Consider the following 56,932-nt stretch of genomic DNA (forward strand, 5'->3'; position numbering starts at 1 on the left):
AGGGCAACTGTTCCAGCCTATCCCAGCTTGGTCTCGGATGCAAGCTCCGACTCTTGGGGGACAAACCATGCCAGGCACTCCGTACAACCTCGTTGCCATGTCGTTGAAGACTTGGTCGGTGTCCGTGTCGCTCTGACTCGACAAAAGTTACGCGAGCAGATCGCACCACGCAAATCCGCAGGTCGTCGAACATTCTTCGGACGTTTACCCAGCTAGGCGACCCGCAAACTGCCCGACACGAGCAACAGGCCTCGAATCCAGCCACTGTGACGCCGGACATACTTCGCCGGTCAAGCGTCAGCAACATCCAGAACATGTTGCGGCACAGCGACTTCGGGTTCGACATCGGCTGAGGTACGGAGTTTGCCCGTCGTCTCCGCGATCGGGACCACACCCGCCCACACGCCGCCGGCGTCGATGTCGCTCGCGTCGTCGACCGGATCACCTGCACGAGCCTTCACGGACGCTTCGTACAAGGGCAACGCAAGCACGACCGTCGCCGCGAGTTCCTTCTTCGTGTGGGCCCGCAGATGGGTACTTCGCCCATCCACCACCTGATCGACGATCGCGTCCAATGCGAGGGCACGCTCAGCCTCGTCGGTGACGACTCTCGGGGTTCCCAACACGACGGCACTCCGGTAGTTCATCGAGTGATGGAACGCCGACCTCGCCAGAACCAGACCGTCGAGGACGGTCACCGTCACACAGATCTCGCCCGTCGGCGCGTCGACCAGACTTCGTGCGGCAACCGACCCATGCAGATACAGGCTGCCGCCGCGGTCCGGCCCATCGAAATCGACACCGAACGCCGTCGGCAACACACGCACACATCCGTCGACGACCACCCCGAGATGGCAGATCCGCGACGACGCCAGCACATCGGCCAAGTCGGCTCGGTCCGTGCGCGCTCGGATCTTCCCCCGTCGGATGGCCGAACGGGGTGTCGGGGACAGCTGCACGGGATCATTGCTCACCCATCGATGATGCTCGACAAGTGGCCTCACGTCATGATCCACTGAATGGAGATCTTGCTAGGCCACTTCTCGCTCCACCCGGAGGTCCCGTTGCTCCCGTCGTCGCTGTCGATCGCACTCGACCGATCGGACAGCCGCACGCTTCCTGTCCAGATCGCCGATCGGATCCGCACGTCCATCAGCGACCGACTCCTCCCCGAAGAGTCCCGATTACCAAGCAGCAGAGCGCTTTCCGCTGAGATCGGCGTCGCACGGGGCGTCGTCGAGCATGCTTTCGATCAACTGATCGCAGAGGGTTGGCTCGAATCACGACGCGGATCCGGGACGTATGTGCGGCGTCTGCCGCCGCCCGGAAGCAGTCCTCACCGGAGCAGTCCTCGGAAGTGCGGCACGCATCCCGCTGACAGCACTCTCCTCCGGCTTGCGACCGGTACGCCGTGGATTCCACCCCACCTGTCTGCCGCATGGAAGCGCGCGTGGCGGGACGCCGGCACCGCCCCTCACCCAGATTCGTATCCGGACCCCCTCGGCGAACCGTCCTTACGCGCAGCCGTCGCCCAGCTCCTCGGCAGAGCTCGCGGGTTGCACACGGATCCGGATTCGATCGTGATCACAACCGGCAGCATTCACGGACTCGGTCTGGCACTGTCCGCGCTTGCCGAGCCTGTTGGAGTCGGCGCACCGGTGCTGGCACACGAGAACCCCGGCTACCGCGTCGCCACCACCACTGCCCTCCGGTCCGGGTGGTCGGTGTTCGACGTCGCGGTCGACGGCGATGGGATCGAGACCGACGATCTCGATGCCGCACCCGATTCCACACGCGCGGTCTATGTCACGCCGTCGCACCAACACCCCACCGGAGGACTCCTTCCAGTGGGCCGCCGACGGGCACTCGCCGACTTCGCACGGACGCGCAACGTGATGATCCTCGAGGACGACTACGATTCCGAATTCCGTTACGACGTAGCACCTTTGCCGACTGTGGCCGAACTCGCGCCGGACAGGACGGTCTATCTCGGAACCGTCGCCAAGACCTTCGGCGGAGGAATCAGACTCGGGTGGTTGGTCGCCCCACCCCACGTCGTCGACGAGATCGTGTCGGTGCGCATCGACACCGGTGACTATCCGTCACTGCCCGTCCAACACGCCGTCGCATCGTTACTGCGTGACGGGGAATGGGACCGGACCGTGCGCGCCGCGCGTCGGCGATACCGAGAACGCGACCGACGCATCACCGACGCGCTTGCTCCCTACGGGGAACTGCGCGGAGTCGGCGCCGGAATGCACACCACGTTGCTCCTGCCCGCACGCGTCGCCGCCGAAGTGGCCAGGCTCGCGGCGCGTCGAGGCATCGACGTCGACACGCTGGAGAAGTCGACGCGTAGTCCCTCACCCGTCACCGGCCTGATCGTCGGATACGGGTCACTGTCCGAGGACCAACTCACCTACGGCCTCGACGTCCTGGTCGACGCGTTGAACAACGTCAGCTGACGCGTTCGATCGTCCCGCCCAGCGCCGTCAGGTTCTCGACGAAACGTGGGTAGCCACGGTCGATGTGATAGACGTCGTGCACCTCGGTGACGCCGTCGGCGCACAGGCCGGCCAGCACGAGACCGGCACCGGCGCGGATGTCCGACGACCAGACCGGCGCGCTCGACAGTTGCGGGACTCCGCGCACGACGGCGTGGTGTCCGTCCGTCCTGGCATCGGCGCCGAGACGAATCATCTCCTCGACGAACCGGAACCGAGCTTCGAAGACGTTCTCGGTGATCATCGAGGTTCCGTTGGCGACCGCAGCCAACCCGATCGCCATCGGCTGGAGGTCCGTCGGGAATCCCGGAAACGGCAGAGTCGCGAAGTTGACCGCCGTCGGGCGCTCGTGCTGGACCACCCGGAAACCGTCGGCCTCGAGCGTCACCTCGGAACCGGCTGCTCGCAGCTTGTCGAGAACGAGCGACAGGTGCTTGGGGTTGACACCGCGCACTCGGACGTCGCCTCGGGTCATGGCCGCTGCGATACCCCAGGTCGCTGCGACGATGCGGTCACCGATGACTCGATGGGTCGTCGGCTTCAGCTTCTCGACGCCCTTGATGGTCAAGGTCGACGAGCCGCCGCCCTTGATGTTGGCGCCCATGTCGTTCAGCATGTTGCAGACATCGACGATGTCGGGCTCACGTGCTGCGTTGTCGATGACCGTTTCGCCTTTGGCCAGGACCGCGGCCATCAGGATGTTCTCCGTGGCGCCGACCGACGGGAACGCCAGTCTGATGTTCGCCCCGCGCAGTTCGTCTGCTTCGGCGACGACGCATCCGTGCTGGATCTCGCTGTGCGCACCGAGCAGCCGGAGGCCGGATTGATGCATGTCCAGTGGCCGCGAGCCGATGGCGTCGCCACCCGGCAACGCGACGACGGCCCGCTTGCATCGAGCGACCAACGGACCGAGAACACAGACCGACGCTCTGAACTGCGTCACCGCCGGGAAATCCGCATGATATTTCGGCTCGGCCGGCGTCGTGATGCGCACGACGTCGCCCTCCAGCTCGACGTCACAGCCCAGGCCGCGCAACACCTCCGCCATCAACGGCACATCGAGGATGTCCGGGCAATTGGTGATCGTGCTCGTGCCCTCGGCCAACAGCGCCGCGGCCATCAGTTTCAGAACGCTGTTCTTGGCGCCGCCCACCGACACCTCACCGACGAGTCGGTTACCTCCGGATACCAAAAAGCGTTCACTCACAACTCGACAGCGTAGCTGTGGGAACAGAGACCCCATCCGAGCGGTACCGTGACTCCATGGCTGTGCACCTCACCCGCATCTACACACGCACCGGCGACGACGGCACCACCGGTCTCAGCGACTTCTCGCGGGTCACGAAGACCGACGCGCGCCTCGTCGCGTACGCGGACTGCGACGAGACGAACGCCAGCCTCGGAGTCGTTCTCGCACTGGGCAATCCGCCCCAGAAGGTCATCGACGTCATCAGGACGATCCAAAGCGATCTGTTCGACGCGGGTGCCGACCTGTCCACTCCGGTCGTCGAGGAGCCTAAGTATCCGCCTCTTCGTATCGACCAGGGCTACATCGACCGGCTCGAGGCCTGGTGCGATGAGTTCAACGAGGATCTCGAGCCTCTGACGTCGTTCATCCTGCCTGGCGGCACGCCACTCGGGGCGCTGTTGCACGCCGCGCGCACTGTGTGCCGTCGGGCAGAACGTGCCGCGTGGGCAGCCGTCGATGCGAGTCCCGACACGACGAACGCGTTGCCAGCGAAGTACTTGAACAGATTGTCCGACCTGCTGTTCATACTCAGCAGATACGCGAATCCGGACGGCGACGTCCAGTGGGTACCGGGAGCTTCGCGCTCCACCGGCCCTTAGGCAGCTGGTCGGCCGCGCTTCGAGCGGTCGGACGGCCTCGACTCGAGCCACGACATGAAGGCGGTCAACGCACCGCGGTCGAGTGCGATCTCGTAGCCCCGACCCTGATCGGTGAGCTCTAGAACAGCAATTTCGTCGCTCATGATGTCGAACTCGTTGTCACGCGGGCTGCGCCGCTCCCCCACTTCGATGCCCTGACGGGTCATCCGGTGGTTCGGGCCCAACCTCAAGCTCGACAGTTTGAAGAACACCATCGTGTTGTCGCCGTAACGAATGACGCCGTGACGCCATCCACTACCACCGGCAGCCGGCGTCACGCGCATGATCGCCGCGGTTCCACCACGGCGGAGAACGTTCAGGCGATACAGAAAAGCCGCGACGAGACCTGCGAGCAGCACAACCAGGATGATCAGAACGATCACTCCGATGTGCATCACAGACCTCGTCGCGGCTTTCTCTACTAGAACCTAGGCGCGCTCAGCGGCACGAATTCGGCCCTTCGCGATGGCGAGGGCTTCCTTGTCGTCTCCGCCTGCGTCCAATACTGCACGAGCTGCGTCGACGTCGATGTCCTGCGCGAAGTCCGCGGACTCCGCGAGAACGGTGACGGTCTTGCCCGTGACCGACAGGAAGCCACCGTGGACTGCAGCCACGATCTTCTCCCCGTCGGTCGTCGTGATGGACACCGTCCCTGCCTCGACGAGCTGACCCAGTACGGGCTCATGGCCGGCCATGATGCCGATCTCACCCTCGGTGGTCTGAGCACTGACCAGGGTCGCGTTTCCGGACCACAGACGCTGCTCCACCGCGACGAGTGAAACTTCCATGCCGTTCGTTTCCGCAGAAGTCACGTCGGGCTACTTTCCGGACATCTTCTTGGCTGCTGCCTCGACGTCGTCGAGACCACCACAGCTGTTGAAGGCCTGCTCGGGAAGGTGGTCGTACTCGCCCTTGGTGACCTTGTCGAACGCCTCGATGGTGTCGGACAGCGACACGACCGAGCCGGCCTCACCGGTGAACTTCTCGGCGACGATGAAGTTCTGGCCGAGGAACTTCTGGAGACGGCGTGCGCGGCCGACCAGAACCTTGTCCTCTTCCTGAAGCTCGTCCATACCGAGGATGGCGATGATGTCCTGCAGTTCCTTGTACTTCTGCAGGATTCGCTTCACCTCGTTGGCGACGCGGAAGTGCTCTGCACCGACGATGCCGGGCTCGAGGATTCGCGACGTCGAGCTGAGCGGGTCCACAGCGGGGTAGATACCCATCTGCGAGATCGGACGCGACAGCTCGGTCGTTGCGTCGAGGTGGGCGAACGTCGTCGCAGGCGCCGGGTCGGTGTAGTCGTCGGCGGGAACGTAGATCGCCTGCAGCGAGGTGATCGAGCGTCCACGGGTCGAGGTGATGCGCTCCTGGAGCTCACCCATCTCGTCCGCCAGCGTCGGCTGGTAACCCACGGCAGAAGGCATACGTCCCAGAAGGGTCGACACCTCCGAACCTGCCTGCGTGAAACGGAAGATGTTGTCGATGAACAGCAGCACGTCCTGGCCCTGAACATCGCGGAAGTACTCCGCCATGGTCAGTGCGGACAGGGCGACGCGCATACGCGTGCCCGGCGGCTCGTCCATCTGGCCGAAGACGAGGGCGGTGTCCTGGAGGACGCCCATCTCTTCCATCTCGAGGTGAAGGTCAGTGCCCTCACGAGTACGCTCACCGACGCCTGCGAACACCGAGGTGCCGGAGAACTCGCGAGCGATACGGGTGATCATCTCCTGGATCAGAACGGTCTTGCCGACACCGGCACCGCCGAACAGACCGATCTTTCCACCCTTGACGTACGGAGTGAGGAGGTCGATGACCTTGATGCCGGTCTCGAGGATCTCGGTCTTGCCCTCGAGCTGATCGAAGGCTGGTGGCTTGCGGTGGATGCCCCACTGCTCGCCGTCGCGACCCAGTCCCGGGGTGTCGAGGCAGTCACCGAGGGCGTTGAACACGTGGCCCTTGACGACGTCGCCGACGGGAACCGAGATCGGCTTGCCCGAGTCGGCCACCGACGTGCCACGAACCAGGCCGTCGGTCGGCTGCATCGAGATGGTGCGGACGAGGTTGTCACCGAGGTGCTGTGCGACCTCGAGTGTCAGCGTCTTCGCAACCGTCGGCAGAGTGATCTCTGCGTGGAGAGCGTTGAACAGGTTGGGGATGGCGCCGCGCGGGAACTCGACGTCCACAACGGGGCCGATGACCCGAACGACACGGCCGGACTGAGTGTCCGCTCCGCTCGCGTTCTCTTGGGTTACTGCTGCGGTCATTGCTTAGTCACTTCCTGCGCTGTCAGCCAACGCGTTCGCGCCACCAACGATTTCGCTGATTTCCTGGGTGATCTGTGCTTGCCGAGCCTGGTTAGCCTGGCGGCTCAGGTTCTCGACCAATTCGTTCGCGTTGTCCGTCGCCGCCTTCATGGCGGTACGGCGCGCGGCCGACTCGGATGCAGCCGCGTCGAGCAACGAGGAGTAGATCCTCGTGCTGACGTACTTCGGCAGCAGAGCCGACAGGAGGGTTCCGGCCTCGGGTTCGAAGTCGTACTGGGCCTGCACCTCCGACGCCGAAGGAGAATCGGTGAGCGCGTCCGCGCCCATCTGGATCTCCTCGTCGGTGTACGAGATCTCCAGCGGAGCCATACGGCGAACTTCCGGCTTCTGCGTCAGCATCGACACGAATCGTGTGTAGACGATGTGCAGTTCGTCGACACCTTCGATGGTGCCTTCACCGTTCGGTGCGTCCACGTTGGAACCGGATCCCGCCATGAACAGCTCGACCAAGTGCTTGCTGGCCTTCGCGGCATCGGCGTAACCCGGCTCCTGGGAGAAGCCCGTCCAAGCACCCTTCACATCGCGCTCGCGGAAGGTGTAGTACGTGAGTCCCTTCGCACCGAGCACGTAGATGACCGGATCCTTGCCCTCGGAACGGAGAAGCTGGAACAGCTCTTCTGCTTCCTTGAGGACATTGGAGTTGTAACCGCCGCACATACCGCGGTCACTGGTGACGACCAGGACCGCTGCACGCTTGGGCTCGGGCCGCTCGTTCAGCAGCGGGTGATCCAGCGAACCGGATGCACTCGCCAACGCCGAGAGCACGTTGGTGATCTCTTCCGCGTACGGCTTCGATGCAGCGACACGGGCCTGCGCCTTGGTGATTCGCGATGTCGCGATCAACTCCTGCGCCTTGGTGATCTTCTTCGTCGAGTTGACCGACTTGATCCGGGAACGCAGCTCGAGGATGCTTGCCATCAGCTGTTCACGCTCCCTTCTCTACTCGTAACGACACTGGGCATCACTCGCGACCTACTTGCTGACGGTCTTGCGAGTGACGTTGACCTGCTCCTGGTTGACCTCGTCGGGGTTCAGCGTGTCGGCCTCGGCCTCGTTGACGACGCGGTTGCCCTCGGAATCCAGGAATCCGGCCTTGAACTTGTCGGTGGCTGCGAGAAGAGCCTGCTGAGCGTCGTCGTCGAGAGCCTTGCCACCGGCAATGCTGTCGTAGACGCCGCTGGCGTTGCGGTGCAGATCCTCGAGCAGCTCGCTCTCGAAGCGACGGACGTCGCCGACGGGAACGGAGTCGTACGTGCCCTGTCCGGCGAGCCAGATCGAGATGATCTGATCTTCGACGGCGATCGGCGCGTACTGGTCCTGCTTCAGCAGCTCGACCAGGCGTGCGCCGCGCTCGAGCTGAGCCTTGGAGGCAGCGTCGAGGTCGGAGGCGAATGCCGAGAAGGCTTCGAGCTCACGGTACTGAGCGAGCTCCAGACGCAGCGATCCGGAAACCTTCTTCATGCCCTTGGTCTGCGCGGCGCCACCGACTCGGGAGACGGAGATACCGACGTTGATTGCGGGGCGAACACCCTTGTTGAACAGGTCCGACTCCAGGAAGACCTGGCCGTCGGTGATGGAGATGACGTTCGTCGGGATGTATGCCGAGACGTCGTTCGCCTTGGTCTCGATGATCGGCAGTGCCGTCAGCGATCCACCGCCGAGCTCGTCGGACAGCTTCGCCGAACGCTCCAGCAGACGGGAGTGCAAGTAGAAGACGTCACCGGGGTATGCCTCGCGGCCCGGCGGGCGACGCAGCAGAAGCGAGATCGCGCGGTAAGCCTCGGCCTGCTTGGTCAGGTCGTCGAACACGATGAGGACGTGCTTGCCCTGGTACATCCAGTGCTGGCCGATGGCCGAGCCGGTGTACGGAGCGAGCCACTTGAAGCCGGCGGAGTCGGAAGCAGGAGCGGCGACGATCGTCGTGTACTCCAGTGCGCCCTGCTCTTCGAGCGCAGCCTTGACGCCTGCGATCGTGGAGCCCTTCTGGCCGATGGCGACGTAGATGCAGCGAACCTGCTTCTTGTCGTCGCCGGACTCCCAGTTGGCCTTCTGGTTCAGGATGGCGTCGATGCAGACGGCGGTCTTGCCCGTCTTACGGTCGCCGATGACGAGCTGACGCTGGCCGCGGCCGATCGGGGTCATCGCGTCGATGGCCTTGATACCGGTCTGCAGCGGCTCTTCGACCGGCTGACGCTCGAGCACGGATGCTGCCTGCAGCTCGAGTGCGCGGGTCTCCGACGACTCGATGTCGCCGAGGCCGTCGATGGGCTGGCCCAATGGGTTGACGACGCGGCCCAGGTAGCCGTCGCCGACCGGCACGGACAGAACGTCACCCGTGCGCTTGACTTCCTGGCCTTCTTCGATGTGCTCGTAGTCACCGAGGATGACGGCACCGATCTCGGTGGCATCCAGGTTGAGCGCCACACCGAGTACGCCACCGGGGAATTCCAGCAGCTCGTTGGACATCGCCGACGGCAGTCCGGACACGTGAGCGATTCCGTCGCTCGTGTCGGTAACCGTGCCGACCTCCTCGCGGGAGGACTCCGGTGAGTAGCTCGCGGTGAAGTTCTCGATCGCGCTACGGATCTCGTCGGAGGAGATCGTCAGCTCCGCCATATTGTTTCCTGCTCTTCCTTCAATGTTCGCGGTATCAAACGCTTCGCAGTTCGAAACGTCTATCGGGAGACCGTGGGGTCCGTACTCGGACTACTTGAGTGTCTTTCGCAATGCAGCGAGGCGTCCTGCCCCACTACCGTCGATGACCTCGTCGCCTATCCGGACCACGAGTCCGCTGAGCAGTTCGGTATCGACCTCGACATGCACGGTGACGGGCTTGCCGTACGTGCGCGTCAGTGTCGCAGTCAGCTTCTCGAGCTGACTGTCGCTGAGCGGCGCCGCGCTGCGCACATGTGCGACAGCTCGGTCACGGACCTGGGCCGCTTGTCCTGCCAGCGCATCCAACGCGTCGGCCGGGGCCGTCGTGCGAAGACGGCTGATCGCCTGGATCGCCAGAGCCTCGGTAACCGCAGTCACCTTGCCGTAGAGGAGGCGTCCGAGCAGCTCACGCTTGGCCTGAACCGGCTTGCCGAGATCCGACAACGCCTGCTCGAGCGAGGGGTTGGCTGCCACGATGCGGCCGAGGCGGAACAGTTCGTCCTCGACGGTATCGAGCTGGTCCTGATCGGCCGCGGCACGAAGCAGAGCTTCGCGTCCCAGCTCGACCAGCGAGTTCAGCAGGTCCGATGCCTTGGACCAGCTCTCCGAGACCGCGCTCTTCAAGATCTGAGCGGTGATCCCGGAGACCTGTCCGGCGAACAGCTCCTCCACGAGAGCGCTGCGACGACTCGCCGAGACCGACGCGTCGGCCAGCGCGGTACGCAACGTGCGCTGTCCGTCGAGGGTCTCGACGACAGCGAAGAGCTCGGCACCGGTCTGCGCGGCAGAAGCAGTAGCTTCACCTGCCGACGCAGACCCGAGCGCATCGTTCGCAACCGAACGCGTGCGGGCAAGTGCCTCACGAGAAGTTGCGTACATGGTCATCTCACTTTCCGGCTGCAGAGTCAGCCGTGACGGAGTCGAGTTCGCTCAGGAAGCGGTCGATCGAGCCTGCGCGCTTCGCCTCGTCGGACAACTGCTCTCCGATGACCTTCTCGGCGAGTTCCACTGCCGTACGTCCCAGGTCGCCACGAAGTTCCGTGACGATCTGCTGACGCTGCGCGACGAGCTGGCTGTGGCCTGCGGCCACGATCCGGTCGCTCTCTTCCTGCGCCTTCGTCTTCATTTCGGCGAGGATGGCCTGACCCTGGGTGCGCGCTTCCTCACGGATCTGCGCAGCCTCGGATCGAGCGTCGGCAAGCTGCTTCTGGTACTGCTCGAGAGCAGCCTTCGCTTCTGCCTGCGCCTCTTCGGCCCTCTTGATGCCGCCTTCGATCAGATCGCTGCGCTGGCCCAGCACCTGCTGGAACTTCGGAAGGATGTACTTCCAGAAGACGAAGCCGATGACAGCGATGCAGACCAAAGACCAAACGATGTCGTATGTCGCGGGGAGGAGAGGATTGATGTCCTCGCCTTCCTCCGCGGCCAAGATCGCGATGTTGGTTGCCATGTCGAATTAACCGAACAGGAAGCCGGCGACGATACCGATCAGCGCGAGGGCTTCGGTGAACGCGATGCCGAGGAACATGTTGGTACGGATGGTGCCCTGGAGCTCCGGCTGACGCGCGATGCCCTCGATGGCCTTGCCGACCACGATGCCTACACCGATGCCAGGTCCGATGGCTGCGAGGCCGTAACCGATGGCGCCGTAGCCGCCACCCGTAACGGTGGTCTCGGTGACTTCCTGTGCCAGGTACGCGAGGCTCATTTGATTTCCGTTCCCTTTCTGTTGCCCATCACCGGTCGGTGCGTGGGTCAGGTAGATCTAGTCGGTCGAGCGGTCTAGTGAGAGTCGGCGTGCAGCGCGAGATCGATGTACACCGCGGTCAGCAGCGCGAAGACGTATGCCTGCAGACCGATGACGAGCATCTCGAACAGCGTGAAGCCGAAGCCCGCTGCAAGGGAGAACACGCCGAAAATCTTCATTCCCGCCGCGGCCTGGAAGAAGAAGAACTGGGTCGCGCTGAAGAACAGCACGAGCATGAGGTGGCCGGCCAGCATGTTGGCCATGAGACGAACGGTCAGCGTGAACGGCCGAAGGATGAAGGTCGAGATGAACTCGATCGGAATCAGAATGATGTGCAGAGCAGGCGGCACGTTGGGAACCACGATGCTGCTCTTGACGTACTTGAAGAAGCCGTACTTCTTGATACCCACGTAGTTGAACGTGACGTAGGCGATGGCCGCAAGCACGATCGGCATACCGATTCTGGCGTTCGGCGAGATGTTCAGGAACGGGATGATGCCCGACAGGTTCATGAACAACACGGCGAAGAAGATCGTCATGATGATCGGAAGGAACCGCTTGCCCTGCTCCTTGCCGAGGATCTCGTCGGCGATCTGAACCTTGACGAAGTCGAGCATGTACTCGACGCCGTTCTGCAGACCGCGCGGGACGACCTTCGGGCTTCGCATCGCGAACGCGAACAACACGACCAGCACGAGGGTCATGAGAATGCGAATCAGCATCAGCCGGTCGAGTTCGAAGGGGGTGCCTTCGAACAACACAGCGGGAGGAAAGAAGTCGGATAGTGACGGCGGGTGGAACTCCGCAGCCAAGTTGGTGACGCTCAGCGGTCTCTCCCGTGTTCGGGCCGCAGACGTCTACGACTGCGGTTCGATCGGACATTGACGATCTATCAAGTCGACGATATCGGCTCGAGGTCGTCAGCAGCTGAGGCACGATTTTCATCGTTGCCAGCGTCTGTCGGGTGTCGGCGACTCACGTCGACTCGGTAACTTCTCGTTACCTGCAAGTGCCTTCGTGCACGCGAAATGTCCCATTCGCGGCAGTCCACCACTTACTTGGTCGGAACTTTATCAACACAACTACGACGTTGTGTAGGTGGGGCCACATCTTGACCGATTACGACGCGGCGTCGTACTACTTCTCGTCGGACCCGGACTGCGTCGGGGGTTCGTCGACGTACGGGGCCTTGGTCCGCACGACGCCGTATACCTCGGCACCCAGCACCAGAACCAGCGCCGCGATCACGACACCCGCGAGTGCGCCCTTGCTGTAGAAATCCATGTCCTTCAGGACGGCCAGAACCACGACGGCCAGGAGCATCTTGACGATCCAACCGCCGAGCAGGACCGCGCCCGCCATCGTCGGAGGGAACTTCGACGTCAACGCGATGGACAACGCCGTCGTCAGAATGAAACCGCCGCCGAGGGCAGCCCCGATGAGCGCTCCCCACAGACCTGGAACCCCAGCGATCAGCGTCGAGACGACTGCGCCGAGCACGGCCAGCACCGCCAGACCGATGATGCCGTAGCGGACGGCAGCGCGCATCGCGTCGGACTGATCGGGCACAGGCACAGGAGAGAAGCTCACAGGCGCACAGACTACCCACTGCCTACCGGCGTCAGCCCCGACGCCCTCGCCGACCAGCGGTTCGCGTCCTTCGGCGCTGACGCGCCAGGTCCAACCGGACAGAAGGGACAGCGGTCACGACCAGCGCGAACACGAGTCCTGCCGCGACGAGCAGGACCACGACGCGACGGTCGATGAGCGACGATCCGACCGCGCCGAACGCAAGGACGCCGACCCACAGGTAGATCACCAGCACGACGCGGCGATGCGAGTGACCGATCTGCAGAAGTCTGTGATGCAGGTGCATCTTGTCCGGACTGAACGGACTCCGGCCTGCGCGGGTGCGTCGGACGACGGCGAGCAGCAGATCCAGAATCGGAATGAACATGACCGCGCCGACGAGCAGGAGCGGCGACAGCAGACCCAGCAGATCACGCGGGCCGTAGGCGATCAACGGGATTCGACCCGATGCACTCGTCGACACCGTCGCCAGCATCAGACCGATGAGCATCGAGCCCGAATCGCCCATGAAGATGCGTGCAGGTTGGAAATTGTGGGGCAGGAATCCGAGGCACGCGCCCGCCAGAGCCGCCGCGATGACAGTCGGCGGGTAGATACCGACGTCGCCGCCCTGCTCGTGCAGCAGCCCGACGGAGAAGACGCAGATCGCGATCGACGCGATCAGTCCAAGCCCTGCGGCGAGCCCGTCGAGTCCGTCGACGAAGTTCATCGCGTTGACCATCACGACCGTCACCAGAACCGTGACGAGCCCTGCCTGCAGCTGGTCGAGAACGACGGTGTTGCCGCCGTCCGACCACGGCACGTAGAGGATGTACCAGCTCACGCCCATCACGACGAGCACGCCTGCCGCGGTCACCTGGCCGACGAACTTGGTCAGGGCGTCGAGACCCCATCGGTCGTCGATGATGCCGACGACGACGATGACACCGCCCGCGACGAGCGCGGCAGGCACGTCCTTCGTGTATTCGGAATCGAAGCCTCGCGCCAACGCCGGAAGCTGCGACGCGAACAGCAACGCAACCAACATGCCGACGTACATTCCGGTCCCACCGAGCCTCGGCGTCGGAGTCACATGAACGTCGCGTTCACGCGGCGCAGCCATCGCCCCGAACTTGATCGCGAGAACACGAACGCCGCCGGTGGCGAGGAACGTGATCACGGCGGCGGTGAGGAACACGAGAAGCAGTTCTCGAATCGGAACCCCTGCGCCCTGCCCCGTCTGCGCGAGAACCTCGACCGTCATGCGCGGGGGTACGCGGGTGTGCGTGTCACGAGGCTCGTGACGTCGTCGCGGATGGACGCGATCTCGCGGTCGCCGGCGTCGGTGCCCATCTCGGCCCGCACGGCGCGCGCGACGAGGGACGCGACGGTCCTCATGTCGGTCGCGTCGAGACCTTGCGTCGTCACCGCTGCAGAACCGACACGGATTCCCGACGCGACCGCGGGCGGGGCCGGGTCGAACGGGATCGCGTTCTTGTTCAACGTGATGCCTGCTGCCTCGCAGCGAGCCTCGGCGGTACGCCCGTCGACCCCGGTCTCGCGTAGATCGAGGAGCGCGAGGTGGGTGTCGGTTCCACCCGACACCGCGCGCATGCCGTGCTCGGTGAGCGACGCGGTCAAGGTTGCAGCGTTGGTGACGACGTCGGACGCGTAGCGCTTGAATCCGACGGTGCTTGCCTCGGCGAAGGCGACGGCCTTCGCTGCGATGGTGTGCATCGCCGGCCCACCCTGACTGAACGGAAACACTGCCTTGTCGATGGCGCGCGCATGATCGGCGCGGCACATCAACATTCCCCCGCGGGGACCGCGAAGTACCTTGTGCGTCGTCGCCGACACGACGTCCGCGTACGGAACCGGCGATGGAATTGCCTGTCCTGCAACGAGACCGATGAAGTGTGCCGCGTCGACCCACAGGATGGCGCCGACCTCGTCGGCAATCGCACGGAACGCTGCGAAGTCGATGAGGCGGGGATAGGCCGTCGCTCCGGCGACGATGATCTTCGGCCGGTGTACGAGGGCGAGCTCACGCACCTCGTCGTAATCGATCAGTTCGGTGTCGCGGCGGACGTGGTACGGAATGGGCGAGAACCATCGACCCGAGAAACTGACCTTCGAGCCGTGTGTGAGATGCCCGCCGTGCGGCAAGCTCATCGCGAGAATCGAGTCACCGGGCTGAGCGAACGCCGCATACACCGCCAGGTTCGCGTTGGCGCCCGAGTGAGGTTGCACGTTGACGTGATCAGCGCCGAACAGTGCTTTCGCGCGCTCGATCGCGAGGTTCTCCGCCCGATCGACGACTTCGCAGCCCCCGTAGTAGCGGTTGCCCGGGTACCCCTCGGCGTATTTGTTGCTCAGGACACTCCCCTGCGCCGCGAACACCGCCGGGCTCGCGAAATTCTCGCTCGCGATCAACTGCAGGCCGGACCGGACGCGGCCGAGTTCACCGAGCAGGACGTCGGCGATCTCGGGATCGGCAGCCTCCAACTCGGTGAAGTCGGGGCCGAAGAATTCTCCGCTCACGTTGCCGGACTCCCCTGCCGCAGGCTGTCCGCCGTCACGCCGAGCACCTCGGCGACCGCCTCCGCGGAAATCGCACCCTCACGCAGAATGCGGGGGTTCTCCGAGGTCAGATCGACGATCGTCGACGCAACCGCGTGCTCTGCCGGTCCGCCGTCCAGGTAGACCGCTGCAGAGCCGCCGAGCTGATCGCGAGCCTCGGCGACCGTCGTCGCAGGCGGTTGTCCCGAGATGTTGGCGCTGGAGACCGCCAGTGGGCCGACCTCACGCAGAAGTTCGAGGGCAACCGGGTGCAGCGGCATGCGCAGCATGACCGTCCCCTGGGCATCGCCGAGATCCCACGCAAGGGACGGCGCCTGCTGCACGACGACGCTGAGCGCTCCCGGCCAGAACGCCTTGATCAGATCGCGCGTGCGGGGCCGCACACTCATGACGAGCCCGTCGATGGTGTTCCAGGATCCGACGAGTACCGGCACCGGCATGTCGCGGCCGCGGCCCTTGGCGCGAAGAAGGTCGGTGACGGCGCTGCCGTCGAACGCGTCGGCGGCCAGGCCGTACAGGGTGTCGGTCGGCATCACGACGAGTCGTCCGGACTTGAGGGCGCCTCTGGCTGCGGTCAGTCCGGCGGCCCGGGAATCGGCTTGCTGGCAGTCGTAGACGGTGCTCACTCCCCTATCCTGTCACTCGCGCGTGACGGCGATGGAGAAGGCTCGCGGGAGGGCGTCGTCAGTCCAACGCGGGAGCCGCTCGGGACGCGACGACGAAGCGCGGCCGTCCCGCGAGATCCGGGTGCTCTCGCACGTCGGTGAAGACACGTCGCCGCTCGAACAACTCGGCAACCTGGCGTCCGTGCGAGTCGTCGTGCTCGACGCCGACGGCGCCTCGGGCGCGCAACAACCGTGCGACCGTGCCGATCATGGGCTCGATGACCGACAGTCCGTCGGCACCGCCGAACAGCGCAAGGTGCGGATCGTGGTCCAGAACCTCCGGTTCGAGGTCGGCGCCCAGCGGAATGTACGGCGGATTCGACACGATCAGGTCGACGCGTCCATCGAGGTCGGTCAGCAGCGATCGGTCGGTCACGTCACCGTGGTGCAGCGTGATCGGAGTGTCTCCCGATTCCGCTCGCAGATCGGCGTTGCGTCGCGCCCAGGCGAGCGCGGGCGGATCGAGTTCGACGGCGTGCACCTGAGCGTCCGGCCGCGCATTCGCGATCGCGAGCGCCAACGCGCCTGAGCCCGTACACAAGTCGACGACGACGGGCGGCCGACTGTCGACACCCTCCAGAAACGCCAGAGCCCACCCCAACAGCAACTCGGTCTCCGGACGCGGAACGAACACTCCCGGACCGACTTCCACGTCGATATTACCGAGAGCCGTTGTGCCCGTGATGTATTGAAGTGGGATCCGCTTCGCGCGCTGCTCGACCGTCTTCATGTACGCGTCGATGATCTCCGGCTCGACCAACGGCACGAGTCCGAGCCTGCCGCGTTCGACTCCCACGATGTGCGACGCCAACAACTCCGCGTCGACTCGAGCACTCGGCACGCCTGCGGCCTCCAGAGTCGAGGTCGCGTCGAGGATGGCCAGGCGAAGCGGTTTGCGGGTCACGCGTACAGCCTGCCACGTGCGGCTTCGTTGCCCGTCTGCGCGGGGAGCTGCTGTGCGAAGCCGGGCTATTCGGCCTGCATACGCGCGTCGCGGTCAGCCTTGCCCAGTGCGTCGAGCAGGGCGTCGAGCTCACCGTCGAGGACGGCGTCGAGGTTGTGGGACTTGAAACCGATGCGGTGATCGGTGATTCGGTTCTCCGGGAAGTTGTAGGTACGAATACGCTCGGACCTGTCGACGGTCCGCACCTGGCTGGCTCGGCCTGCCGCTGCTTCCTCGTCGGCTGCCTCCTCGGCCGCCGCTTGCAGGCGGGCCGCGAGCACCTGCATCGCACGCGCCTTGTTCTGGAGCTGAGACCGCTCGTTCTGGCACGTCACGACGATTCCCGTCGGCAAGTGCGTGATTCGGACCGCGGAGTCCGTGGTGTTGACGCCCTGGCCGCCCTTGCCGGACGACCGGTAGACGTCGATCCGCAGATCGGTCTCGTCGATCTGGACTTCCTCGACCTCTTCGGGCTCGGGGTAGACGAGGATGCCTGCGGCGGAGGTATGCACACGGCCCTGCGACTCGGTCACCGGCACACGCTGCACGCGGTGCACGCCGCCCTCGAATTTCAGTCTCGCCCAAACACCGTCGAGCGAATCACCCTTGGCCTTGATGGACAGCGTCGCATCCTTGTAGCCACCGAGATCGGAGACATTGGCGTCGAGAACCTCGACGCGCCAGCCGCGACGCTCCGCGTACCGGACGTACATCCGGGCCAGATCCGAAGCGAACAGCGCCGATTCCTCACCGCCCTCACCGGACTTGACCTCGAGGACGATGTCGTCACCGTCGTGCGGATCCCGCGGAGCGAGCAGATCGGCGAGCGTCTGCTCGAGCGTCTCGACGGTGCTTTCGAGTTCGGGGATCTCGGCCGCGAACGACGCGTCGTCGGCCGCGAGTTCACGCGCTGCCGCCAGATCGTCCTGCGCCGAAACGAGTTTGCCGTGCACGGACATGATCGGTGCCAGCTCGGCGAAGCGCTTTCCCGCACGACGGGCTGCACTGGGGTCGTTGTGCAACGCCGGATCTGCCAGCTGCTGCTCGAGGCCCGAGTGTTCGGCCAGAATGTCGTCGATGGCCGAAGGCTTCGTCATCCTCGCCATGGGTGTGCTCCGCTCTAGGTCGATCCCCGATAGATATGAAAAAAGCCGACGCCCGCCCTGCAAACTTCACAGGACGGGCGTCGGCGAAACAGCTAGCTGTCGGCTGCAGCCTTCTTGCCGGCGCGCTTTCCGTAGCGAGCCTCGAAGCGTGCAACGCGACCACCGGTGTCGAGAATCTTCTGCTTGCCCGTGTAGAACGGGTGGCACTGCGAGCAGACCTCGACGTTGATGCGCTCTTTGTCGGTGGTGCTACGCGTCTCGAAAGTATTTCCGCAACCGCACACAACCGTGGTGGTGGTGTAGTCGGGGTGGATTCCTGCCTTCATGGTGTCCCTTTCATATGGTCGCCGGGTCGACCTCGCCGATCGAGGACGTGAACCGGAACCGGACTCGGCCGTTCAGTATGCCAGACAGAGCGCTTGACCTGCTAATCGCTTGCTGACAGGTCTCTCAACACGGGCTGGGGCCGCGTTGTTCCCCAGGCGCTTCGCGCATGTGCACGAAAGTACATAGCCCTCTATGTATTTCCGTGCACATGCGCCGAAGGCGCCTAGTCGTCGATCGCGCCGGGCGCGGTCTTCGATACCTGGATCAGGAACTCGAGATTGCTCTTGCTCTTCTTCAACCGGTCGATCAGAAGATCGATCGCCTGGTGAGAGTCGAGGCCCGACAGCACACGGCGGAGCTTGTGCAGCACGGCCGCCTCGTCGGAGCTCAGCAGCAGCTCGTCCTTACGGGTACCGGACGGGTTGACGTCGACGGCCGGGAAGACGCGTCGTTCGGCGATCTTGCGATCGAGCTTGAGCTCGGCGTTGCCGGTGCCCTTGAACTCCTCGAAGATGACCGTGTCACCGGTGGAACCGGTCTCGACCATCGCGGTGGCGATGATGGTGAGCGATCCGCCGTTCTCGATGTTGCGTGCCGCACCCAGGAAACGCTTGGGCGGGTACAGCGCGGTCGAGTCGACACCACCGGACAGGATTCGTCCCGACGCGGGTGAGCTGTTGTTGTATGCGCGCCCCAGTCGCGTGATCGAGTCGAGCAGCACGACGACGTCCTGGCCTGCCTCGACGAGACGCTTCGCACGCTCGATGGCGAGCTCGGCGACCGACGTGTGATCGCCCGGCGGACGGTCGAACGTGGAGGCGATGACCTCACCGTTCACCGAACGCTGCATGTCGGTGACTTCCTCGGGACGCTCGTCGACGAGGACGACCATCAGGTAGCACTCGGGGTTGTTGACCGAGATGGCGTTGGCGATGGCCTGCAGAACGCTGGTCTTACCGGCCTTCGGCGGGCTCACGATCAGCGCACGCTGTCCCTTGCCGATCGGCATCACCAGGTCGATGATGCGCGTCGTCAGGATGTTCGGTGTGGTCTCGAGACGCAGACGCTGGTTGGGGTACAGCGGCGTCAGCTTGCCGAACTCGGGACGCTTCCGTGCTGCTTCGACGTCGCCGCCGTTGACAGTGTCCAGACGGACGAGCGGGTTGAACTTCTGCCGCTGGTTCGACTGCTCGCCTTCACGTGCGACACGAACAGCGCCGGTGATGGCATCGCCGCGGCGAAGTCCGTTCTTGCGCACCAGGTTCATCGACACGTACACGTCGTTCGGGCCGGCGAGGTAGCCGGACGTGCGCACGAACGCGTAGTTGTCGAGGACGTCGAGAATGCCCGCTACGGGCTGAAGGACGTCGTCCTCGCGGATCTCGGGCTCGCGCTCGCGGCCTTCGTTGCCTTCGCCGCGGTCACGTCCACGACGACGCTCGCGGAAGCGACGTCCCCGCCTGCCCCGGCCGTCACCGTCGTCGTCCTGATCGCGGTTGTCGCGGTTGTCGCGGGGACCGTTGTTCCGGTCTTCACCGCGGCTGTCGTTGCGGTTGTCGCTACGACCCTCGCCCTGGTTGCGGCCTTCACCCTGGTTGCGGTTGCGTCCGCGGTTGTTGTCGCCACGACCCTCGCCACGATTGTCGTTGCGACCTTCGCCACGATTGTCGTTGCGGTTGCCCTCACCGCGGCTGTTCTCACCACGGTTGCTCTCGCCACGATTATCGGAACGCGTGTTGTCGCCACGGGTTTCCGACCGGTTGCCGTCGCCGCGGGCGGGAGCGTCGTTGTCCGACGACTCGGTGCGCGCAGGCGCATCCGCACGGTTGCCGCGGCCCCGACGGGGACGTTCGGCAGGAGCGCTGTCGGCCTGCTCGGTGTCGGCTACAGGCGCGCTCGGCTCAGGTGCCGACTCGGCTGCGGTGTCGTCGAGCGGAAGCTGGTCGGGTGCGCCTGCACGACGACCCGACGCACGACGGCCTCGCGTGCGACGCGGGGTCTCGCCTGCGTCCTCCGCCACGGCGGGAGCTTCTTCGGCCGGCGTCTTGTCCACGGCGGGCGCAGACGCTGCGCTACGACGCGAAGTCTTGGGTGCAGCCTCGGCCTTGGGTGCAGCAGCACCGGCCTGACGTGCAGAAATTGCGGCGATCAAGTCGCCCTTACGCATGCCCGAGATGCTCTTGATGCCGAGTTCTCCCGCGAGACTACGCAGCTCGGTGAGCACCATTCCGGACAGGCCAGCTCCGCGGCGCGTTTTCTCGGGCGCAGAGATCAGTTCCGTATCGGTCACGGAGGTCCTTTCCTTCCCTCGCTCGCAGTCTGCGCAGTCGAGGGTTCGTTCCGGAGCTCGAATCTCGTATCGAACCCGGATGTAGCCGTTCACGATCGAAGCGCTTCGGACAGACGACCGATCCCGATGCCGCGTGTGTGTTGCGGATGGGAATCGAGCCAGGAACGTCAACCACCCCGGACGTGGAATCCCCCGGATGCAGCAACTTGAATGCCCTGGTGAAAACCGGCGTCTGAAGCGCACGATGTACGGACGAACCTCAGAATAGCCCTGTTCGGCACAGTCGGCAAGAACCGGTTACCGGCGAGTCACCCGATTCGGACCCCGTCGGCGACTTCGAGCTCGAGAACCTGGAGTCCGTCGCTCTCCGCTTCGTCCTTCATGTCCTGCGGAAACGGCTCCGTGCACAGTGCCAGCACCGTGGGTCCCGCACCCGACAACACTGCAGCGATGCCTCGCTTGCGCAGTGACGCGATCCACTTGGTCGCGTCGGGCAATGCACTCGAACGCTGGCCCTGATGCAGGAGATCCTCGGTCGCGGCCAACAACAGATCGGGCCGCTGCGTCAGTGCCACGACGGCGAGGGCTCCCCGACTGACGTTGAACGCCGCGTCGCGATGCGGCACCAATTCCGGTAGCAGCCCGCGGGTATGGGACGTCGACGAACGTTCCGACGGCACCAGCACGACGACGCGAATGTCCGGGTGCACCGCGAGACGCACTGCGGAATAGGTGCGCTGAGTGATGCTGGCACTCGCCGGCTCGCTCCACGACACGACGGCGCCACCGAGGACACTCGCCGACGCATTGTCCGGGTGCCCTTCGAATTCCGACGACAACTGAACGAGCTGCGCGTCGCTCAACGCGAGCGAAGGATCCAGCTTCGCGGCGAGGGCGTTCGCTGCAGCCAATCCGCCGACGACGGCCGATGCCGAAGATCCGAGACCACGAGAGTGTGGAATGACGTTGTTGCACACCACATCCAGACCGTCGGCCCAGACACCCGCAGCCTCGAGGCCACGCTCGATCGCGCGGACGACGAGATGCGTCGGACCCCACGGAACGTCGTCGGCACCTTCACCCTGAACGTGAATGCTCAGGCCGGACGTGGTGGTGGTGACGGTGACCTCGTCGTACAAGCCCAGGGCGATACCGAGTGTGTCGAACCCAGGACCCAGGTTGGCACTCGACGCAGGCACACGGGCGGTCACCGTCAGACCGGTCGGCAGCGTTGTCGTCATGGTCGCGGATTCTGTCACTACGCCAGCTCGAGCGCAGACGCAACAGCGACGGGATCGACCGGGATGGGTTCGACGACAGGCATTCCCGACAGCGCGGTGTCCGGATCCTTCAGGCCGTTGCCGGTCACGGTGCAGACGACGGTCAGCCCGCTGTCCAGCCAGCCTTCCTTGCGAGCGGCGAGCAAGCCCGCGATGCTCGCGGCCGAAGCGGGCTCCACGAACACGCCTTCGGTCTTCGCGACCAGGCGGTAGGCCTCGAGGATTTCGTCGTCGGTGGCTGCACGGAACGCGCCGTTCGACTCTTCCTTGGCAGCGACAGCGCCGTTCCACGATGCGGGGGAACCGATTCGGATCGCGGTGGCGATGGTTTCCGGGTCCTTGACGGGTGCACCGTTGACGAGAGGCGCAGCACCCGCGGCCTGCACCCCGAGCATGCGCGGCTTGACGGATGTGATTCCGTCACGGAAGTACTCGGAGTACCCACGCCAGTAGGCGGTGATGTTTCCCGCGTTGCCGACAGGCAGTGCGTGGACGTCGGGAGCCTTGCCCAGCGCGTCGCAAACCTCGAACGCAGCGGTCTTCTGTCCCTCGATGCGGACCGGGTTGACGGAGTTGACCAGGCCGATGGTCGGGAACTCGGCCGTCGTCTTGCGCGCGAGTTCGAGGCAGTCGTCGAAGTTGCCCTGCACCTGAATGATCTTGGCGCCGTGCATGACTGCCTGGGCGAGCTTGCCCATCGCGATCTTGCCCTGCGGAACGAGCACTGCGCAGCCCATTTTCGCCTTGGCGGCGTAGGCGGCAGCCGACGCGGACGTGTTACCGGTCGACGCGCACAGCACGGCCTCCTGGCCGCGTGCGAGAGCGTCGGTGACGGCCATGGTCATACCGCGGTCCTTGAACGACCCCGTCGGGTTGAGGCCCTCGACCTTCAGATGCACCTCGCATCCGGTGATCTCGGACAGATGCTCGGCGTGGATCAGCGGCGTTCCGCCTTCGAGCAGGGTGACGGTCTTCCAGTCCGGCCCGAGAGCGAGTCGATCGCGATACGCCTCGATCAGCCCTGGCCACGGCGTGTGAACGGTCATTCGGTGGTGCCTTCCAATCTGAGAACGCTTGCGACTGAGGTGACGACGTCGAGCTTGTCCAACGCCGAGACGGTTTCGGACAGAGCGGAGTCCGCGGCGACATGAGTGACGACGACGAGTCGTGCTCCGTCGCCTGCGCCCTCCTGCCGCACCGTCGAGATACTGACGTCGCGCTTGGAGAACTCGGCCGCGACGGTAGCGAGAACTCCCGGCTTGTCGGCCACCTCCATGCTGACGTAGTACCGAGTGGGGATGTCTCCCATGGGCGCAACCTTGAGTTTGGCGTACTTGGACTCGAGCGGGCCACGTCCGCCGTAGAACTTGTTGCGCGCAGCCATCACGAGATCGCCGAGCACCGCGGAGGCCGTCGGCGATCCGCCTGCGCCCTGCCCGTAGAACATGAGCCGGCCGGCTGCCTCGGCCTCGACGACGACGGCGTTGAACGCACCGTTGACCGTTGCCAGGGGGTGATTCCGCGGCACGAGTGCCGGGTAGACGCGCGCGGAGATGCGCTCCTTGCCCTTGGGCGTCGTGATGCGCTCGCAGATGGCGAGCAGCTTGATGGTGCAGTCGAGAGACCGTGCCGTCTGCAGATCCTCGGCGGTGATCTTGCTGATGCCCTCACGGTAGACATCACCTGCAGTGACGCGTGTGTGGAACGCGATCGACGCGAGAATCGCTGCCTTGGATGCGGCGTCGTAGCCTTCGACGTCGGCCGTCGGGTCGGCTTCGGCGTATCCGAGTCGTCCTGCTTCGGCGAGCGTCTCGGCGTAGTCGGCTCCGGTCTCGTCCATCGCGGAGAGGATGAAGTTCGTTGTGCCGTTGACGATTCCGGCGACCTTGTTGACGCGGTCACCGGCGAGAGACTGCATCAACGGACGCACGACGGGGATGGCACCCGCGACCGCTGCCTCGAAATACAGGTCTGCGCGCGACTTCTCGGCCGCGTCGTTGAGCTCCCCCGCGTACTCCGCGAGCAGCGCCTTGTTCGCGGTGACGACCGACTTGCCCTTCTCGAGAGCCGAGAAGATCAGCTTGCGCGGAACGTCGATGCCGCCCAAGACCTCGACGACGAGGTCGACGTCGTCGCGTTCGACGAGCGAGGCCGGGTCGTCGGTCAACAGCGAGGAGTCGACGCCGCGGTCACCGTCGACGCGGCGGACGGCGATACCGCGAATCTCCAGCGGCGCACCGACTCTCGCCTCGAAATCGGCGGCGTTCTCGGTCAGGATTCGAACGACTTCGCTTCCGACGTTTCCGAGTCCGAGAACGGCGACGCCCAACGGCTTCGTGGTCATGGCTGCACCTCCAAGCTGAGCAGATCTTCCAATGTCTCCCGGCGCAGAACGAGGCGGGACTTTCCGTCTTTCACTGCCACGACGGCAGGTCGAGTCAACAGGTTGTACCGACTGGACATCGAGTAGCAGTACGCGCCGGTCGCCGCGACGGCCAACAGGTCGCCCGGCCCGACGTCGCTCGGCATCCACGTGTTCTTGATGACGATGTCCCCGCTCTCGCAATGCTTTCCGACGACGCGAGCCAACACCGCATCGGATTCGCTGTCACGCGAGACGAGCCTGCAGTCGTACTCCGCCTGATACAGCGACGTGCGAATGTTGTCGCTCATGCCGCCGTCGACGCTGATGTAGCGACGACGGGTCTTCGCGTCGACCGTCACGTCCTTGGTGGTACCGACCTCGTACAGCGTGACCGTTCCCGGACCTGCGATGGCGCGTCCCGGCTCGACGTCGATGCGCGGCACCGGGAGTCCGACGGCCGCGGATTCGGCCTCGACGATGGACTTCAATTTCGCGGCGAGATCCTCGACCGCGGGCGGGTCGTCGCTCGCCACGTACGAGATGCCCATGCCGCCACCGAGATCGATCGTCGAGATCTGCGACGTCTTGTCCGTGCCGAACTCCGACACCACGTCTCGGAGCAGGCCCAGCAACTTGTGCGCTGCGAGTTCGAATCCGTCGACCTCGAAGATCTGCGATCCGATGTGGCTGTGCAGTCCGACCAAACGCAGATTGTCCGTGGCGAAGACGCGGCGGACGGCTTCGAGCGCCGAACCGTCGGCGAGCGAGAAGCCGAACTTCTGATCCTCGTGCGCGGTGGCGATGAACTCGTGCGTGTGCGCCTCGACACCGACGGTGACGCGAACCAGCACGTCCTGCACGACGCCGAGTTCGCCTGCGATGGTGTTCAATCGCTCGATCTCGATCATCGAGTCGAGAACGACGTGCTCGACACCGGCACGGACGCCCGCGGTCAGTTCGTCGATCGATTTGTTGTTGCCGTGCATGGCAATTCGGTTCGCCGGGAAGCCCGCGGCGAGCGCGATGCCCAGTTCGCCACCGGAGCACACGTCGAGAGAGAGGCCCTCGTCGGCGATCCAGCGGGCGATCTCGCCACACAGAAACGCCTTCGACGCGTAGTGCACGCGAGCCGGACCGCCGAATGCATCGGCCATTTCCCGTGCACGCGAACGGAAATCGTCCTCGTCGATGACGAACAGCGGCGTACCGTACTGTTCCGCGAGCTCGGCGACCGACACACCCGCGAGACGGACGACGCCGTCGTCACCGCGAGATGCATTGCGCGGGAAGACATGCGCGGGCAGTGCCGTCATCTCCGACGCCGAAGCGGGCCGCTCCGTCCACGACTCCTTGGCCGCGACGTCGGCATGCTTCGGGCCGGCGGGATGCGCGCTCACATGCGCTCCGGTGCGCTGACACCGAGCAGACCAAGGCCGTTGGCCAAGACCTGTCGGGTTGCGTTGCCCAACGCCAAACGGGCAGTGTTCACGGGGCCTGGCTCCTCGTCTCCTTGTGGAAGCACTCGACACGCGCCGTAGAACCGGTGGTAAGCACCCGCCAGTTCTTCGAGGTAGCGAGCGATACGGTGCGGTTCACGCAAATCTGCCGCGCTGGCAACGACTCTGGGGTATTCGCCGATCGTCCGAATGAGCTCGCCTTCCTGCTCCTGCGTCAACAGTGCAAGATCCGGGTCGTCGCCGGACAGCCCGAGCTCGGCTGCATTGCGCGCCAACGACGCAAGCCGCGCGTGCGCGTACTGGACGTAGTAGACCGGGTTCTCGTTGCTGGCGCTCGCCCACAGCTCGAGGTCGATGTCGATGCTCGAGTCGACCGACGACCGGACCAGAACGTAGCGGGCCGCGTCGACGCCGATCGCCTCGACGAGGTCGTCGAGCGTGATGACGGTGCCCGCACGCTTGCTCATCTTCACGGCCGCGCCGTCGCGCACGAGGTTGACCATCTGACCGATGAGCACCTCGACACTGTTCGGGTCGTCGCCGAATGCCGCCGCGGCGGCCTTGAGGCGGCCGATGTAGCCGTGATGATCGGCACCGAGCATGTAGATGCACAGGTCGAAGCCGCGCTGACGCTTGTTCTGGAAGTACGCGATGTCGCCGGCGATGTAGGCGGCGTTGCCGTCGCTCTTGATGACGACGCGGTCCTTGTCGTCACCGAAGTCGGTGCTGCGCAGCCACCAGGCGCCGTCCTCGGCGTACAGGCTGCCGGAGTTCTTCAGGTACTCGACGGACTTCTCGACGGCACCGGACTCGAACAGCGAGTTCTCGTGGAAATAGACGTCGAAGTCGACACCGAACTCGTGCAGATTGTTCTTGATCTGCGTGAACATCAGATCGACGCCGATGGCCCGGAAGGTCTCCTCCTGGGCAGCAGGCGCCATCGCGAGCACTTCGGGGCTCTTGGCGAGCACGGCCTGGGCGATCTCACCGATGTACGCGCCTGCGTACCCGTCCTCGGGTGCGGGCTCGCCTTTGGCTGCCGCGATGAGCGAACGGCTGAACCGATCGATCTGTGCGCCGTGGTCGTTGAAGTAGTACTCGCGTACCACCTCGGCGCCCTGTGCCGACAGGATTCGACCGAGAGCATCGCCGACGGCGGCCCAGCGGGTCCCGCCGAGATGGATCGGACCGGTCGGGTTGGCCGAGACGAACTCGAGATTCACCTTGCGGCCGGAGAGCGCGGTTCCATGACCGTAGTTCTCGCCCGCAGCGAGTGCCTGCGCGACGATGGCGCCCTGGGCGTCGGCTGCCAGACGAATGTTGAGGAAGCCAGGCCCTGCGACGTCGGCGCTGGAAATGGCGCTGGTCGCGGAAAGGGCGTCGGCCAGCCAACCCGCGAAGTCGCGGGGGCTCACGCCGGCTTTCTTGGCGACCTGAAGTGCGACGTTGGTCGCGTAGTCGCCATGTTCGGGGTTGCGGGGGCGTTCGACCGTCAGCTTTTCGGGCAGCACGGACGCGTCGAGACCGCGTTCGGCAAGCACCTTCGCGGCGGTCGCGCGTAGCAGTTCGGCAAGGTCGGCTGGAGTCACAGGTAGCTATCCTATGGTCTGGGGCGCGGCAGGTCGGCAGCCAGTGTCGTATGAGGGCAGGCGTCACCGCCCGATGGCCTCAAAGCATGCGCTCAGAATGAGAACGTACAGTAATGACGCTCTGCGATCACAGGTCGCCACGACTCGCAGTGCCTGCAGCCATGTGCGTGGATACGGCGCACTTCCCACAACCGAAAGAGCGACGACAGCGATGCCCACGGGTTCCGATAACGGCGGTCGAGGAAACAAGTCGGCTGCCAAAGCCAACAAGGCCATCAAAGCCGCCAAGCGCAAGAGCGGCGTTCCGGCCACCAAATCAGGCCGCCCGGGACGACAGATCCCCTGGTTGACGGTCGGCGCACTCGTCGTCGTGGTCGGTTTGATCGCCATCCTCGCCATCAACCTGATCCCGAAGTACCAGGACCGCGCCGAGGCGCAGAAGTGGGAACCGAGCGAGAGCAACCAGGATCCGTCGACCTCGATCGCGGACGTCGTGAAGATCGATTACCCGGCCGCTCTGCACGTCAGCCCGACCCAGCGCGTCGCGTACGACCAGACTCCCCCGTTCGGCGGACCGCACGACGCAACCTGGGCCACGTGCACCGGCGTCGTGTACCCCGAAGCCATCCGCACCGAGAACGCCGTGCACTCGCTCGAGCACGGTGCCGTGTGGATCACGTACAACCCCGACGAGCTCAGCGAAGATCAGATCGCGACGCTGGCCGACAAGGTCGACGGCGAGTCCTACATGCTGATGTCGCCGTTCCCGGGCCAGGACACCGCCGTGTCGCTGCAGTCGTGGGGTCACCAGCTCAAGGTCGACAGCGTCGACGACGAACGTATCGACCAGTTCGTGTCGGCTCTGCGCCTGAACCGCTACGCGTACCCGGAGGTCGGCGCCAGCTGCTCGACGGTTCCCGGCTCGTTCGATCCCGACAACCCGCCTGCATTCGATCCGTCGGCACCGGGACCCGACGCAGTGCCGATGGACGGCGCCGGCATCACACCCGACGCCAGCGAGTCCGGCGCTGCCGGTGGAACCGCCGGACTGCCGTCCGATCTGCAACTCCCGTCCGACCTGCAGCTTCCGACCGAAGCTCCGGCGGAACCGGCTCCCGCGTCCTGATGTCCGATCAGCCCCGTAAGAAGTCGGAGATCGCCGCACTGGCGGTTCTCGGACTGATCGCTGCCGTCGCGATCGGATTCGCACTCGGATTCCTGGCCCGAACCAATTTCATCGGCGGCGACGACTCGGTCCCGGCGGCGGATTCGGTCGACGTCGGCTTCGCGCAGGACATGTCGGTGCACCACAACCAGGCCATCGACATGTCCTCGATCGCGCTGACCAATGCGACGGATCAGCCCGTACGGACGCTCGCGTTCGACATGCTGACGTCGCAGCAGAACCAGGTCGGTCAGATGCAAGGCTGGCTCGCCATCTGGGACCGGGCCCCCGTCGGATCGAACGGTTACATGGGCTGGATGAAGGACGACGAAGGCCACTCCCACACCATGTCCATGGCGACGCAAGCACCGGATTCCGGTCACTCCGCAGGCTCCGCTCCTAGCGGCTCGGTTGCCGCCATGCCGGGGATGGCCACGGCCGACGAGTTGGCCGCACTACGCCAGGCCACCGGACCGGCCGTCGACGTGATGTTCCTGCAGCTGATGCTGCGACATCACGAGGGCGGGCTCTCGATGATGGAGTACGCCGCCGACCACGCGGAGACTCCTGCGCTGATCCGGCTCGCACAGTCGATGATCTCGACGCAGGAGAGCGAGGCCACGCTCATGAAGCAAATGCTCGCCGAGCGTGGCGCCGCTCCACTGCCTTCTAACTAAGGGTCATTCCGCAGGCTCCACTCCCGGCTAATCAGAAGCCGAGAACGTCCAGTCGGCCACCTCGGGCATGTCCTCGAGGTGGTCGACGACGTATTTCTCGTGCCGCGCGAGTTGTGACGTGCAGTAGTCGACCAACTCACTGCCCTTCTCCGGCACCCGACGCGATCGCCGCAGCGCTTCGAGCACGAGGTGGTAGCGGCTCATCTTATTCAGAACCACCATGTCGAACGGCGTCGTCGTCGTGCCCTGTTCGTTGAAGCCGCGCACGTGGAAGCGTCCGGCATTGGTGCGACCGTGCAAAAGCTCGTGCACGGCGCGCGGATATCCGTGAAACGCGAACACGACGTCGGTGTCGGCGGTGAACAAGTCCACGAACTTGGTCTCGGGGAATCCGTGCGGATGTTCCTCGGGCGTCAGCAATCCCATCAGATCGACGACGTTGACGACGCGCACCCGCAGGTACGGAACCCATTCGCGCAGAATCTGCGCCGCTGCGAGGATTTCCTGCGTCGGGACGTCTCCTGCAGCAGCGAGCACGATGTCGGGCTCGTTCGGTGTTCCCGCCGTATCGGTTTCGGTACCCGCCCAATCCCAGATCGACGCACCGGCCGCACAATGCACGTTCGCCTGCTCCAGCGTCAGGTACTGCAGGTGCGGCTGCTTGTCGACGACGATCAGATTCACGTGATCGCGGCTTCGCAGGCAGTGATCGGAGATCGACAGCAATGTATTCGAGTCCGGCGGAAGCCAGACCCGCACGACGTCCGGAGCGAGCGGAATGACCGCATCGATCATGCCGGGGCCTTGGTGGCTGAAGCCGTTGTGATCGTTGCGCCAGCACGTGCTCGTCAGCAGTACGTTGAGCGACGCGACGGGCTCGCGCCAGGGCAGGTCCGCCGCGTGCTGAAGCCACTTGACGTGCTGGATCATCATCGAGACGCTGACCATCGCGAACGCCTCGTAGCTGGCGAACACGCCGTGCCCGCCCGCAAGCAGATAGCCTTCGAGCCAGCCTTCGCACAGATGCTCGCTCAGCACCTCCATCACACGTCCGTCGGGTGACAAGTGGTCGTCCCATTCCTCCACCGGCAGCTGCCAGCAGCGGTCGGTCTGCTCGAACACTGCCGCGAGTCGGTTGCTCGCCGTCTCGTCCGGACAGAACAGTCGGAAGTCGCCACCGCCGTCGTCGCGCGTGTTGTCGGCGTAGATGTCGCGCATGAGCTCCCCGAGGACACGCGTCGTCTCGTGGAAGCCTGCGCCCGGTGACTCGATCGGGATCTCGTACTTCTCGAGCGCCGGAATACGAAGGGGACGAAGGAGTCTGCCGCCGTTGGCGTACGGCGTCGACCCCATGCGCTTGTCGCCCGACGGAGCCAGTGCGACAAGCTCTTTCACGAGCGCACCGTCGTCGTCGAACAGGTTGTGCGGTTCGTAGGATTTCAGCCACGTCTCCAGCTGAGCCAAGTGGTCGGGGTTGGTGCGGACGCCCGACAACGGAACCTGATGCGCACGGAATGTGCCCTCGACGAGGACGCCGTCGACCGTGTGCGGGCCGGTCCATCCCTTCGGCGTGCGCAGAACGATTGCAGGCCAACGGAACTCAGCCCCGCCTCCCCCGGACCGCGCCGCATCCTGGATCGCACGAATCGAGCTGTGCGACTGCGCGATCGCGCGTTCGAGGGCCGGGAACACCTGTCGCGGATCGTCACCGGACACGACGACGGGATCCCACCCCTGGCCACGAAGGAACGCCTCGACGTCCTCGTCATTGCTGCGTCCGAACACCGTGGGACCCGCGATCTTCGCACCGTTGAGATTGAGGATCGGTAGAACTGCGCCGTCGCGTCGCGGATTGAGGAACGCCGGAAGCTTCCAGGACCCGGCGAGCGGACCCGTCTCGGCTTCACCGTCGCCGATCACGCACGCGACCGTCAGATCGGGTCGGTCGAACGCCGCGCCGCCCGCATGGACGAGCGCGTACCCGAGCTCTCCTCCCTCGTGGATGCTGCCGGGCGTCTGCACACTCACATGGCTCGGAATGCCACCGGGCGACGAGAACTGGCGGCACAGGCGTCGAACGCCCTCGGTGTCCTGCGAGACGTGCGGATAGATTTCCGAATAGGTGCCCTCGAGATACGTCGACGCCACGAGGGCAGGCCCACCGTGACCCGGGCCCGTCACGTACAGCCAATCGGAATCGGTGTTCTTGATGTGCCTGTTCAACAGCGTGTAGATCATGGACAGCGCGGGGCTCGTTCCCCAGTGCCCGAGCAGCCGCGGCTTGATGTGTTCGGCAGTCAGAGGCTGCCGAACGAGAGTGTTGTCCTTCAGATAGATCTGAGCCACGGTCAGGTAGTTCGCTGCGGCCCACCACTTCAAGTCGAGATCCAGGTCGTCCGTCGAGTACTGATGTGCGGTCACTGATCGTCCTTTCGAACCGATGTCGGCGTCTCCACTCCACACACGACACTAGGGCGATTTCGGCTGCCGGGGGTGATGCGCTAGTCTTGGACCCGCCCTGGCCCCCGTAGCTCAGGGGATAGAGCGTTCGCCTCCGGAGCGAAAGGCCGCAGGTTCGAATCCTGCCGGGGGCACACATTCTTTGCGAGTATTGCGGTGTGCCCGATCAAGTCGATGTCGACGAGGTAGCCGACGAGCTGTATGCGCTCGATCCATCCGAGTTCGTTGCCGCACGCAAGGACGCCGTTGCCCGCGCGCGTCAGGCAGGCGACCGTAAGACAACAACCGCTATCGGGGCGCTGCGCAAACCCACCGTGGTCGGGTGGATGGTCAACCTACTGGTTCGCGAGGAACCGGAGGACATCGCCGAATTGTTCGACCTCGGCGACAGTCTGCGCGACGCTCAAAGACGTTCCGCGACCGACGCGCTCAAGGAACTCTCCGGAGCCCGACAGCAGGCGATACGGGCGCTGACGCGTCGAGCAGTGAAGATCGCGGCCGAGCACGGCAAGCCTGGTGCCGACGCGGAGCGCGAAATCGGCCAGACCCTGAACGCGGCTCTCGCCGATCCGGAGATCGCCGAGCGGGTGCGCGCGGGGCGCGTCGTGACCGCGGAGTCGTACAGCGGGTTCGGTCCGGCGATGTTGACGCTGGCGCCGGATCCGGAAGAGCCCGCCGAGGACGAGGTCGTCGCCCAGGAAGAGGACGATTCCGTCGACCAGGAGGCTCTCGAGCGAGCCAAGGAGCTGCTCGACCAAGCCCAGGAAGAGCTCGACGACGCGAGGGAGGACGAGGCGTCCGCGCGCGTGGCCGCCGAATCCGCCCGTGTAGAAGCGGAATCCGCCGAGGAGAGTCTCGCCGAGGTCAAGGAACGCCTCGCTCGCTTGAGGGACGAACTACACGAGGCCGAGGAGCAGGAGGCCGACGCGCGTCGGGCCGTGAAGTCGACCGATCGTGAAGCACGGCGGCTGAAGAGAGTGCTCACCGACGCCGAAGCGCGGACGGAGGAAGCACAGAACGCCGTGGACCGCGCTACGCAGGCTCGATGATCGCGGTGATGGCAGTGATGTCGCCTGCCGGGATCTCGAAGTGCTCGGTGACGGACACGGTGATTCCGCCGTCGAGGTCGAGCAGATAGCGCCCGACGACGTTGCTTCCCCATTCGCGCAGATTTAGCTCGCGCACTGCGACGATGGGCTTGTACTGCTGGCCCTGCTCCAGGTCGTCGCAGATGAATTGCCCTGTGTCGCCGGTGCTTCGGCCGTTCTCGACACGGCGGCACGCGTCGGCGAGTCGTAGTTTGGTGGCGTCGTGGCTGACGAGAGCCTTGATGTATTCGCGCGCCATCGCGACACGTCCGGAATCGGCCTCGCGGGTGGCGTGCGTCGCGATTCCACGCAGGAGCGGCTCGGCGAGTTCGGGGCGGCAGATCAGGAGATCCGGAACGTACGGGTGAGAGTTGTTGTACGTCAACGGCTCTCCGTCGATGCGCGAGCAGTGCAGTCCAGCTGCCAGCGCCACCCCGACGGGCGCGGCCGAATCCCACTCCCACTGACCACCCGAATGGACGTACGCGTCGACGTCACCGCGTACCACCGCCATCGCCTTGGCACCGGCTGATCCCATCGTGACGACATCGCCGCCGACGTCCGCCGCCAGTGCGTCCATGTAATACGGCGGCCGGCTGTCGCTGACGACGAGCTGCGGCCTGCGATCGACCGCAGGCGACAGCGTCACGTCCGCAGTGGAGTAGACGACCCCCAGAGCCGGCTGCGCGACGGCAGATGCAGTCATCCCCTTCCCTGCCTCCCACAGGCCCACGTGAACCGCCCAGTCGCCGCGACCGGCCATGCCGTATTCACGGGATCCATCGAGCGGGTCGATGATCCAGACTCGTGACGCGTCGAGCCTGGTGAGATCGTCGGCCGACTCCTCGGACAGCACCGAATCTCCCGGTCGCTCGGCCCGCACACGATTCAGAATCAGGTCGTTGGCCTGCGTGTCACCGAGTCGACCCAACTCACGTCCCCGCACGTCGCTGGTGTCGCGGATCCGGAGCAGAAGTTCCCCGGCCGCGCGCGCGACGTCGGCTGCGAATTCACTGTCCTGCTGTGTCGAATGCGTCACGCGCCCAACAATTCCACAATACGAGCTGCTTGTGTCGTCGGATCGCCATCGGACGGGTGAAGAACGAGGTCGGCGTGGTCGGGAGTTTCGTACGGGTCGTCGACGCCGGTGAATCCGGTGATCTCACCGGCACGCGCCTTGGCGTACATACCTTTCGGGTCCCGCTCGGCACACACGTCGACGGGCGTGTCGACATAGACCTCGAAGAACGGAAGGCCTGCTCGTTCGTGAATTCGACGCACCTCGTCGCGGTCGGTTCGATACGGGCTGATGAGGCACGCGATGGCGACGAGCCCCGCGTCGGACATCAGTTCGGCGACCTCGCCGACCCGTCGCACGTTCTCGGAGCGGCCGGCCCGGTCGAAGCCCAGGTCCGAATTGAGACCGTGCCTCAGGTTGTCGCCGTCGAGGCGATATGCAGGACGGCCCGACGCCACCAGAATCCGTTCGAGTTCCGCGGCGATCGTCGATTTGCCCGACGCCGACAGCCCGGTCAGCCATACCGTCGCCCCTCGCGTCGCCCGATTCTCGCGCTCGACGCGCGCGGCATGCCACACGACGTTCGACGCCGCGAGCGCAGGCCCGCCGATCATTCCTGCTGCGACGGTGGCACCCGTGGTCTCGTCGACGAGCAAAAAGCTGCCGGTCACGCGATTGCGGCGATACGGGTCGAAGAACAGCGGATTCTGGGTTCTGATCCGCACTCGCCCGATGTCGTTGAGCGCCAACGCAGTCGAGCCCTTGTCGCGGTGGAGTGTGTCCACGTCCAGCCGATAGTCGAGCCGAGTGATGCGCGCGACCGTCGTGTTCGTCGTGTGCATCAGCATGTACCGGTCGTCGGTGCGCAGTTCGGAGCCCTCGGCGAGCCAACACACCATGGCGTCGATCTCCGTACCGATCTCGGGACGGTTGTTCGGCCTGCACAGCATGTCACCACGTCCGACGTCGAGTGCATCACCCAGTTCGATACACACCGCCGACGACGCGAACCCCGCCGCCATGGACGCGCCGCCCGGCCCCCAGACCGCCGCGATGGTCGTCTGAAAACCGGAGGGCAGCACCACGACGTCGTCTCCGGGGGCGAAGGTTCCGCCCGCGACCGTCCCGGCCAGACCCCGGAAGTCACTGCCGTTCCTGGGCCTGACGACGTATTGGACCGGAAACCGCGCGTCGATGAGGTTGCGGTCCGACGCTACGTGCACGTCCTCGAGCAGGTGCAGCAGCGAGGCACCGGTGTACCAGGGCATCGACTGGGTTCGGTGCACGACGTTGTCGCCATCGCGGGCGCACATCGGGACGAACGTCAGATCGTGGACGTCGAGCTTGGCCGCGAACGCCGCGAAGTCGGCCTTGATCTCCTCGAACCTGTCCTCGGACCAGTCGACCAGGTCCATCTTGTTGATACACAACACGAGGTGCGCGATGCCGAGCAGCGACGCCAGAAACGCGTGGCGCTTCGTCTGCTGAAGCACGCCTGCCCGAGCGTCGACGAGAATCAGCGCGAGATCGGCCGTCGACGCACCCGTCACCATGTTGCGGGTGTACTGAACGTGGCCCGGGGTGTCCGCGATGATGAATGTCCTTCGCGGAGTGGAGAAGTAACGGTACGCGACGTCGATGGTAATGCCCTGCTCTCGCTCGGCGCGCAACCCGTCGGTCAGCAACGCGAGATCGGCGGCATCGCCGCCACGTTCGCGCGACGAACGTTCCACCGCGTCCCACTGGTCCTCGAAGATCGCCTTCGAGTCGTACAGCAGCCTGCCGATCAACGTCGACTTGCCGTCGTCGACGCTGCCTGCAGTGGCGACCCTGAGCAGCTGCGACATCAGAAGTAGCCTTCCTTCTTGCGATCTTCCATGCCCGTCTCCGAGATGCGGTCGTCGGCGCGCGTCGCACCGCGTTCGGTGGTTCGGGAGGCGGCGATCTCGGCGACGACGGCAGCAGCATCGGCAGCTGCGGACTGCACGCACCCCGTGCATGTTGCGTCGCCGACGGTTCGAAAACGGACGAGGGCCTCGAAGGGCGCCTCGTCGGGATCGACGAAACGAGTTGCGGCGAGCAACATTCCGTCGCGCGCGAAGACCATTCGACGGTGTGCGTAATACAGGGGCGGAAGCACGATGCGCTCGGCGGCGATGTACTGCCAGATGTCGAGTTCGGTCCAGTTGGACAACGGGAAGACACGACACTGCTCACCTCGTCGATGACGACCGTTGTACAGCTGCCACAGTTCCGGCCGCTGCTTGCGTGGATCCCACTGGCCGTGTTCGTCTCGAAAGCTGAAGACTCGCTCTTTGGCGCGCGCTTTCTCCTCGTCACGACGCGCTCCCCCGAACACGACGTCGAACCGGTTCTCCTCGATCGCTCGAAGCAATGTTCTGGTCTGCAGTCGGTTACGCGAACCGCCTGGCTCCTCGACGGAGCGGCCGGCGTCGAGGTCGTCCTGGACGCGGGCGACGAGCAACGAGACATCGAGGTCGGCGACGGTGCGGTCACGAAACTCGATGACCTCGTCGAAGTTGTGCCCGGTATCGATGTGCAACGCCGCGAACGGAATTCGCGCCGGCCAGAACGCCTTGGCCGCGACATGCAGCATGACGACGGAATCCTTGCCTCCCGAGAACAGCAGTACCGGGCGCTCGGCGGTGGCCGCCACCTCGCGGAAGATGTGCACTGCCTCGGCTTCCAGCGCGCCGAGATGCGACAGCTCGTAGTCGGTCGAGGTCACCCCACCCTCCCTGATAGAACTCGTTACACCACCGCGGGCGCACATTGACCACGCGCGATGCTTATCATAGTCTCACATACTAGAACCTGTTCTATTTATACGGAACGAGGAGATGCGAGTGCTCACCGACCCACTTGCCGACGCGATCGTCACCGCAGAGAAGATCATCGAGGACGCGCCTCATGTTCGGGACGAGCGGGACCTTGCCGAGGGCTACGACTACCTGGCCGGCAACATCCGGGCATCGATCCAGATGGCGTGGGCGTACGACCCCGACTTTCCCTTCTTCGCATCGTCCACCGGTCCGTACACCAAGATGGGCCTCGACAACCCCGACACACTGTACTTCCACGCGAACATTCGTGACGACCAGGAATACGTCGTGTCCGGAAGGCGCGGTACCACAACCGATCTCAGCTTCCAGATCCTGAAGGGCGACTACTCCCCCGTCGATGTGCCGGACAGCCTCACCGCGTTCGACGATCGGCAGATCCACATCGACGCCGACGGGGCGTTCGAACTACATTTCGGGCGGGCATCGGACCTGCCGAACCACTTCACTCTCGGACCCGGGTCGTCGATGCTCGTCGTGCGGGAGGTCTACAGCGACTGGTCGGCCGAGCGCGGCACCCTGACCATTCGACGGGCAGGGAGCGAAGGAGAGTCACCCGAGCCGGTGTCGAAAGACTCTGTTGCCAAGCGATATTCGACGGCAGGCAAGATGCTCCTAGGTCGGTTGAACACGTTTCTGCAGTTCCCGCAGTGGTTCTATCTCGACCTCGACGTCAACACGATGACCGAACCACGGTTGACGCCAGGTGGACTCAGCACTCAGTACTCGTCGGCCGGGCACTACGAACTGACCGCCGATCAGGCGATGATCATCACCGTCCCGAAATCCGATGCGCCGTACCAAGGATTCCAGCTCGGCAGCCTGTGGTACATCTCCCTCGACTACATCGACCATCAGACGTCGCTGACGTCGGAGCAGGCACAGACGGATCCGGACGGGAACATCAGACTCGTCGTCAGCGAACGAAATCCTCACGTGGCCAACTGGATCGAGACCACCGGACATGCCCGCGGGTACGCCCAGTTCCGGTGGCAGCGTGTGGCACGGGAGATGACGGCAGCCGACGGACCGAGCGTCGAGGTGGTCGACTTCGATCAGGTGGCCTCGCGCCTGCCCTACTACGAGCAGAACAAGATCTCGGCCGAGGACTTCGCCCGTCGCATCACCGCACGACGTGATGCCGTAGCCGCGCGGATGCTCGGATGACCGGCCTGCTCGACGGCAGGGTCGTCGTCGTATCAGGGGTGGGGCCCTCGCTGGGCAGATCGATCGCACTGCGGAGCGCTGCGGAGGGTGCCGACCTCGTACTGGCCGCGCGTACCCCGAGCTACCTCGACGACGTCGCGAAGGAGGTGGCCGGCCTCGGACGTCGGGCAGTGGTGATTCCCACCGACATCACCGACGAAGAATCGGCGACGAACCTCGCTGTCCGTGCCGTCGACGCCTACGGGCACGTCGATGCGCTGATCAACAACGCCTTCGCGATTCCGTCGATGAAAGACTTGGCCCACACAGCTTTCAGCTCGATCCAACGAGGACTCGAGCTGTCACTGTTCGGGACCCTGCGGCTGTCGCACCTGTTCACTCCTGCACTGACAGCGTCGCACGGCTCGATCGTCATGATCAACTCGGCGGTGATCAGGCACTCCCAGCCGAAATACGGTGGGTACAAGATCGCCAAGGCGTCGTTGCTGGCAATGTCGCAAACCCTGGCGAGCGAGCTCGGCCCGCACGGGATACGCGTCAATACTGTTGCACCGGGCTACATCTGGGGTGAGACGCTGCAGGGATACTTCGCGCACATGGCACAGAAGTACGGGACGACGAGCGAGCAGATATACGAGCAGACCGCGTCGGCGATCGATCTTCGTCGTCTCCCCGAACCCGACGAGGTCGCCGACGCCGTCGTGTTTCTCGCGTCGTCGCGAGCGCGTGCGATCACCGGCCAATGCCTCGACGTCAACTGCGGCGAATACCACCACTAGGAGTTGCCATGACCAGCACGGAACGCACCGATGTCGGCACAGTGGAGGACTTGCACGCGTCGGCGACACGGGTGACGGGGTTGTCGGATTTCGGCGACGACGACTACGTGGAAGCGCTTGGCGTGCTGCTGGATTCGTACAGTCGGGATGCGGAGCTGACGGCACTGGGGTCGAAAATGAACCGCTACTTCCTGCGCGGTGCGCTCGTTGCTCGGTTGCTGAGCGAACAATCGTGGAAGCAGAATCCGGAGTATGCGTCGGTCCCGATCGACCGGCCTATCTTCGTCACCGGGTTGCCACGTACGGGAACCACTGCGCTGCACCGACTTCTGACTGTCGACCCGTCGCACCAGGGATTGGAGATGTGGCTGACGGAGGTGCCACAGCCTCGGCCGCCGCGTTCGGGGTGGGAAGCGAATCCGGTGTTCGCCGGAATCGAGAAGGGATTCGAACAGCATCACGTCGAACACCCCGAATTCATGGGTGTGCACTACATGTCGGCCGCCGAGGTCGAGGAATGCTGGCAGCTGCTCCGGCAGTCCGTGCATTCCATCGCCTACGAGTGTCTGGCGTATCTGCCGACGTACTCGTCGTGGCTCGCCGAGCAGAGTTGGCTCGGTGCGTACGGTCGGCACCGTCGCAACCTGCAGCTCATCGGATTGCACGACGCCGACCGACGGTGGGTGCTCAAGAACCCGAGCCACCTCTTCGCACTCGACGAGTTGCTGCAGGTCTACCCGGACGCACTCGTCATCCAGATGCACCGCGAACCGCGCACGATCATGCCGTCGATGTGCAGTCTCGCCGAACACGCGACGGCAGGCTGGAGTGAGAAATTCGTCGGCGACGTCATCGGCAGTACCCAGCTGGACCTGTGGGAGCGGGGGTTGGGAATGTTCGCGGCTGCTCGGGCCCGGGCTGATTCAGCCCAGTTCTACGACGTCGACTACCACGACTTCGTCGCCGACCCCCTCGGCACCGTCGAGCGGGTGTACCTCCATTTCGGTCTGGACCTGACCTCGGACGCTCGCGAACAGATGGAGGCCATGCACGCCGATAGCCGCCGCGGGGGTCGAAAGCCTGCGCACAAGTACACCCTCGGGGACTTCGGGCTCGACGGTGACGAGGTCGACCGGCGGTTGGGTGTGGGAGGTGGCTGACTGTCTTGGACTCTGGAGCGAGGGTGACATTCGGTCACTCAGAGTGAGCGAAGGAGGCATTCGCTCACCGGGGGCCCGGGTTAGTCTGGCGCAATGGCCCCGACACGATGGCAGAGCGAGAACACCGAGGACCAATCGCGGCAGTACGTCCGACGCTTCGACAGGCTCGAGGCGTCGGGAGTCGATCTACACGGTGAAGCGCGGATGGTCGATGCAGTGGTGGCCCCCGGGAGTTCGATACTCGACGCCGGTTGTGGCACAGCACGTCTCGGCGCGGAACTCGCGAGGAGGGGTCATACGGTCACCGCCGTCGACCTCGATCCGGTGTTCGTCGAGGCCGCGCGAGCGCACACTGCGATCACGGTGCACCAGGCGGATCTGACTGCACTCGAACTGGGCGAGACCTTCGATTGCGTGGTCGCCGCGGGCAATGTCATGGTCTTCATGACGCCAGGGACCGAGCGAGCAGCACTCGAACGCATTGCGGCACATATGAACCCGACTGCAGTATTCGTTGCCGGCTTCGCGACGGACCGGCAGTACACCGTCGAGCAATTCGACGACGACCTCGCCGCCGCGGGCTTACGCGTCGAACAGCGGTTTGCGACGTGGGATCTGCGGACGTGGCACGACGGCGCGGACTGGGCCGTCACGGTTGCTCGCCCCTCCGGACTACTGGCCTGACGTCAACTCATCTGGCAGCGCGTCGAACCAGTCGAGCGTCGCCTTTTCGTAACGGATCCCGAAATCGAGTGTGGCGGAATCGAATACCGTCCGCTGATCGGCGTGTGCCTGCTGCTGAGCCAAGTAGCCTTCCAGGACCTGCTCATGGCGTCGGCGATGCTCGTGGAGAATCTCCGCCCGACGGGCGGGTTCAAGGTGCTTGCCGAACGCGATGGTCAGCAGCAATGGGTGGCGGATGTTGGCTTCCCCTGGATCGCGGTCGATCCATTCGGTGAACGCAGCTCGGCCGGCGTCGGTGATGGTGAACGGCTTCTGCGCCCGTGCGCCGACGTCGCCCTCCTCTACGAAGCCACGCGCGGACAACGCCGACAACTCTCGGTAGACCTGGCTGCGCGTCACGGTCCAGAATCCGCCGATGCATGCCTCTGCCGTCGCATGCAGGTCCCAGCCTGTCATCGCACCGTCGTGCAGGAACCCGAGGAGCGAGGCGGCGGTGGCGTTGAGCGGCGAGTCGGTCACCGCTCCATCGTCACACACCTTGACATTCCACAGTGGGAGGTCGATGCTGGAGCGCAGTGACATTCCACAATGGAACGTCCGCCCCGACCGGTTCGGAGATCTCGATGTCCTACCAACCGTCCGTGCACCATTCTCCTGCCTCCCGTGTGTCCGACGCAGACCGCGACGACGCCGTCGAAGCGCTGACCAGCCACGTTGCAACAGGTCGGCTGTCGATCGACGACTTCGACACCCGCGCCGCACGCGTCTACGCCGCGGTGACGCGTGCCGATCTGGCGCAGGTGTTCGACGACTTGCCTTCCGCCGTCGAGAAGCCTGTTGTCACACCGACGCGCGTCGATCGAGAAGTGGCGGTGTGGGCAGCCGTCGGCGCGCTCTGCCTGGTCATCTGGGGTGTCACATCGATCGCGACGGGGACGTTCCTCTGCTTCTGGCCGGTGTGGGTGATCGGCCCGTGGGGCGCGATGCTTGCATTGCAGCGCGTGACCGGAATGCAGATGGGTTGTGCACGGATGCGCGTCTAGGACCGAACGATCGACGCGATCTGAAGGCGCGCGCCCAGTGGGTCCGCGATGCCTGCGATGCGTCCGAACGGTGAGTCTTCCGCGGCGTCCACGACCGTGCCACCCAAGTCCTTCACCTTCTCCACGGCTGCGTCGGTGTCGTCCACTCCGATGTAGAGCCTCCAGTGAGACGGGACGTCTGCCGGCAGGAATACTTCGGCGTCCATGATTCCGGCGATCATGTCGCCGCCGACGATGCCCTGCGAGTATCGAAACTCGTCGGTGTCGCCCAGGACGTCGTACGTCCAGTCGAACACCGACTCGTAGAAGGCCAGCGCCGCTCTGTAACCACGCGTGAACTGCTCGTGCCACACCGGAGTTCCGTGTTCACCCCACAGTCCGTAGCCCCGGTGCCGATTGGGCTGCCAGACACCGGCGATCGCTCCCCCGGCATCGACGACGAGTGCCATCGTGCCCTGATCCCCGACCTGCATCGCCGGGCACAGAACCTGGCCTCCCGCGTCTGTTGCCCGAGCGACGGTCGCATTCGCGTCGGCCGATCCGATGTAGGTGTTCCAGACGTTGGTCACCGTGGTCCCCGGCATCTGACCGCCGAGGCCGGCGACGGCCACCCCGTCCTTGAAGAACGTGGTGTATCCGCCGTACTCGGCTTCTTTGCTGACATCGGCCTCCCAGCCGAACAGCCCGTTGTAGAACGGGACGACGGTACTGGGATCCGAGCTGGTGAGGTCGACCCAGCATGGGGCGTCGACCAGGTATTCCTTGGCAGGCATGCCCCACAACGTACGCGGCACCTCTGACACTCACAGCACAATCGCAGCCCGAATGCATGTTTCCTCACAGCTACGCCGTGGAATGTAGTGAGCATGGCTACATACCAGTTGCGCGGCGCCGACGACGCCGTGCTCGCTCAAACCGAACTCCCGTCGGACACTCGCGCGATGGCGTGGATGGTGTCGGCGGCGACCGTCAACCGTCGTGAGCTCGACGGACGCCGATGGGAAGGGTTCCGCCTCGCGGAGACCGGGTGGGAACACCGATTCTCCGGCGCCTACCGAAAGGAGAAAGTCGGAGCCGGTCGTTGACCGGCCCCGACTTCTTCATCGAGCGAGCGACGGGATTCGAACCCGTGTAAACGGCTTTGCAGGCCGGTGCCTAGCCACTCAGCCACACCCGCATCGACTAGAACTATGCCGTCTCGACCACGCGTCGACCATGCTTCGAATCAGCGTGATTCGAACGTACGCTGACGCGCCGTGGGAGGATGGACGACATGTCTTCATCGTCGCCACTTCCCCTCGATCCCATTGCAGAAGCCCATCGTCAGTGGGCCGCGCATGGATGGGGAGACGCCGCCGACGGAATGGCCGCTGTCACTTCGTTGATGCGCGCGCAGCAGATCATGCTGGCCCGCGTCGAAGAGGTGCTCAAGCCCACAGGATTGACGTTCTCGCGATACGAACTGCTGACGCTCCTGACGTTCACGAAGAACGGCGCACTCCCCATGGCCAAGGCCAGTGCACGCCTTCAGGTCCACCCCACCAGCGTCACCAACGCGGTGGATCGCCTCGAAGCCGCCGGATACGTCCAGCGCACACCGCATCCGAGCGACCGTCGGACGACGTTGGTGGAAATCACCGAAGAGGGCCGAAAGCTGGCGGTCGACGCCACCGAGAAACTCAACGACCAGGTGTTCGGCAAGCCGGGTCTCGCGAAGGAACGCCTGACATCGCTGGTACGCATCCTCGCCGAACTGAGGCGTACCGCCGGGGATTTCGACGACGCGGGAACCACCTCGACCTGGTGACTCTCCTTGTGAGTGAAAATGCATAGAGGGCTATACATTTTCACTCACGTAGGTTTCATGATCAAATACGACGTGCGTGCGGCGGGGGCTGCGCGCAGGTTGGAGTCAGCAGTGTTGGTCGTCGGTGTCGGGGCAGGTGCACATGGGGCACGCGCGATCCTGACGTATCTGGACAGTCCGCATCGCGCACCCATCGCATCGCGCACCGTGCGTAGACGTGCTGGGCAGTCGCTCGTCTCCGCGGTGTCCGACGGCGTATCCGCACTTCATTCAGTAGCGTCGAAACTGGCTCTGCAGGTTGGTCACTCCGCGATCGCCTATCGCGTCAGCGAAGATGCCGACGCCATCACAGCGCACGGCGACGCACGACCGTCGGCCCTCGTGCACGAAACCGACGCACAGCTGCGGTATCTGCGATTCACCGGAACGGTTCCCAACCATGGTTCGACGGTCGTGTGCGACATGGGAAGCACCGGAATGACTGCGTCGGTGGTCGACCTCGCCGGAGGCGAAACCGTCACGGCGCGAAGAACTTCCACGTTCTGCGGCGATGACCTGGATCACCTGATACGACGCCACCTCGCGTCGAACGGGGTGCGTATCGGTGTCGATCGGTCGCGTCTTCTGAAAGAGCAGCTCGGCATCGGCGGAGTCGTCAACGCACACAACGCAGATGGGCCCGGACACCATGTCCTCACTCGAAAGGACTTCGAGGACATGATCGCCGGGCCGGTGCGCTACGCCACGATGGTGGTCGACCAGACGATCGAGCTATCGGGAGTGAAGCCGTCGTCGATCGTGCTGGTCGGCGGTGGTGCGAACGTCTCGTCGATCGGCGCGTCGTTCGAACGCCACATCGGTCTGCGTACACACGTACCCGACCGTCCCGAACTGGTGTCGGCGCGAGGCGCAGCCCTGCTGTCCGTGGATCAGCAGGGCTGACTCGCCTCAGCGGTTGACGAACTTGGCTTGCCGCTTCTCGACGAACGCGGCCATGCCTTCCTTCTGGTCCTCGGTGGCGAACGTCGAGTGGAACAGTCGACGTTCGAACCGAACGCCCTCTGCCAGAGACGATTCGAACGACCGATTCACGGCGTCCTTCGCCATCATCGCAACAGGAAGCGACATTTCCGCGATGGTCGCCGCGGTCTTGATGGCGTCGTCGAGCAGTTCGGCCGCAGGCACGATGCGTGAGACGAGTCCCGCGCGTTCGGCCTCCTCGACCTTCATGTTCCGTCCGGTCAGCACCATCTCCATCGCCTTGGCCTTGCCGACCGCGCGTGTGAGTCGCTGTGAGCCACCGATTCCCGGGATGACGCCGAGCTTGATCTCGGGCTGACCGAACACCGCGGTGTCCGACGCGATCAGGACGTCGCAGATCATCGCAAGTTCGCATCCGCCACCGAGCGCATACCCGGATACGGCCGCCACGATGGGTGTACGGGCTGCGGACAGGCGATCCCAGGCGCTGAAGAAGTCTTCCTGGTACACATCCATGTACGACTTCGGCTGCATCTCCTTGATGTCTGCGCCCGCCGCGAATGCCTTCTCCGACCCGGTGATCAGGATCGCGCCGATGCCCTGATCCGCGTCGAATTCCTCGACGACGGACACGACTTCGCGCATGAGCTCGGAGTTCAACGCGTTCAACGCCTTCGGGCGGTTGAGCGTGATGATTCCGACGCGTCCGCGGCGTTCCGTCAGGATGGTCTGGTAGTCCGTCATTCCGCAGCCCCCGTCGAACGCTCGCGGATGTCGTTGATGATGCCGGAGAAGTCGACATCGGTTCCGCCGCCGGAGGTCTCCTTGAACTTGGAGTAGATCTCCGCGGCCTGCAGACCGAGAAGACCCTCGACGCCGTTGGCGCGCAGTGCGTTCGCGGCCAGACCGAGGTCTTTGTCCATCAACGCTGCCGCGAACCCCGGCTTGTAGTCGTTGTTGGCGGGGCTCGTCGGAACCGGGCCGGGCACAGGACAATTGGTGGTGAGCGCCCAGCACTGACCCGAGGCCGTCGACGAGACGTCGTACAGCGCCTGGTTGCTCAGCCCCAGCTTCTCACCGAGAACGAATGCCTCGCTGATCGCGATCATCGAGACGCCGAGGATCATGTTGTTGCAGATTTTCGCGGCCTGGCCGTTGCCTGCCTGACCACAGTGCACGACCTTACGACCCATGACGTCGAGAACTGCTGCGGCAGAGGCGAAGTCCTCCTCCGATCCACCGACCATGAACGTCAACGTTCCGGCCGCTGCACCGCCGACGCCACCGGACACGGGCGCGTCGAGACCGCGGTGGCCTGCCGCCTGGACCAGCTTGTGCGCAGCATGGGCGTCGGCGACGTCGATGGTGGAGCTGTCGATGAACAACGTGCCGGGGGCCGCAGCAGGCAGCAATTCTTCGTAGAGGCCGAGCACCAGACGCCCGTTCGGGAGCATGGTGACGACAATGTCCGCGTCTTTCACTGCAGCCACGGCGGATTCGACGACGGTGATGCCGTCGGCCTTCGCCTGTGTCAGTGCGGCTTCGACCAGATCGAAGCCTTGCACCGTGTAGCCGGCCTTGACCAGGTTGGCGGCCATCGGGCCACCCATATGGCCGAGTCCGACGAAACCTACAGTCTTCTCACTCATGCGCTTTCTCCAGACCTAGTTCCAAGCTACCCAGCGATTCGAAGTACCGATCCACGTCGGCCTGCGTGACATCCGCCAGCGTCGCGGGCGACCACTTCGGGTTCCTGTCCTTCTCGACGACCTGCGCGCGGATGCCCTCGACGAGGTCGTGTGATTCGAGGGATGCCAGCGACACCCGGTACTCCTCGTTCAACACCTCTTCGAGCGACGACGCCTTCGCGGCGCGACGCAGCGATTTCAGCGTCACCTTCAGCGACACAGGCGACTTCGACTCGATGTCCGACGCCGCCTTCTCTGCGTCGGGAATACCGCTGCCGCGCAGACCTTCCAGGATTTGTTCGACCGTCGCGGCGCTGTAGAAGCGGTCGATCCAGTCCTTCGAGGCGTCCAAAGTCGATGCCGGCGCTTCCTCTGTGAAAGCGTCGAGTGCTTCCGCCAACGAGCTCGACTCGAGTGCGTCGTAAAATTTCTCGAGATTGTCCGACGGCATGTAGTGATCGGCGAATCCAGCGGCGATGGCGTCGCCTGCATCCATGCGAGCCGTCGTCAGACCGAGGTGCGTGCCGAGCTCGCCGGGGCTGCGCGCGAGGAGGTACGTGCCACCGACGTCGGGGATGAATCCGATGCCGACCTCGGGCATGGCGATCTTCGACCGCTCCGTGACGATGCGCGTGTTGCCATGCGCCGACAGTCCGACGCCACCGCCCATGACAACGCCGTCCATGATGGCGACGTAGGGCTTGTCGAAACGAGCGATCGCAGCGTTGAGGATGTACTCCTCGCGCCAGAAGTCCTTCGAGCCGCTGCCGCCTTCTTTGGCGTCGTGATAGATCGAGACGATGTCGCCGCCGGCACACAGACCGCGCTCACCTGCACCGACCAGCAGAACTAGTTCGACGGAGTCGTCCGTGGCCCACTCGTCGAGTTTCGGCGCAATCTGTTGCACCATCGCGTGATTGAGCGCGTTGATGGCTTTCGGGCGGTTCAGGGTGATCCGGCCGACACCGTTCCGAACGTCGAACAGAACTTCGGGCTCTGGCTCTGTCATGCTGCTCCCACAATCGAGCGAGCCACGACGACTCGCATGATCTCGTTGGTCCCTTCGAGGATCTGGTGCACACGAAGATCGCGGACGATCTTCTCGACACCGTACTCGGCAAGATACCCGTAACCACCGAGAAGTTGCAGTGCATTGTTCGCGACCTCGAAGCCGGTGTCGGTGGCGAATCTTTTTGCCATCGCACACAGTTCGACCTTGTCGGGAGCATTGTTCTGCAGTGCGTCCGCAGCTCGCCACAGCATTGTCCGAGCGGCCTCGAGCTCGGTCTTCATGTCCGCCAACCGGAACTGCAGAGCCTGCGCATCGAGAAGCCGGTTGCCGAAGGCCTTGCGCTCGAGCAGATACGCGACCGCCTTGTCGAGTGCACTCTGCGCACCACCGATCGAGCACGCCGCGATGTTCAAGCGACCGCCGTTGAGACCGTTCATCGCGATCCGGAAGCCGCCGCCCTCGTCGCCGAGCACGTTCGCCGCCGGAACCCGCACGTCCTCGAAGATGACCTGCCGAGTGGGTTGGGCATTCCAGCCCATCTTCTTCTCGTTCGCACCGAACGACAAACCCGGTGAGTCCTTCGGCACGATGATCGCCGTGATGCCCTTGGGTCCGGCGTCGCCGGTGCGGACCATCACGACGTAGACATCCGATGTGCCTGCGCCCGAGATGAACTGCTTGACGCCGTTGAGGACATAGTCGTCACCGTCGCGAACTGCTTTGGTGGACAAGGCCGCCGCGTCGGAACCCGCTCCTGGCTCGGTGAGGCAGTAGCTACCCAGCTGATCCATCGAGCAGAGTCCGGGAACCCACTGGCGACGCTGGTCGTCGGTGCCGTAGGTGTCGATCATCCACGTCACCATGTTGTGGATCGAAATATAGGCCGCGATGGACGGATCACCCGTCGCGAGCTGCTCGAAGATCCGCACCGAATCGAGCCGCGTCAGGCCCGATCCGCCGACATCTTCGTTGATGTAGATCCCACCCATCCCGAGACCCGCCGCTTTACGCAGCACATCCACCGGAAAGTGCTTGGCCTGATCCCATTCCACCGCGCTGGGGGCCAGGAACTCGTCGGCGAAATCCCGTGCAGTTTCGTTTATTGCCTGCTCGTCTTCGGTCAATGTGAACATGCGTCAGTCCATGTTGGGGATGACGAAGTGGTTCGACGCAGCAGCCTCTTTGGTGCCGGAAGGCCAACGCTGCGTGACGGTCTTGGTCTTGGTGTAGAAGCGCACCGAGTCCGGTCCGTGCTGGTTGAGATCGCCGAAGCCGGAACGCTTCCAGCCACCGAAGGTGTGGTACGCGATCGGCACCGGGATCGGGACGTTGACGCCGACCATGCCGACCTGGACGCGCGTCGTGAAGTCGCGGGCGGTGTCTCCGTCGCGCGTGAAGATCGAGACGCCGTTGCCGTACTCGTGCTCGGTCGGAAGACGCAGCGCATCCTCGTAATCCTTGGCGCGCACGACGATCAGGACAGGTCCGAAGATCTCTTCCTTGTAGATGCGCATGTCCGTGGTGACCTTGTCGAACAGCGTTGCGCCCGCGAAGAATCCGTTCTCGTGGCCTTCGAGGCGGAAGTCGCGACCGTCGACGACGAGCTCGGCGCCCTCATCGATTCCGATCTGCGTGTAGTCGTTGACACGCTTGAGTGCATCGCTGCCGACGAGCGGCCCGAAGTCCGCATCTTCGTCGTCGGAGCGGCCGATCTTCAGCGTCGCGACGCGTTCCTTGAGCTTGGCGACGAGTGCGTCGGCAGTTTCCTCGCCGACCGGAACCGCTACGGAAATGGCCATGCAGCGCTCGCCGGCCGAGCCGTACGCAGCACCGAGGAGGGCGTCGGCGACCTGGTCGAGATCGGCGTCGGGCATGACGAGAGCGTGGTTCTTGGCGCCACCGAAGCACTGTGCGCGCTTGCCGTTCTTGGCGGCGGTCTCGTAGATGTACTGCGCGATCGGAGTGGAGCCGACGAAGCCGATGGCCTTGACGCGGTCGTCGTTCAGCAGCACGTCGACGGCGTTCTTGCCGCCGTTGACGACGTTGAAGACGCCCGGGGGCAGACCTGCTTCGAGGAACAGTTCGGCGAGCTTGAGCGGCACCGACGGGTCACGCTCGGACGGCTTGAGGATGAACGCGTTGCCGGTCGCGATGGCCGGACCTGCCTTCCACAGCGGGATCATCGCCGGGAAGTTGAACGGGGTGATGCCCGCGACGACGCCGAGAGGCTGACGCATCGAGAAGACATCGATGCCGCCGCCCGCACCCTCGGTGAACTCGCCCTTGAGCAGGTGCGGGATCCCGACGGCGAACTCGACGACCTCGAGGCCGCGCTGGATGTCGCCCTTGGCGTCGGCGATGGTCTTGCCGTGCTCGGACGACAGCAGCCGGGCCAGCTCGTCCATGTCGCGGTTGATGAGCTGCAGGAACTTCATGAGGACGCGGGCGCGGCGCTGCGGGTTCCAGCGGGCCCACTCGACCTGCGCCTGCTCTGCGTCGGCGATAGCGGCCTCGACCTCGGCGTCACTGGCCAGCGGCACGAGCGCCTGAACCTCGCCGGTGTTGGGGTCGAAGACGTCGCCGAAATTGCCGGACTCTCCGGGCACGTGCTTTCCGCCGATGAAATGGGTGAGTTCGCGAGCCATGGGAACGGTCCTAACGATGAGGAGATGTTGTGCGCTCATCCTATAGTCGGACTTCCAAGTAATCAACCATGTGCATGAAAATCCATAGCGGGCTATGTATTTCCATGCACATGGGGCGAAGCCCCCTACAGGCGCGAGTAGAACGCCTTCAGATCCGCGACGGCCTGGGTGACCTCGTGCTCGTCGGACCCCGTTGACCTCATTGCACGCCGGAGGACCATCGAGTCCAGGTCGTCGACGGCGGGCGCGAAGTTCGGCTTCGGCAGCGACGGGAACGGCATGTCGTCGCCGAACCAATCGTCGCGATCCACCTCGACCTCGGCCTCGCCGACACCTTCGATCAACTGGTCCAGGTCGACGCCACGCAAGGTAAGGATCGTCGTCGCCGACGCGTCGATGTGTTCGGCCGCGATGTACATCAGCGCGGCCGCGTGCTTGCACGGCCACCCGTCGTCGGGGCAGGTGCAGTCGAAGTCGAGTTGTCCGCGGTCGTGCGGCAGCAGCGCCGACGCCAATGCCTGCGGAATCGCATTGGACGCGAGCTCGGCCAGCATCCCCGGATTCGACGTCACCCGCGCCATCAGCGCCGCCACCTCGCCCTGCGACAGCGGATCGACCGTCACCGAAGCCGAAAAGGGCTCGAGCTGGCTGCCCTGCACCTCGCCGTAGATCTGGCCGCGCTCGATGCCGAGGTTCAACACCTGTCCCCCACGCGCGTACGTTCGGCCACGCGCGATGCGACCCGGGTCGGCAAGTTCCTCCATCGCCGTCACGAAATGGCGACCCCACCACGTCTCACCGAACGCTCCGCGCTTGTTGCGCGCCTCGATGCCGCCCTTGACCTTTCGCCGTTTTCCGTACTGACTGAAGTCGGCCATCACTCGCCCACCGCATCCTCGCCGAGCCGGAACAGCTCGCGCAGTTCCGCGGTATCCATCTCGGTCACCCAGTTCTCCCCGGTGCCGACGGCCAGATCCGCGAGATCCTGCTTGGACGACAGCATCCCGTCGATGCGCTCCTCGACAGTGCCGACGCACAACAACTTTCGCACCTGCACGTTCTTGCGCTGGCCGATTCGGAAGGCACGGTCGGTTGCCTGATTCTCGACTGCAGGGTTCCACCACCGATCCAGATGCACGACGTGGTTAGCCGCCGTCAGATTCAGGCCTGTACCACCGGCTTTCAGCGACAGCATCATGATGGGCGGGCCATCGTCGCTCTGGAACCGCTCGACCATGCGGTCGCGCTTCGATTTGGTGACGCCGCCGTGCAGGAACGGAACCTCGGTCCCGAATCGCTCGGCGAGGTACGGCGCCACGATGTCACCGAACTCGCGAAACTGCGTGAACAACAACGCTTTCTCGTTGTCGCCCAGCACCGAATCGAGAATGTCCTCCACGAGCCCGATCTTCCCGGACCGATGCTGACCACGCTTGAGCACCGGCGAACCGTCGGACAGGAAGTGTGCGGGGTGATTGCACACCTGCTTGAGCCGCGTCAGCGCCGACAGCACCGCGCCCTTGCGCTTCATCCCCTTCTTGTCGGCGATCTGCTCCAGCATCTCGTCGACGACGGCCTTGTACAGCGCAGCCTGCTCTGCGGTGAGGTTCGACCGCACCGTCATCTCGTTCTTCTCCGGCAGATCCGAGATGACCGACGGATCGGTTTTGACCCGTCGCAGAATGAACGGCGACGTGATGGCGCGCAGCCGCGTCACGGCTCCCTCGTCCCCCTCGCGTTCGATAGGAACCGAGAACCGCTTGCGGAAATCCGACGGCCGACCCAGCATGCCGGGGTTCGCGAAATCCAGAATCGACCGCAGCTCGTCGAGCCGGTTCTCGACCGGGGTTCCGGTGAGCGCCAGCTTGTGCTCGGCCGGGATCGCGAGCGCGGCCCGCGCCTGCGACGTCGCCGAGTTCTTGATGTGCTGCGCCTCGTCGAGAACCACTCGACGCCAAGTCTTTTCCGCAAGTTGCGCACGATCTTTCGCCATCAATGCGTACGTGGTGACGACGAGGTCGTGCTCGGAAATCGCCTTGTCGAGATCGTCACCCTTGTCACGCGCGGGCCCGTGATGGACCAGAACCCGCAGTGCGGGCGTGAACTTGGCCGCCTCACGCTGCCAGTTTCCGACGACGGACATCGGCGCGACGAGCAGCGTCGGCGTCGGGCTCTGCTCGTGCGCGAGAAGCGACAGCACCTGCAGCGTCTTCCCGAGGCCCATGTCGTCGGCCAGCACAGCACCGAGACCGAGCCGGCTCATGAACACGAGCCAGTCCAAACCGCGGCGCTGATAGGGCCTGAGCACTGCGTCGACACCGTCGGGCGTGGGAATCTCCTCGGGGGACGCACCCGGATCCAGCAGCGTCGCAGCCCACCCCGTCGCCTGGATGTCCTCGACGGGCGCCGGCGGTGGTTCCTCAAGTGTCATCTCCCGGACGAGCTTGCCGAGCGTGGTGCCGTCGCCGTGATGCTCCGCGACATATCGTGCAGCCCTGGCGAGTTGACCGCCGTCGGCCATCACCCATTTTCCGCGAAGCTTGACCAGGTCGCCCTTGGACACGGCCAGGCGATTCATTTCCGCCTCGGTGAGGACCATGTCGCCCAGTTGCAGCTGCCAGTCGTACGAGACCAGCTCGTTCATTCCGACAGCTCGGTTCTCCGCGGCCTTCGTCACCGGCACGTCGACGCGCAACCGCATCGACGGATCGAGTCGGGTCCACGCACGCGGCAGCAGAACCGCGACACCTGCGGACTGCAACGCCTTCGCACCATGTTCGACGAGGTCGATCACGACCGACGTCGGCAGCAACAGATCGAGCGTGCCCTCGTTCGACGGCAGATCCCGCAGCCTCGGATACGCCGTGACGGCTTCACCGAGTTTGCGTACCGCGGTGGACAACAACGTCGCATCGACGCGGCGGTTCATCGGAACCGGTACGGGCGCTTCACCATCCGCGCGCAGGCACACCTGCAACGTCCAGAGGGCCTCGTCCTCCTCGTCGTCGGGTTCGAGAAGACGCAACACGAGCGACGGCTCGTCGACGGTCAAGCTTGCCCGCCACTTGTCGAGCAGCGTGGCGGTCTCCTGGGTGCCCGTCGTGTACGGCTCGTCGTGGACGAGTGCCGTCCACATCGGGTGTTCCGTGCCTGGCTTACCGAGGATCGACCGGACGATGGGATCGGTGAGCTCGTCGACGATGTTGCCGAGCAACTGCTTCGGCCTGCCCTCGGACCGCAGCACCGACGGCATCATGACCGCCAGCTCGCTGATCCACGCACGTTGACGTTCGCCGCCGACAAGTTTCCACCGCGGCCACCACTGCCCGTCGGCGCGTATCAACGACGGCACGACGCGTCCCGCCTTCGCCCATGCCTCGATCCCGTGCGCCACATGGCCGAGATAACGCAGATCCCCGGAGATCCCAGCGTGCGACGACGGGGTGCGCAGCAACAGAGCCGCGGCATTCGACGGTGCGAGAGCGATGGCCGGAATCTTCGCCTTCTTCGTCTCTCCCCCGGCCGAGGGGAACGTGACCGTCGCACTCGCCCGAAAAGACTTGGTCAACGCGCGCGCATGGGCGGCAGGGAGTTCAGGTTCATTCCCGGCGGATATCTCGTCGTCCCACAGCAACAGCCCCGAATTCGGGGACCAGAGACCGTGCAGCATCTGTCCATCCAACCAGGGCTCACGAGGCCCGGGTGCGCGAGTCCCAGCGTCCGGCCACCGGTCCGACAAACCAGGATGTTCCAGTTGCGCCCTCCGCGGCGTTGTTTTCCTGATCCAAGGGCCGCAAGCGGGACATCTGGCCCGCCCTCTGCCCGTCGAATCGGACAATGAGGCAAAGTGGATGCATGATCGCGTATGGATTCAGCGAGTACGGTGGCCCCGAAACCGAGTACTTTCTCGACATTCCGATCCCGGACCCAGGACAGGGACAGCTGCTGATCGCAGTGCACGCCGCAGGCGTGAATCCCGCCGACTGGAAGGTCAGGTCCGGCAATCGCAAGGACACCGTGCAGACGGTGCTACCTGCGGTTCTCGGTCGAGAAGTAGCAGGAACCGTCGTCCAGGTCGGCACACACGTCGACGGGTTCTCGGTCGGAGATCAGGTGTTCGGTGCGACGGCGTCGGGTCACGGCGGATACGCGCAATACACCGTTCTCAACGCCGCCAACGCCGCGCACAAACCGGACTCCGTGTCGTTCGCCGTGGCAGCGACACTCCCCGTGGCAGCAGGCACGGCCTACGACGCGCTGGACCACCTGGCACTGCACAAGAAAGACACTCTGGTGGTACTCGGAGCAGGCGGCGGGGTCGGTTCGGCGGCGCTGCAGTTGGCGCATGCCGACGGAATCTCCACGATCGGCGTCGCGAGCGAGGGCAAGAAGGAGTGGATCGAGAGCCTGGGCGCGAGGTTCGTCGCATCGGGCACACCGCTCGGCGGCACTGCCGACGGCATCTTCGACCTCGTCGGCGGCGACGTCCTGCGCGACGCCGCGACGCGCACCGCACCCGGCGCGCCGATCGTCAGCGTCGCCGACCCCATGCTGGCGACGTCGCTCGGCGGCTCGGGTGTCACCCGGGATCGCAGTGCCGCAGCCTTCACCCGGCTCGCCGAACTGGTGGCATCGGGGGTTCTGAAGCCGCGCGTCGAGAACGTGCTCCCGCTCGAACGTGCCGGTGACGCACTCGCGCTCGTCGAGACCGGCCATGCGACAGGAAAGGTCGTCATCGAGGTCAGCTGAACGTGTCGGACCCGTAGGGCACACTTCTACGCAGAACTGGAACTGACGATTGGGTGTGTGTGAAGAAGCTGCGTATTGCGCTGCTGTTGGTGGTCGTCACGTTGGTGATGTCGGCGTTCGGGTCCTGTGACACGTCGGATATTCCGGGTTTCTCTGCGCCGCCGCCGGCTCCCGGAAGCCCCACGCGCACACAGATAGACGAGCTTCTCGCCCAGGTGCAGGTCGTCGCCGCGCGGCCCGACGCATTCGGTTACGAGCGCGGATGCAAGAGCGGTCAGGGTTGTGTCTTCGGCCCGGCGTGGACCGACGACTACGACGGCCCCGGTGGGCACGACGGCTGCGGCACTCGCGACAACGTCCTCGCCAAGGACATGACCGATCTCGTGTTCAAGAACGGAACGCGTAACTGCGTCGTGCTGGAAGGCACTCTCGCGGACCCGTATTCGGGGACCGTCATGACGTTCAGCAAATCCGACGCGAGCAAGGTCCAGATCGATCACGTCTACCCGCTGTCCGCGGCGTGGGACATGGGAGCCAACGGGTGGCTTCCGGAGAAGCGCGTTCGCTTCGCCAACGACATCGACTTCAATCTCATGGCCGTCAACGGCAGCGACAACCAGTCGAAGAGCGACAAGACGCCGTCGCACTGGCTTCCGCCGAACGAGGCGTACCACTGCTTCTATGCCGGCAAGTATCTGTCCGTCGCGGCACAGTACGGGCTGCCGATCACCCAGGCCGATCAGCGAACACTTGCCGACATCTCCGCAACGTGCTGAGCGCGTAATGTACTGACAATGTCTCGCAGCTTCCTGAACCGTGAAACTCAGCTCTGCATGTCGCTGTCGGCGCGACCGAGCAACATCGGCACGCGGTTTCACAACTACCTGTACGACGAGCTCGAGCTGAACTTCGTCTACAAGGCATTCACGACGACGGATCTGCCCGCCGCGATCGGCGGCGTCCGCGCGTTGGGCATCCGCGGCTGCGCGGTGTCGATGCCGTTCAAGGAGGACGTCATCGCGTTGGTCGACGTGATGCACGATTCGGCGAGCGCAATCGAGTCGGTCAACACCATCGTCAACGACGACGGCGTCCTGCACGCCTACAACACCGACTACCAGGCCGTCGCGAATCTGCTTGCGTCGTCGGGCTTCTCGACGGACTTCTCCGTAGCCGTGACCGGAAGCGGAGGCATGGCCAAGGCAGTCGTTGCGGCACTGCGGGATTCGGGGTTCACCCGAGGGACGGTCGTCGCGCGAAACGCCGAGACGGGTCCTGCGCTGGCGTCGGCCTACGGTTACGAGTGGTCCGCAGAGGCAGTCTCGGCCGACCTTCTCGTCAATGTGACGCCGGTGGGTATGGCAGGCGGTCCCGACGCCGACGCGTCGCCGTACTCCGACGCGCAGATCGAGTCGGCACAGGCGGTGTTCGACGTCGTGGCGATGCCGTCGGAGACGCCGTTGATCGTGAAAGCGCGCGCGGCCGGAAAACCAGTCGTGACCGGCGCCCAGGTCATCGCACTGCAAGCGGCCGAGCAGTTCGTGCTCTACACCGGAGTTCGGCCGTCGGACGACCAGATCCAGCGGGCGTCCGAGTTCTCCCGACGGTGACGCACGAGGGGCCACTGCAGCCCGTCCTGGCCGGTGTCGTGGCCGCGCTCGTCGGATTCACGAGTTCGTTCGCGGTCGTTCTCACCGGCCTCCGCGCTGTCGGAGCCTCGCCTGCCGATGCCGCGTCGGGACTTCTCGCGATCTGTGTGACACAAGCCCTCGGCATGCTGTATCTGTCGCGACGGTATCGACTGCCCATCACGCTGGCCTGGTCGACGCCCGGAGCTGCGTTGCTCGCCGGGACCGGAACGGTCGCCGGCGGATGGCCTGCCGCGGTGGGCGCGTTCGTCGTGGTCGGTGTGCTCGTGGTGACGACGGGCCTGTGGCCGTGGCTCGGGGCGTTGATCACGTCGATTCCGACGTCGCTCGCCCAGGCGATGCTCGCGGGCGTCCTGCTTCCTCTGTGTCTGAAGCCGGTGACCGCGTTCGCGGCGTCGCCTGCCGTCATCGCCCCGGTCGTGCTCGTGTGGCTTGTACTGCAACGCTTCTCGAAGCGGTGGGCCGTGCCCGCGGCGTTCGGTGTGGCCGCGATCGTCATCGCTGTCGACGTCGTGGTCGAGGATCGCGTTCCGAGCGCGTCCGACTTGATTCCACACATCGCTCTGACGGCACCCGCGTGGACGTGGCAGGCGATCATCGGGATCGCCCTGCCGCTCTACATCGTCACGATGGCGTCGCAGAACATCCCGGGAATGGCCGTCATGAAATCCTTCGGGTACGACGTTCCATGGCGACCCTCGATGAGTGTCACGGGAATCGGCACGGTACTCGGAGCGCCCTTCGGCGGGCACGCCATCAATCTCGCCGCGATCAGCGCAGCACTCGCCGCCGCACCCCAGGCGCATCCGGATCCGAAGCGGCGGTGGATCGCCGCGTCGTCCGCCGGGTGGTTCTATCTCCTTCTCGCGCTGTGCTCGGCGGCAGTCGCGACGCTCGTCGCTGTTGCACCTGCGGGCGTCGTCGAAACGGTTGCGGGCCTTGCCTTGCTGGGCACACTCGCCGCCTCGCTCGCCGGAGCGCTGAAGGACGAGAGTTCACGGGAGGCTG

The 56,932-nt window shown here is 64.7% G+C and carries 54 protein-coding genes and 2 tRNA genes (1 of these 56 cut by a window edge); 18 read left to right on the forward strand and 38 right to left on the reverse strand.

The window, feature by feature from the left end; all coding sequences use genetic code 11:
* Positions 1-290: 290 nt before the first annotated feature.
* Positions 291-974, reverse strand: coding sequence for a pyridoxamine 5'-phosphate oxidase family protein (locus CHB96_RS11440; protein WP_176444255.1), 684 nt, complete (start codon positions 972-974; stop codon positions 291-293).
* Positions 975-1,019: 45 nt separating this feature from the next.
* Between CHB96_RS11440 and pdxR the strand changes: the two genes are divergently transcribed.
* A complete protein-coding gene (gene pdxR / locus CHB96_RS11445; protein ID WP_245865502.1) occupies positions 1,020-2,465 on the forward strand; it encodes a MocR-like pyridoxine biosynthesis transcription factor PdxR in 1,446 nt (481 codons plus the stop codon).
* Here the strand turns inward: pdxR and murA are convergent.
* On the reverse strand, positions 2,458-3,711 hold the full coding sequence (gene murA / locus CHB96_RS11450) for a UDP-N-acetylglucosamine 1-carboxyvinyltransferase (protein WP_089246212.1): 1,254 nt from the start codon (positions 3,709-3,711) through the stop codon (positions 2,458-2,460). The two genes, pdxR and murA, sit on opposite strands and share 8 nt — an antisense overlap.
* Before the next feature lie 56 nt (positions 3,712-3,767).
* Between murA and CHB96_RS11455 the strand changes: the two genes are divergently transcribed.
* A complete protein-coding gene (locus CHB96_RS11455) occupies positions 3,768-4,352 on the forward strand; it encodes a cob(I)yrinic acid a,c-diamide adenosyltransferase (RefSeq protein WP_089246213.1) in 585 nt (194 codons plus the stop codon).
* Here the strand turns inward: CHB96_RS11455 and CHB96_RS11460 are convergent.
* From CHB96_RS11460 to argS, 22 genes are all read right to left on the reverse strand, one after another.
* Entirely contained in the window at positions 4,349-4,786 is a 438-nt protein-coding gene (locus CHB96_RS11460; RefSeq protein ID WP_089246215.1) for a DUF2550 domain-containing protein, read from the reverse strand. The genes CHB96_RS11455 and CHB96_RS11460 overlap by 4 nt on opposite strands.
* A 33-nt stretch (positions 4,787-4,819) precedes the next feature.
* Positions 4,820-5,179: a F0F1 ATP synthase subunit epsilon gene (locus CHB96_RS11465; protein ID WP_089246217.1), complete on the reverse strand. Its 360-nt coding sequence runs from the start codon at positions 5,177-5,179 to the stop codon at positions 4,820-4,822.
* 30 nt (positions 5,180-5,209) lie between these two features.
* Positions 5,210-6,658 (reverse strand): F0F1 ATP synthase subunit beta, encoded by a 1,449-nt coding sequence (gene atpD / locus CHB96_RS11470; RefSeq protein ID WP_089246219.1) that lies wholly within the window; start codon positions 6,656-6,658, stop codon positions 5,210-5,212.
* Between the two features lie 3 nt (positions 6,659-6,661).
* Positions 6,662-7,636 carry a F0F1 ATP synthase subunit gamma gene (locus tag CHB96_RS11475; RefSeq protein ID WP_089246221.1) on the reverse strand — a complete coding sequence of 325 codons (975 nt, stop codon included), beginning with the start codon at positions 7,634-7,636 and terminating at the stop codon, positions 6,662-6,664.
* Between the two features lie 54 nt (positions 7,637-7,690).
* On the reverse strand, positions 7,691-9,334 hold the full coding sequence (atpA, locus tag CHB96_RS11480) for a F0F1 ATP synthase subunit alpha (protein ID WP_089246223.1): 1,644 nt from the start codon (positions 9,332-9,334) through the stop codon (positions 7,691-7,693).
* A 90-nt stretch (positions 9,335-9,424) separates the two neighbouring features.
* Positions 9,425-10,252, reverse strand: a complete 828-nt coding sequence (locus CHB96_RS11485) for a F0F1 ATP synthase subunit delta (RefSeq protein WP_089246714.1) — start codon at positions 10,250-10,252, stop codon at positions 9,425-9,427.
* Between the two features lie 7 nt (positions 10,253-10,259).
* The gene (locus tag CHB96_RS11490) at positions 10,260-10,823 is read right to left on the reverse strand and encodes a F0F1 ATP synthase subunit B (protein ID WP_089246225.1); all 564 of its coding nucleotides are present in this window, start codon (positions 10,821-10,823) and stop codon (positions 10,260-10,262) included.
* A gap of 6 nt (positions 10,824-10,829) precedes the next feature.
* Positions 10,830-11,081: an ATP synthase F0 subunit C gene (locus tag CHB96_RS11495; RefSeq protein WP_019667280.1), complete on the reverse strand. Its 252-nt coding sequence runs from the start codon at positions 11,079-11,081 to the stop codon at positions 10,830-10,832.
* Positions 11,082-11,155: 74 nt separating this feature from the next.
* Complete coding sequence (atpB, locus tag CHB96_RS11500; RefSeq protein WP_176444256.1) at positions 11,156-11,932, reverse strand: F0F1 ATP synthase subunit A; 777 nt, start codon at positions 11,930-11,932, stop codon at positions 11,156-11,158.
* A gap of 325 nt (positions 11,933-12,257) precedes the next feature.
* The gene (locus CHB96_RS11510) at positions 12,258-12,710 is read right to left on the reverse strand and encodes a Cg1360 family ATP-synthase-associated protein (protein ID WP_089246227.1); all 453 of its coding nucleotides are present in this window, start codon (positions 12,708-12,710) and stop codon (positions 12,258-12,260) included.
* 31 nt (positions 12,711-12,741) lie between these two features.
* The gene (locus CHB96_RS11515) at positions 12,742-13,953 is read right to left on the reverse strand and encodes a glycosyltransferase family 4 protein (protein ID WP_089246229.1); all 1,212 of its coding nucleotides are present in this window, start codon (positions 13,951-13,953) and stop codon (positions 12,742-12,744) included.
* Positions 13,950-15,230 (reverse strand): serine hydroxymethyltransferase, encoded by a 1,281-nt coding sequence (glyA, locus tag CHB96_RS11520; RefSeq protein ID WP_089246231.1) that lies wholly within the window; start codon positions 15,228-15,230, stop codon positions 13,950-13,952. The genes CHB96_RS11515 and glyA overlap by 4 nt, the downstream gene beginning before the upstream one ends.
* Complete coding sequence (locus CHB96_RS11525) at positions 15,227-15,895, reverse strand: L-threonylcarbamoyladenylate synthase (protein ID WP_089246233.1); 669 nt, start codon at positions 15,893-15,895, stop codon at positions 15,227-15,229. Before CHB96_RS11525 ends, glyA begins: the two co-directional genes overlap by 4 nt.
* A gap of 58 nt (positions 15,896-15,953) precedes the next feature.
* On the reverse strand, positions 15,954-16,838 hold the full coding sequence (gene prmC / locus CHB96_RS11530) for a peptide chain release factor N(5)-glutamine methyltransferase (protein WP_089246235.1): 885 nt from the start codon (positions 16,836-16,838) through the stop codon (positions 15,954-15,956).
* Positions 16,839-16,903: 65 nt separating this feature from the next.
* Entirely contained in the window at positions 16,904-17,983 is a 1,080-nt protein-coding gene (prfA, locus tag CHB96_RS11535) for a peptide chain release factor 1 (protein WP_089246237.1), read from the reverse strand.
* A 92-nt stretch (positions 17,984-18,075) separates the two neighbouring features.
* Positions 18,076-18,309: a 50S ribosomal protein L31 gene (rpmE, locus tag CHB96_RS11540; RefSeq protein WP_068429399.1), complete on the reverse strand. Its 234-nt coding sequence runs from the start codon at positions 18,307-18,309 to the stop codon at positions 18,076-18,078.
* 224 nt (positions 18,310-18,533) lie between these two features.
* Complete coding sequence (rho, locus tag CHB96_RS11545; protein WP_089246716.1) at positions 18,534-20,600, reverse strand: transcription termination factor Rho; 2,067 nt, start codon at positions 20,598-20,600, stop codon at positions 18,534-18,536.
* Positions 20,601-20,908: 308 nt separating this feature from the next.
* Positions 20,909-21,841, reverse strand: a complete 933-nt coding sequence (thrB, locus tag CHB96_RS11550) for a homoserine kinase (protein WP_089246718.1) — start codon at positions 21,839-21,841, stop codon at positions 20,909-20,911.
* A 17-nt stretch (positions 21,842-21,858) separates the two neighbouring features.
* The gene (gene thrC, locus CHB96_RS11555; protein ID WP_089246239.1) at positions 21,859-22,926 is read right to left on the reverse strand and encodes a threonine synthase; all 1,068 of its coding nucleotides are present in this window, start codon (positions 22,924-22,926) and stop codon (positions 21,859-21,861) included.
* Entirely contained in the window at positions 22,923-24,224 is a 1,302-nt protein-coding gene (locus CHB96_RS11560) for a homoserine dehydrogenase (RefSeq protein ID WP_089246241.1), read from the reverse strand. Before CHB96_RS11560 ends, thrC begins: the two co-directional genes overlap by 4 nt.
* Complete coding sequence (gene lysA / locus CHB96_RS11565; protein WP_089246243.1) at positions 24,221-25,642, reverse strand: diaminopimelate decarboxylase; 1,422 nt, start codon at positions 25,640-25,642, stop codon at positions 24,221-24,223. The genes CHB96_RS11560 and lysA overlap by 4 nt, the downstream gene beginning before the upstream one ends.
* Entirely contained in the window at positions 25,639-27,291 is a 1,653-nt protein-coding gene (argS, locus tag CHB96_RS11570; RefSeq protein ID WP_089246245.1) for an arginine--tRNA ligase, read from the reverse strand. The genes lysA and argS overlap by 4 nt, the downstream gene beginning before the upstream one ends.
* A 211-nt stretch (positions 27,292-27,502) precedes the next feature.
* Between argS and CHB96_RS11575 the strand changes: the two genes are divergently transcribed.
* Complete coding sequence (locus tag CHB96_RS11575; protein WP_089246247.1) at positions 27,503-28,417, forward strand: thioredoxin-like domain-containing protein; 915 nt, start codon at positions 27,503-27,505, stop codon at positions 28,415-28,417.
* The gene (locus CHB96_RS11580) at positions 28,417-29,133 is read left to right on the forward strand and encodes a DUF305 domain-containing protein (RefSeq protein WP_089246249.1); all 717 of its coding nucleotides are present in this window, start codon (positions 28,417-28,419) and stop codon (positions 29,131-29,133) included. Before CHB96_RS11575 ends, CHB96_RS11580 begins: the two co-directional genes overlap by 1 nt.
* Before the next feature lie 27 nt (positions 29,134-29,160).
* On the opposite strand, the gene CHB96_RS11585 is transcribed toward CHB96_RS11580, so the two are convergent.
* Complete coding sequence (locus CHB96_RS11585) at positions 29,161-31,554, reverse strand: phosphoketolase family protein (RefSeq protein ID WP_089246251.1); 2,394 nt, start codon at positions 31,552-31,554, stop codon at positions 29,161-29,163.
* Positions 31,555-31,654: 100 nt separating this feature from the next.
* Here CHB96_RS11585 and CHB96_RS11590 point away from each other — a divergent pair.
* Together CHB96_RS11590 and CHB96_RS11595 are read left to right on the forward strand one after the other, a co-directional pair.
* Positions 31,655-31,727: transfer RNA gene (locus CHB96_RS11590), tRNA-Arg, on the forward strand.
* 24 nt (positions 31,728-31,751) lie between these two features.
* Complete coding sequence (locus CHB96_RS11595) at positions 31,752-32,642, forward strand: hypothetical protein (RefSeq protein ID WP_089246253.1); 891 nt, start codon at positions 31,752-31,754, stop codon at positions 32,640-32,642.
* Here the strand turns inward: CHB96_RS11595 and CHB96_RS11600 are convergent.
* Genes CHB96_RS11600 through cysD form a run of 3 tightly spaced genes read right to left on the reverse strand, consistent with a single transcriptional unit; the run spans position 32,626 to position 36,493 of the window.
* Positions 32,626-33,720, reverse strand: a complete 1,095-nt coding sequence (locus CHB96_RS11600; RefSeq protein WP_089246255.1) for a 3'(2'),5'-bisphosphate nucleotidase CysQ — start codon at positions 33,718-33,720, stop codon at positions 32,626-32,628. The genes CHB96_RS11595 and CHB96_RS11600 overlap by 17 nt on opposite strands.
* Entirely contained in the window at positions 33,717-35,546 is a 1,830-nt protein-coding gene (gene cysC, locus CHB96_RS11605) for an adenylyl-sulfate kinase (RefSeq protein ID WP_089246257.1), read from the reverse strand. Before cysC ends, CHB96_RS11600 begins: the two co-directional genes overlap by 4 nt.
* Positions 35,546-36,493 carry a sulfate adenylyltransferase subunit CysD gene (gene cysD, locus CHB96_RS11610; RefSeq protein ID WP_089246259.1) on the reverse strand — a complete coding sequence of 316 codons (948 nt, stop codon included), beginning with the start codon at positions 36,491-36,493 and terminating at the stop codon, positions 35,546-35,548. The genes cysC and cysD overlap by 1 nt, the downstream gene beginning before the upstream one ends.
* A 73-nt stretch (positions 36,494-36,566) precedes the next feature.
* On the opposite strand from cysD, the gene CHB96_RS11615 reads away from it, so the two are divergent.
* The 4 genes from CHB96_RS11615 to CHB96_RS11630 all read left to right on the forward strand — a co-directional run bounded on the left by CHB96_RS11615 (position 36,567) and on the right by CHB96_RS11630 (position 40,350).
* Entirely contained in the window at positions 36,567-37,727 is a 1,161-nt protein-coding gene (locus CHB96_RS11615) for a hypothetical protein (RefSeq protein ID WP_089246720.1), read from the forward strand.
* A complete protein-coding gene (locus tag CHB96_RS11620) occupies positions 37,724-38,506 on the forward strand; it encodes an SDR family oxidoreductase (protein ID WP_089246261.1) in 783 nt (260 codons plus the stop codon). The genes CHB96_RS11615 and CHB96_RS11620 overlap by 4 nt, the downstream gene beginning before the upstream one ends.
* An 8-nt stretch (positions 38,507-38,514) precedes the next feature.
* Positions 38,515-39,666, forward strand: a complete 1,152-nt coding sequence (locus CHB96_RS11625; RefSeq protein ID WP_089246263.1) for a sulfotransferase family protein — start codon at positions 38,515-38,517, stop codon at positions 39,664-39,666.
* A 93-nt stretch (positions 39,667-39,759) separates the two neighbouring features.
* The gene (locus CHB96_RS11630; RefSeq protein WP_089246265.1) at positions 39,760-40,350 is read left to right on the forward strand and encodes a class I SAM-dependent DNA methyltransferase; all 591 of its coding nucleotides are present in this window, start codon (positions 39,760-39,762) and stop codon (positions 40,348-40,350) included.
* Here the strand turns inward: CHB96_RS11630 and CHB96_RS11635 are convergent.
* Positions 40,339-40,869 carry a PadR family transcriptional regulator gene (locus CHB96_RS11635; RefSeq protein WP_245865505.1) on the reverse strand — a complete coding sequence of 177 codons (531 nt, stop codon included), beginning with the start codon at positions 40,867-40,869 and terminating at the stop codon, positions 40,339-40,341. The genes CHB96_RS11630 and CHB96_RS11635 overlap by 12 nt on opposite strands.
* Positions 40,870-40,925: 56 nt before the next feature.
* Here CHB96_RS11635 and CHB96_RS11640 point away from each other — a divergent pair, with 56 nt between their 5' ends.
* On the forward strand, positions 40,926-41,393 hold the full coding sequence (locus tag CHB96_RS11640) for a DUF1707 SHOCT-like domain-containing protein (protein WP_245865507.1): 468 nt from the start codon (positions 40,926-40,928) through the stop codon (positions 41,391-41,393).
* On the opposite strand, the gene CHB96_RS11645 is transcribed toward CHB96_RS11640, so the two are convergent.
* A complete protein-coding gene (locus CHB96_RS11645) occupies positions 41,390-42,166 on the reverse strand; it encodes a VOC family protein (RefSeq protein WP_089246724.1) in 777 nt (258 codons plus the stop codon). The two genes, CHB96_RS11640 and CHB96_RS11645, sit on opposite strands and share 4 nt — an antisense overlap.
* A gap of 93 nt (positions 42,167-42,259) precedes the next feature.
* On the opposite strand from CHB96_RS11645, the gene CHB96_RS11650 reads away from it, so the two are divergent.
* Positions 42,260-42,478 carry a hypothetical protein gene (locus CHB96_RS11650; RefSeq protein ID WP_141136474.1) on the forward strand — a complete coding sequence of 73 codons (219 nt, stop codon included), beginning with the start codon at positions 42,260-42,262 and terminating at the stop codon, positions 42,476-42,478.
* Positions 42,479-42,499: 21 nt separating this feature from the next.
* Here CHB96_RS11650 and CHB96_RS11655 read toward each other — a convergent pair.
* A tRNA-Cys gene (locus CHB96_RS11655) sits at positions 42,500-42,570 on the reverse strand.
* A 96-nt stretch (positions 42,571-42,666) separates the two neighbouring features.
* Here CHB96_RS11655 and CHB96_RS11660 point away from each other — a divergent pair.
* Both CHB96_RS11660 and CHB96_RS11665 read left to right on the forward strand, forming a co-directional pair.
* Entirely contained in the window at positions 42,667-43,200 is a 534-nt protein-coding gene (locus CHB96_RS11660) for a MarR family winged helix-turn-helix transcriptional regulator (RefSeq protein WP_176444257.1), read from the forward strand.
* A gap of 57 nt (positions 43,201-43,257) precedes the next feature.
* On the forward strand, positions 43,258-44,142 hold the full coding sequence (locus tag CHB96_RS11665) for an Hsp70 family protein (protein WP_141136475.1): 885 nt from the start codon (positions 43,258-43,260) through the stop codon (positions 44,140-44,142).
* Positions 44,143-44,148: 6 nt separating this feature from the next.
* On the opposite strand, the gene CHB96_RS11670 is transcribed toward CHB96_RS11665, so the two are convergent.
* The 7 genes from CHB96_RS11670 to CHB96_RS11700 form a co-directional block, all read right to left on the reverse strand.
* On the reverse strand, positions 44,149-44,925 hold the full coding sequence (locus tag CHB96_RS11670) for an enoyl-CoA hydratase (protein ID WP_089246273.1): 777 nt from the start codon (positions 44,923-44,925) through the stop codon (positions 44,149-44,151).
* Positions 44,922-45,830 carry a 3-hydroxyisobutyrate dehydrogenase gene (gene mmsB / locus CHB96_RS11675; protein ID WP_089246275.1) on the reverse strand — a complete coding sequence of 303 codons (909 nt, stop codon included), beginning with the start codon at positions 45,828-45,830 and terminating at the stop codon, positions 44,922-44,924. Before mmsB ends, CHB96_RS11670 begins: the two co-directional genes overlap by 4 nt.
* A complete protein-coding gene (locus tag CHB96_RS11680) occupies positions 45,823-46,878 on the reverse strand; it encodes an enoyl-CoA hydratase/isomerase family protein (protein WP_089246277.1) in 1,056 nt (351 codons plus the stop codon). The genes mmsB and CHB96_RS11680 overlap by 8 nt, the downstream gene beginning before the upstream one ends.
* Complete coding sequence (locus CHB96_RS11685; RefSeq protein ID WP_089246279.1) at positions 46,875-48,014, reverse strand: isobutyryl-CoA dehydrogenase; 1,140 nt, start codon at positions 48,012-48,014, stop codon at positions 46,875-46,877. Before CHB96_RS11685 ends, CHB96_RS11680 begins: the two co-directional genes overlap by 4 nt.
* 3 nt (positions 48,015-48,017) lie before the next feature.
* On the reverse strand, positions 48,018-49,526 hold the full coding sequence (locus CHB96_RS11690) for a CoA-acylating methylmalonate-semialdehyde dehydrogenase (protein WP_089246281.1): 1,509 nt from the start codon (positions 49,524-49,526) through the stop codon (positions 48,018-48,020).
* Between the two features lie 125 nt (positions 49,527-49,651).
* Entirely contained in the window at positions 49,652-50,404 is a 753-nt protein-coding gene (locus CHB96_RS11695) for an SWIM zinc finger family protein (RefSeq protein ID WP_089246283.1), read from the reverse strand.
* Positions 50,404-53,196 carry a DEAD/DEAH box helicase gene (locus tag CHB96_RS11700; RefSeq protein ID WP_089246285.1) on the reverse strand — a complete coding sequence of 931 codons (2,793 nt, stop codon included), beginning with the start codon at positions 53,194-53,196 and terminating at the stop codon, positions 50,404-50,406. Before CHB96_RS11700 ends, CHB96_RS11695 begins: the two co-directional genes overlap by 1 nt.
* Before the next feature lie 185 nt (positions 53,197-53,381).
* Here CHB96_RS11700 and CHB96_RS11705 point away from each other — a divergent pair, with 185 nt between their 5' ends.
* The 4 genes in view from CHB96_RS11705 to CHB96_RS11720 are tightly spaced (at most 59 nt apart) and all read left to right on the forward strand, a layout consistent with a single transcriptional unit that may run on beyond the window.
* Complete coding sequence (locus CHB96_RS11705; RefSeq protein ID WP_089246287.1) at positions 53,382-54,275, forward strand: NADP-dependent oxidoreductase; 894 nt, start codon at positions 53,382-53,384, stop codon at positions 54,273-54,275.
* Between the two features lie 59 nt (positions 54,276-54,334).
* Positions 54,335-55,051, forward strand: a complete 717-nt coding sequence (locus tag CHB96_RS11710; protein ID WP_371829006.1) for an HNH endonuclease family protein — start codon at positions 54,335-54,337, stop codon at positions 55,049-55,051.
* Positions 55,052-55,069: 18 nt separating this feature from the next.
* On the forward strand, positions 55,070-55,885 hold the full coding sequence (locus CHB96_RS11715) for a shikimate 5-dehydrogenase (protein WP_089246289.1): 816 nt from the start codon (positions 55,070-55,072) through the stop codon (positions 55,883-55,885).
* Positions 55,882-56,932 carry the 5' portion of a benzoate/H(+) symporter BenE family transporter gene (locus CHB96_RS11720; protein ID WP_089246291.1) on the forward strand. 122 nt of this gene lie beyond the right edge of the window, so 1,051 of the gene's 1,173 nt are visible here — the first part of the coding sequence; it begins with the start codon at positions 55,882-55,884; the stop codon falls past the right edge of the window. Before CHB96_RS11715 ends, CHB96_RS11720 begins: the two co-directional genes overlap by 4 nt.

Source organism: Rhodococcoides kyotonense, from assembly GCF_900188125.1.
Lineage (GTDB): Bacteria > Actinomycetota > Actinomycetes > Mycobacteriales > Mycobacteriaceae > Rhodococcoides > Rhodococcoides kyotonense.

What these genes read in the sequence shown, in the direction of transcription:
- CHB96_RS11670 (WP_089246273.1), bottom strand. Translation starts at nt 44,925, where the DNA reads ATGACGGACTACCAGACCATCCTGACGGAACGCCGCGGACGCGTCGGA.
- CHB96_RS11575 (WP_089246247.1), top strand. Translation starts at nt 27,503, where the DNA reads ATGCCCACGGGTTCCGATAACGGCGGTCGAGGAAACAAGTCGGCTGCC.
- cysD (WP_089246259.1), bottom strand. Translation starts at nt 36,493, where the DNA reads ATGTGCGCCCGCGGTGGTGTAACGAGTTCTATCAGGGAGGGTGGGGTG.
- CHB96_RS11560 (WP_089246241.1), bottom strand. Translation starts at nt 24,224, where the DNA reads ATGACCACGAAGCCGTTGGGCGTCGCCGTTCTCGGACTCGGAAACGTC.
- CHB96_RS11495 (WP_019667280.1), bottom strand. Translation starts at nt 11,081, where the DNA reads ATGAGCCTCGCGTACCTGGCACAGGAAGTCACCGAGACCACCGTTACG.
- CHB96_RS11515 (WP_089246229.1), bottom strand. Translation starts at nt 13,953, where the DNA reads ATGACGGTCGAGGTTCTCGCGCAGACGGGGCAGGGCGCAGGGGTTCCG.
- mmsB (WP_089246275.1), bottom strand. Translation starts at nt 45,830, where the DNA reads ATGAGTGAGAAGACTGTAGGTTTCGTCGGACTCGGCCATATGGGTGGC.
- CHB96_RS11680 (WP_089246277.1), bottom strand. Translation starts at nt 46,878, where the DNA reads ATGACAGAGCCAGAGCCCGAAGTTCTGTTCGACGTTCGGAACGGTGTC.
- prfA (WP_089246237.1), bottom strand. Translation starts at nt 17,983, where the DNA reads ATGGCGAGGATGACGAAGCCTTCGGCCATCGACGACATTCTGGCCGAA.
- rpmE (WP_068429399.1), bottom strand. Translation starts at nt 18,309, where the DNA reads ATGAAGGCAGGAATCCACCCCGACTACACCACCACCACGGTTGTGTGC.
- CHB96_RS11490 (WP_089246225.1), bottom strand. Translation starts at nt 10,823, where the DNA reads ATGGCAACCAACATCGCGATCTTGGCCGCGGAGGAAGGCGAGGACATC.
- CHB96_RS11455 (WP_089246213.1), top strand. Translation starts at nt 3,768, where the DNA reads ATGGCTGTGCACCTCACCCGCATCTACACACGCACCGGCGACGACGGC.
- CHB96_RS11685 (WP_089246279.1), bottom strand. Translation starts at nt 48,014, where the DNA reads ATGTTCACATTGACCGAAGACGAGCAGGCAATAAACGAAACTGCACGG.
- CHB96_RS11625 (WP_089246263.1), top strand. Translation starts at nt 38,515, where the DNA reads ATGACCAGCACGGAACGCACCGATGTCGGCACAGTGGAGGACTTGCAC.
- CHB96_RS11630 (WP_089246265.1), top strand. Translation starts at nt 39,760, where the DNA reads ATGGCCCCGACACGATGGCAGAGCGAGAACACCGAGGACCAATCGCGG.
- CHB96_RS11660 (WP_176444257.1), top strand. Translation starts at nt 42,667, where the DNA reads ATGTCTTCATCGTCGCCACTTCCCCTCGATCCCATTGCAGAAGCCCAT.
- thrC (WP_089246239.1), bottom strand. Translation starts at nt 22,926, where the DNA reads ATGACCGTTCACACGCCGTGGCCAGGGCTGATCGAGGCGTATCGCGAT.
- CHB96_RS11580 (WP_089246249.1), top strand. Translation starts at nt 28,417, where the DNA reads ATGTCCGATCAGCCCCGTAAGAAGTCGGAGATCGCCGCACTGGCGGTT.
- pdxR (WP_245865502.1), top strand. Translation starts at nt 1,020, where the DNA reads ATGGAGATCTTGCTAGGCCACTTCTCGCTCCACCCGGAGGTCCCGTTG.
- CHB96_RS11460 (WP_089246215.1), bottom strand. Translation starts at nt 4,786, where the DNA reads ATGCACATCGGAGTGATCGTTCTGATCATCCTGGTTGTGCTGCTCGCA.
- CHB96_RS11695 (WP_089246283.1), bottom strand. Translation starts at nt 50,404, where the DNA reads ATGGCCGACTTCAGTCAGTACGGAAAACGGCGAAAGGTCAAGGGCGGC.
- CHB96_RS11645 (WP_089246724.1), bottom strand. Translation starts at nt 42,166, where the DNA reads ATGCCTGCCAAGGAATACCTGGTCGACGCCCCATGCTGGGTCGACCTC.
- CHB96_RS11475 (WP_089246221.1), bottom strand. Translation starts at nt 7,636, where the DNA reads ATGGCAAGCATCCTCGAGCTGCGTTCCCGGATCAAGTCGGTCAACTCG.
- cysC (WP_089246257.1), bottom strand. Translation starts at nt 35,546, where the DNA reads ATGTCGCAGCTGCTCAGGGTCGCCACTGCAGGCAGCGTCGACGACGGC.
- atpD (WP_089246219.1), bottom strand. Translation starts at nt 6,658, where the DNA reads ATGACCGCAGCAGTAACCCAAGAGAACGCGAGCGGAGCGGACACTCAG.
- CHB96_RS11620 (WP_089246261.1), top strand. Translation starts at nt 37,724, where the DNA reads ATGACCGGCCTGCTCGACGGCAGGGTCGTCGTCGTATCAGGGGTGGGG.
- thrB (WP_089246718.1), bottom strand. Translation starts at nt 21,841, where the DNA reads ATGACGACAACGCTGCCGACCGGTCTGACGGTGACCGCCCGTGTGCCT.
- atpA (WP_089246223.1), bottom strand. Translation starts at nt 9,334, where the DNA reads ATGGCGGAGCTGACGATCTCCTCCGACGAGATCCGTAGCGCGATCGAG.
- CHB96_RS11700 (WP_089246285.1), bottom strand. Translation starts at nt 53,196, where the DNA reads ATGCTGCACGGTCTCTGGTCCCCGAATTCGGGGCTGTTGCTGTGGGAC.
- CHB96_RS11715 (WP_089246289.1), top strand. Translation starts at nt 55,070, where the DNA reads ATGTCTCGCAGCTTCCTGAACCGTGAAACTCAGCTCTGCATGTCGCTG.
- CHB96_RS11690 (WP_089246281.1), bottom strand. Translation starts at nt 49,526, where the DNA reads ATGGCTCGCGAACTCACCCATTTCATCGGCGGAAAGCACGTGCCCGGA.
- CHB96_RS11650 (WP_141136474.1), top strand. Translation starts at nt 42,260, where the DNA reads ATGGCTACATACCAGTTGCGCGGCGCCGACGACGCCGTGCTCGCTCAA.
- CHB96_RS11465 (WP_089246217.1), bottom strand. Translation starts at nt 5,179, where the DNA reads ATGGAAGTTTCACTCGTCGCGGTGGAGCAGCGTCTGTGGTCCGGAAAC.
- CHB96_RS11485 (WP_089246714.1), bottom strand. Translation starts at nt 10,252, where the DNA reads ATGTACGCAACTTCTCGTGAGGCACTTGCCCGCACGCGTTCGGTTGCG.
- CHB96_RS11705 (WP_089246287.1), top strand. Translation starts at nt 53,382, where the DNA reads ATGATCGCGTATGGATTCAGCGAGTACGGTGGCCCCGAAACCGAGTAC.
- CHB96_RS11665 (WP_141136475.1), top strand. Translation starts at nt 43,258, where the DNA reads ATGATCAAATACGACGTGCGTGCGGCGGGGGCTGCGCGCAGGTTGGAG.